Below are 55,092 nucleotides of genomic sequence, written 5' to 3' on the forward strand. Positions count from 1 at the left end.
AGGTCTGTCAGATAAAATTATATCTAGTTTATTAACCGCAAGTTCTGTCATTAAAGAGTCGAGATCTCCTTCTTTGCAAATAAGGTGCGTATTTAGGTCGTTTTCAAAACAAGAGCGAAATAAATCGAAAGCTAAAACTTTGGGTAGCGCATCTGTGATGCCTACTGTAAAAATATGTTGTGAGGTTTGATATTGATTTTTTAGAGTATGCTGAAGCTCATTACCTAATTTGAATATATCATCAGCAAATGTATAGGTAAGCTTGCCTTTTTCATTTAATACTAACCTTTTACCAATTCTATCGAAAAGTTGAAAACCGCAAGTGTCTTCTAACACTGATATCTGGCTACTAATAGTTTGAGCTGTGAGATGCAATACTTTAGAGGCTCTCGCGATACTTCCTTCTTTTGCGGTGATGTAAAAATATAATAGATGTTGATAGTTTAGGTTAGTCACGGGCGATAGCTTATATAAAAACGATAATCATCAACCTAAAGTTGATGATATGCAAATATAATTCGAATATTACAATGCATATTTTTTCTGTATAACTACTTTTTAAAATTAGTAAAGGGGGGAGTATGCCTAGTTCAATTCAGGCTTTTTTCAAGCACGACGCAGCGAGTGGCGTGGTGTTAATTCTGGCAGCTATAGTCGCTATGATAATGGCTAATACGCCGCTTAATGGGCTCTATAATGGGCTGTTAGCTATCCCTGTGACTGTAGCATTTGGAAACTTTGAAATTGCTAAGCCTCTTATTCTGTGGGTAAACGATGGTTTAATGGCTATATTTTTCTTTCTTGTTGGTTTAGAAATTAAACGAGAAATATTAGGAGGAAATTTATCGTCACCAGCCCAAATAACATTACCCGCAGTGGCGGCCATTGCAGGTATTGTATTTCCAGCGTTAATTTATGTTTGGTTTAATAGCGATGACCCCGTTGCAATTGCAGGTTGGGCTATCCCGTCTGCCACTGATATTGCCTTCGCTGTTGGTGTGTTCACTATCTTTGGTAAATTTTTACCTTTGAGTTTAAAACTCTTTTTACTAAGCGTGGCTATTTTTGATGACATTGGGGCTATTGTTATTATTGCGCTGTTTTATTCTCAAGACTTATCTACCGTTTCTCTGGCGGTTGCTGTGTCTGGATTAATTGTGTTGTTTTTATTAAATCGCTTTAATGTTCGTACTCAAGGTATCTACATTCTGGTGGGGGTTGTGGTGTGGGCTGCAGTCTTAAAGTCTGGCGTACATGCTACGTTAGCTGGTTTTGCATTGGCTTTATTTATACCATTAAAGCTCGAAAATACCGATGGTCAGCCAATGTTGGAGCACCTAGAGCATAAGCTTCATAGTTGGGTGGCGTTTTTTGTTTTACCTATATTTGCCTTTGCTAATGCTGGCGTGTCATTAATTGGTGCCACTATGGATAATATCTTCAATCCTATTACCTTAGGAATAGCTGCCGGTTTATTTATTGGTAAGCAGGTGGGGATTTTCGGAGTGTGTTGGCTAACCGTTAAATCAGGATTGGCTAAACTACCCGAAAAAGCTACTTGGGCACAGCTGTACGGCGTGACTTTATTATGCGGTATTGGCTTTACTATGAGTTTATTTATAGGGACCTTAGCTTTTGAAGAGCAACCCTTAGAGTATCAGGTGAGTGTTAAAGTAGGGGTATTGATAGGCTCTATTTTATCTGCTTTTATTGGCGCATTTATCTTGGCTAAAACAGGGCAGCAAGAAACTCAGCCGAAACAGCTAATTGAGTAACTATAGAAAAAATATTTGTAATTGTAACGCCGCCTTAGCGCGGCGTTTTTTGTCCGAAAGACTGTATTAATCTCAGGCAGGCTATGTGTGAGCTTGGTACTTGTAGTAAACTTGCGAATAATTTTTTATAGCAGCCTATCACTTTAACCTGTTCGTATTTGCAGAGTGTTTTTACTCGTTTTTGTGACAATTTGATGATGGCACCTGCTTATTACTTTTATATATTCGGAACATCAAATGTCAGATAAATTCTTTTTTAAAGGTCGTCAAGACGCCCGCCAGACGACCTTAAAATACGGTTATGAGCGCAACGCTAGCCGCATTGCAGGTAGTAAAAAATATCCCCTTAAGTTGGTGGTTACCAGTGACACTCGTAAGCAAGAAGTAGAGGCGTTGGTGGCTGAAGCTGACTTGTATGCAGATATTACCATTGACACAAAGGAAGGAGCGGTAGAGAAGATAAACGAGTTAACTGCATTACTGAATAAAAAGGGCACAGTAACCGTTGAAAAAGCCCCTGCTCGGAATGATCCATGTATCTGCGGTAGTGGTAAAAAATATAAGAAGTGCTGTGGATAAATGCATTATATGGATTCAAAACCTTGATTCATGCTCTTTACGACAATAGAGGTGTTCATTGAATTCCAACGTTAACGGGGAGCAGCTGACTCAATTCTATGTTCAATATATCAATATGCCTGGCTGTTGAGAGGGTTTGTTGAATCAACTTGCTCGTCAGTAAATCTGAACTTATCTAAAAAAAGTGGGCCAAATAACTTCAACTTATAAAAAGGATATTTTTTTGAAAGCGCTCATTTTAGTATTTTTAGCAACCATGTCATTTTTATCATATGCGGAGATGGAGGGGATTCCTTTAATCAAGACTGAAGATGGGCACTTTGAAGTACATGCGTCTATCAATGACGTAAAGGCAAAATTCATACTTGATACCGGCGTAACTGGCACTGTCATTTTTAGTCAAAACCTAGATGTTTTTGGTATTAAAACTAACAAAAATAGAATCGACGGGGTTCGCATAGGCGATGCTGACGCGGGCAAAATTGCTACTATGACAGTGGATATAGCACAATTTTCTATTGGCAAAAAACAGCTTCGTCTTAAGTCTATTTTCTCTAATGATTCATCAAGTCGGTTTACTCCCGAAGTGATGGGTATTATAGGCAACGATGCATTGATTGAGTTGAATGCTTTGCTGGACGTGAAAAACGCTAAGCTACTACTCCCTGATGGCCAGACCGACCTAGATAAATTTCTCACTGCAACTTCTGATAAACCTTACAATATCGTTACCTTACAAAAGTCACCAATGGGTTTTAGTTTTGTGGATGCTCTATTAGCAGAGCAAAAAGTAAGATTGTTAGTTGATACTGGAGCGCCTGAAATAGTATTAGATGAGTCTGTACTTAAGTCGTTTGGTTTAGATTTGCAAGATCACCCCACTGCAAAAACCGTTATCGGCGATGGAATAGAGCTGCCAATGAAGGTGTTTAAAAATGGCCTTATTACCTTTGGGCATACGACAATTTCAGATGACTTTTTTACTACTGATTTTACGGCATTAATGAATGCAGTAAATGTTGAAAACCAAGCACGCCTTATTGGTGTTTTAGGTAATAAGCACTTGGCTCAGATGAGTACCATTATTGATGTGGCGAGCGCTAAACTTTATATCAAACCTTAAAGTCAAAAACGCCGCTTACTTTTACTTTAAAATAAGCGGCATATTTTAAGAGAATGATTAAAGAATAAAGCGACTTAAATCTTCGTCTTCTACTAGCATATCTAGATGATTGTTAACGTACTCAGCATCGACTATCAATGATTCACCGTTTCTTTCAGAAGCGTCGTAAGAAATTTCTTCCATTAAGCGTTCCATTACTGTGTGTAAACGCCTTGCACCAATGTTTTCGGTGCGTTCATTTACTTGCCAAGCGGCATTAGCAATTCGCTTGATACCGTCTTCGGTAAAGGTTACATCAACCCCCTCTGTTTTAAGTAAAGCAACATATTGCTCGGTCAATGAAGCGTTAGGCTCTGTTAAAATACGTACAAAGTCATCAGATGTTAATGCTGATAATTCAACACGAATGGGTAAGCGGCCTTGTAGCTCTGGGATAAGATCTGATGGCTTACTCATTTGGAATGCGCCAGAGGCGACAAACAAAATGTGGTCAGTTTTTACCATGCCGTGTTTTGTGGATACGGTTGAGCCTTCAACTAATGGCAGTAAGTCTCGTTGCACACCTTCACGGGAGACGTCGCCGCCACTTGTGGTGCCTTCGCGCTTACAAATTTTGTCAATTTCATCGATGAAGACAATGCCATTTTGCTCTAATGATTCAATAGCGGTTTGCTTTAAGTCTTCTTGATTCACTAGTTTGCTGGCTTCTTCTTCAATCAATAACTTAAAGGCTTCTTTTACCTTAAGTTTTTTCTTTTTCTTCTCTTTACCTGATAGGTTTTGGAACATACCTTGAAGTTGGTTGGTCATTTCTTCCATGCCAGGAGGGGCCATGATCTCTACACCAACTTGAGGCGCTGCAAAATCTAGCTCGATCTCTTTATCGTCTAACTGGCCTTCACGTAGTTTTTTGCGAAAAATTTGTCTGGTGCCTTTGTCTTGAGGCTCTTCTTTTTCGCCAAAGGCGTTTTCTGGCGGCGGCAACAGGGCGTCTAAGATGCGCTCTTCTGCGTTTTCTTCAGCACGGAATTTTACTTTTCCGGTTGCTTGCTCTTTGGTCATCTTGATGGCGATATCGGCCAAGTCACGGATGATAGTTTCAACTTCTTTACCCACATAGCCCACTTCTGTGAACTTAGTGGCTTCGACTTTAATAAAAGGGGCATTGGCGAGTTTAGCTAGGCGGCGAGCAATTTCTGTTTTACCTACACCAGTGGGGCCTATCATTAAGATATTTTTTGGCGTAACTTCTTGGCGAAGTTCTGGTTCAAGTTGCATTCTGCGCCAGCGATTTCGTAGTGCGATTGACACTGCACGCTTAGCATCTTGTTGGCCGATAATGTGACTGTCCAACTCGTGAACTATTTCTCTTGGGGTCATTTCTGACATATTAAAAAACCTTATATAAAGTGAGCCACTTTTGAAGCGTGGAGCTCATGAAGTTCTGTTTGATATTAGTAATCGATCGTTTCGACAGTTTGACTGTGATTGGTAAACACACAAATATCACCGGCTATAGTTAAACTCTTTTCAGCAATGTCTTGTGCCGATAATTCAGTATTGGCTAATAGCGCCATAGCTGATGCCTGTGCAAAGTTGCCACCTGAACCAATGGCAATTAAGTCATTCTCAGGTTGTACCACATCACCATTACCGGTAATGATGAAAGAAGCGGTTTCATCTGCTACCGCTAACAAGGCTTCAAGCTTTCGCAGAGCTCGATCACTACGCCAGTCTTTGGCTAATTCAACGGCTGCACGGGTTAAGTTACCTTGATGGATTTCTAGTTTAGATTCAAAGCGTTCAAATAAAGTGAAGGCATCGGCTGTGCCTCCGGCAAAGCCTGCCAGTACTTTATTATGATATAAACGGCGTACTTTTTTAGCATTGCCTTTCATTACAGTATTACCAAGTGATACTTGGCCATCACCTGCTATAACAACTTGGTTATTACGGCGTACAGATACAATTGTAGTCACAAAAATTCCTTCGATATCTCTTAACAACCATGGCTAAATTCATCAATGGTTGTTAGGGCTAAGAGTGGGCTTTGGCGTTTTAATAATGTAAAACGCTGCCAGATGGATTAGATGTGGGGAGTATTGATTGTTTTTCAAGGATAGTCTCTATTTGCTTATCAATTGCTGTGGCTGAACCTAGGCTTCTTGGCAATAGGTAGTACAGTATTCAGTTTGTCGTGAATGTGGCTTGACTGACTACCCCATCAATGTAAATTTGTATTAACTGTCATTACTGCATCAGTTTTATAATTAAACGGACTTTTAATGTTAAAAATACTTATTTTTTTGTTGCTCATCAACATGTGTATAAATGACTCTTCTTATGCTGAAATTCATTTCACGCATCCAGATATTGTCGCCACTCAGTCTTGTTATAGAGGCCAGTTCGAAAGTTATGCATCATGGATGCAAATGCTTAAAAAAATGAATCAACGCAAAACAAAGACACCGGAGGAGCTTGAAAAGCGAATGAGTGGGCTTCAAACGCTTTTCTCGGAGTCTAGTTTTGACAATTATAAAGCGTCTTTAGAGTGTATTACTTTTAAATACAAGGTCGATGGTGTGTTAGTTGATGGCTATTTAATTAAACCTAAAAACCAAGAAAATTTACCTGTTTTAATTTATAACCGTGGTGGTAATGGACGTTATGGTGCAATGGTTTTTGGAGCAATGTTCCATAAGCTATTTCCCGTTGCTGAGCAAGGTTTTGCCATCATTGGCAGCCAATATAGGGGAGCTTTTGATGACCATGTAAAGCCTGGTGAGTATGACGAGTTTGGTGGCGCTGATGTTGATGATGTTGTGAAACTTATGGACTTTATTCCTAACATTGAAAATGTAGATGATTCTAGACTTGGCATGTATGGCAGTAGTAGAGGGGGGATGCAAACATTTTTAGCTTTACAACATATGCCAAATGTTAAGGCTGTAGCGAGTGTTATGGGAGCAAGTGATTTATTAAAAGAGCTTGAAAACAGAGCTGAAATGGAAAACGTCTATAAAATCAGAATTCCCAATTATGACACTAATAAAGCTGCAGAATTAGAGAAGCGCTCTGTGTTGAAGTGGGCTGATAAATTGAATAAATCAGTCCCTATTTTATTACAACATGGCGATAAAGACAAAAAGGTTAATGTGGCCAATGCTATATGGTTAGATAAAGTGTTAACTAAATTAGCGCACCCTCATAAGTTAAGTATTTATAAGGGGGAAGGGCATGGCTGGAGTTCAGAAACCAAGCCGCTAGCGATTAAAGAATTAACTGACTGGTTTCATGAATATTTGTAATTTCTTTGATTTATCTCATTTACTTCAGTTAGGCCGTACACCCTGTAGAATAATGCTTTGTAGGTTGCTAAGAGTGTTTTCGAAAAAAGCTGGGTCATCAAGGTTTTTACTGGTTATTGATTCGATTTGAACACGAAAATCTGCATAGTGTTGGGTGGTTGACCATATAGTAAAAATTAAGTGGTATGGGTCTACAGGCGCTAATTTTCCTGCAGCAATCCAAGCATTAATAACCGCAGCTTTTGAATCAACCAATTCCTTTAATGGAGACTTTAGCTGATCTTCTAGTAATGGTGCACCGTGCAGCATTTCCATGCAAAACAACCGAGACTCCGCTGGGTGGTCTCTTGATAATTCTAACTTTACTCTAATGTAATCATTGATTGTTTCTATGGCATCTTGTTCTTCGTTAAAGCTAGCTAAAGGAGCAAGCCAAACCTGCAATAGTCGCTGCATCACATCTATGTAGAGTTGCTCTTTACTATTGAAGTAATAGAGCAAGTTAGTTTTAGATACCTTGGCCAAAGCGGCTATTTTCTCAACTCTGGTGCCTTTTACACCATGGCGAGAAAACAGTTCTAAGGCGGCCTGCATAATGGCATTCTTTTTATCTAGTTTTGCTCGACTACGTTTAGATCCGCCGCTTAATGCTTGGGATGTCTTTGAATTGACTGTTATTTTTTCCGATGACAAGGTAAATGAATCCTTTTATTAGCTCTTTTGAATTCTAATATCCTTGATTAAAATAATCTAGGCTCATGGTGTTTTTATCGTCCGCCTTTTTTTTGTGCGTTGTTGCACGAATATCACGCAATATTTTGGACCGTTTGGTCCATGTTTGTTTGTTTTTTATGTCTATCTTGTTGTAATTTATGGTTTTTTACCATTTGGTCTGAAATGTGCTATGTCTTGTTATTGTTTAACAACTAAGCAGTTTATAACTGTCACCTTGTTATTTACAAATTTAGTGAGTTGTACGTAACAAAGATAATCAAAAAATAAGTGAGGCAATAGTGGACGTAGGCGTATTTATTCCGATTGGTAACAATGGCTGGTTAATTTCTAAGACTTCACCTCAATACAAACCTAGTTTTGACATGAACAAAGAGGTGGTGAGAAAAGCAGAGCAGTACGATATGGACTTTGCTTTATCGATGATCAAATTAAGAGGGTTTGGGGGGGACACTGAGTTTTGGGATTATAATTTAGAGTCTTTCACCTTGATGGCAGGGTTAGCTGCGGTTACCTCTAAAATAAAGTTATATGCAACTGCTGCCACCCTAGTGATGCCGCCAGCTATTGTTGCCCGTATGGCTGCCACTATCGATTCAATTTCTCACGGCCGTTTTGGTGTAAATCTAATAACTGGCTGGCAGCGTCCAGAGTATTCACAAATGGGTATGTGGCCTGGTGATGAGTTTTTCTCTAACCGCTACGAGTACTTAGGTGAATACATCAAAGTGTGTAAAGAGTTGTGGGAAACCGGAAGCAGTGATTTTAAAGGTGAGCACTTTCAAATGGATGACTGCCGTATGAAGCCTATGCCAGAATCCAAAATCCCTATTATTTGTGCCGGTCAAAGCGCGGCAGGGATGGAGTTCTCAGCAGAACATGCAGACTACAATTTTTGTTTTGGAAAAGGCGTAAATACGCCAACTGCTTTTGCCCCTACCGCAGAGCGTTTAAAAGTCGTGGCAGAAGAAAAAGGCAGAAACGTTGGTTCGGTGGTATTGATTATGGTTATTGCCGACGAAACTGATGAGAAAGCCATGGCTAAATGGCAAATGTATAAAGACGGTAAAGACCAATCTGCTTTAGATTGGATGACACAACAGGGCGCCGCAGATAAAAAATCAGGTAAAGATACCAATATTCGAGATATGACTGATCCTACGTCAGCAGTTAACCTAAATATGGGGACGTTAGTGGGCTCTTATGCTTCAGTTGCCGCCATGCTAGACGAAATTGATACTGTGCCGGGTTGTGAGGGTGTACTCCTAACCTTTGATGACTTTATTCAAGGCATGGATGATTACGGACAAAAGATTCAACCACTTATGAAGTCTCGTCAACACATCAAAGCTGCGGTAGGTGAATAATGTCTGAAGTTACAGAACTCCCCATTGCTGGTTATTGTGCTGGCGATAAGCCTAATGAAATTATATTACCTGCAAAGCCAGAACCGTTAGCCTTTGATGTAACTGAAACTGCGCTAATAGTTGTAGATATGCAAAATGCTTACGCTAGTAAAAATGGTTATTTGGATAAGGCAGGCTTTGATATTTCAAGTACAGGCCCTGTTATTGCGCAAACTGCCAAAGCGATTGCTGCTGCTAGAAAAGCTAACATGCCTATTGTGTTTTTCCAAAATGGTTGGGACAACAAATATGCTGAAGCAGGCGGCCCCGGCTCACCAAATTGGTATAAATCTAACGCTTTAAAGACCATGCGTAAAAACCCAGAGCTTATGGGCACACTGTTAGCAAAAGGTACTTGGGATTATGAGCTGGTTGATGAGCTAATCCCGCAAGAAGGGGATATTATTATTCCTAAAACCCGTTATAGCGGGTTCTTTAACACTAACCTAGATAGCATGATGCGTAGTCGTGGCATTCGTAACTTAGTGTTTACTGGCATTGCTACCAATGTATGTGTGGAATCAACCTTACGAGATGGGTTTTTCTTAGAGTATTTTGGCGTTGTGTTGGCTGATGCTACTTATCAAGCAGGATCGGATATGATCCAAGAATCGGCGCTGTTTAATATAGCTACTTTTTTTGGTTGGGTATCTAGTGTAGATGAATTTTGTGATGTTCTGGCTTAATAAAGTCACTAATTAATTACCATAAAAAACTAAATTAAAGGAAATCTAAAATGAGTAAAAAAGCAATCATACCACCAGGCACTAGTACCCCAATCGCTCCTTTTGTTCCGGGTTCTATGGCGGATAATATCTTGTATGTTTCGGGTACGTTAGCCTTTGATAAAGACAATAATATTGTTCACGTTGGGGATGCAGAAGCGCAAACTCGTTACATTTTAGAAACCATTAAAAGTGTAGTTGAAGCTGCTGGTGGCACTATGGATGATGTGACATTTAACACCATAATGATCACCAGTTGGGACGATTATCCAGCGTTGAATAAGGTGTATGCTGAATATTTCCCGGGTGAAAAACCAGCTCGCTACTGTATTCAATGTGGCTTGGTTAAGCCGGAAGCGCTAGTGGAAATCGCAAGTATTGCCCACATTGACTAGTGCTTTTATAGAAGCGTGCCTTGCAGCAAAAGCGCTACAAATTCTAAATGTGTAATAAGGTTTAAACATGTATTTTGAAATACTGGGCTCTAATCATCCGGAGGCGCCAACTGTTGTTTTGAGCTCTGGATTAGGGGGCTCTGCTCATTTTTGGAAAGCTCAATTGCCTGCCTTAGAAAGCAGGTTTCGGGTAATTGTCTATGACCAAAATGGCACAGGTCGCAGCCCTGGAGTGTTACCTAGTGGTTACTCTATTCAATCAATGGCAACAGAGTTACTCGCGCTTTTAGATAGTATCGATGTGAGCCATTGCCATTTTGTGGGCCATGCATTAGGTGGCTTAGTGGGCTTACAAATTGCTGTCGAGCGCCCCGAATTGCTACAAAGTCTGGTGTTAATTAATGCGTGGAGTAGCCCTAATGAGCACAGTTTACGTTGCTTTAGGGTAAGAAAATCACTATTAGATAATAGCCCGCCACTAATGTACTTGCAGGCCCAAGCTTTGTTTTTGTATCCGCCAGATTGGATCATGCAAAATATCGACATGCTCGAGCAAGAAGAACAACATATGCTTGAGTCTTTTCCTGACAAACACAATTTATTAGCAAGAATACAAGCTTTAAGCGAGTTTGATATAGAGGCTGATATAGCAAGCATTACTACCCCTACTTTAATCGTTGCTAACAAGGACGATATGTTGGTGCCTTGGCAAAGATCTGAAGTGCTAGCAGGCTTTTTACCTAATGCAGAGTTGGCAGTTTATGAATATGGGGGACATGCTTGTACGGTTACTACCCCAGATGTATTCAACGATAAATTACTCACATTTTTATCTAACTAATTTTTAAATTAATAAAACAAATTTTTGGAACATTACCCATGACAACACCTTTAGACGATGCAGCACTTTCGCAACTCTTTTACGATGCGCATACCCACTCAAACTGGCAAGATAAACCTATTCCTGAAGCTTTGTTAACTCAATTATATGACATGGTTAAGCTGGGCTCGACGTCAGCTAACTGCAGCCCGGCACGTTTTGTATTTGTGACGTCTGCCGAGGGTAAAGAAAAATTAAAGCCTACAATATCGAGCGGTAACTTAGATAAAACTATGTCGGCTCCTTGTACGGTTATTGTTGCCTACGATGAAGAATTTTATGAAGAACTACCGACTTTGTTTCCTTATGCCGATGCTAAAAGTTGGTTTACTGGTAGCCCAGAAGCGGCTTATGAAACCGCTATGCGCAACAGCTCACTGCAAGGTGCTTATCTGATAAGTGCCGCTCGTGCCTTAGGATTAGATTGTGGCGCTATGTCTGGGTTTAACCCCAAATTATTAGATGAAACATTTTTCGCAGACAGTACATGGAAGGTTAACTTTTTGATTAACCTTGGCTATGGCGACAGTGAAAAAGTGCATAAACGTCTGCCTCGCTTAGCCTTTGAGCAAGCTTGCAAAATCGTATAACAGAAACTTATTAAGCTAGGAGACTCATCATGAGCGCATTAAAAGAAGTGATACTAGAGAACACCGCGCCGTGTATTTCTGGAGACGAATTTAGACAGGGCATGTCAGCCTTACCAGGTACAGTTAGCGTTGTAACCACAGGTTCAGGTCAAGATAAAGCGGGTTTTACAGCGACAGCTGTATGCAGTGTGAGTGACAACCCACCTACTTTATTGGTGTGTTTAAACCGCGGGGCTTCTGTTTATAAAGCCTTCGAGAACGCTAGCAGTTTGGTGGTAAATACCTTAGACGCAGGACAAGATAATTTATCAAATCTATTTGGCGGAAAAGCGCCCATGTCTGAACGTTTTGCACAGGGCACTTGGAAAACCCTAGTCACTGGCTCACCGGTTTTAGATGAGTCTGCAGTGTCCTTTGATTGCAATATTGTGGAAATGAAAAGTGTCGCTACTCACGATGTCATTATCTGTGAAGTAGTCGGTATCAAGCAAAAAGAACAGGCTGGAGCACTGGTTTATTACAACCGTGGTTACCACCACCTAACCAAAAGTAGTGACTAATCTACATTAAATAAAAAGGTTACCGACAGTGCACATAAAATCAACAACGAAAACTGTCGGTAAGTTTCATTCTATTAATAAGACTACCCAGTTTGCCACTGACCATTATTTGGGTAATGGGTAGCACTGTGTTTGAGGAAAAATCATGACAACTATTGGACATTTTATTAAAGGAGAAATAGTCACTCCTACAGGGCGAACTCAAGATGTCACTAACCCCGCAACAGGGGCTGTGGATAAGCAGGTTTTATTAGCATCGGCAGAAACGGTGCAAGAGGCAATCGATACTGCTCAAGCAGCGTTTCCTGCATGGCGAAATACTCCGGTATTGAAGCGGGCGAGAGTGATGTTTAAATTTAAGCAATTACTTGAAGACAATGCTGAGCATATTGCCGAATTGATTGGTCAGGAGCATGGCAAGATCAGCCATGATGCGGCTGGCGAAATTCAAAGAGGCATTGAGAATGTTGAGTTTGCCTGTGGTGCGCCACAATTACTAAAAGGTGAGCATAGTAGAAACGTAGGCCCAAATATTGATTCTTGGAGTGAGTTTCAACCTCTGGGTGTGGTGACCGGCATTACCCCGTTTAATTTCCCAGCTATGGTGCCGTTATGGATGTTTCCATTAGCAATAGTGTGCGGCAATACCTTTGTTCTTAAACCTTCTGAACGTGCGCCTAGCTCAACACTTTTCATAGCACAATTGCTAAAAGAAGCGGGCTTGCCAGATGGCGTCATGAATGTAGTGAACGGTGATAAAGAAGCGGTAGACGAGTTGCTGACTAACCCCACAGTAAAGGCTGTGAGTTTTGTTGGTTCTACGCCTATAGCAGAATACATTTACACCACAGCTAACGCTGCGGGCAAACGTTGTCAGGCGTTAGGTGGTGCTAAAAATCATGCCATTGTGATGCCTGATGCTGATATGGATAACGCCGTTAATCAGTTGTTAGGAGCAGCCTTTGGATCATCTGGAGAGCGCTGTATGGCTTTGTCTGTTGTTGTGGCGGTTGGCGACAAAGCTGGCGATACTTTAGTAGACAAAATGCAGCAAGCGATGACCGGATTGAAAGTAGGGGCTTACACAGATGCGAGCAACGACTTTGGGCCGCTGATTAGTTGCCAGCACCGAGATAAGGTGAGCAGTTATTTAGCGAGTGCCGAGCAACAAGGCGCTAAAATTGTAGTCGATGGCCGAAATACTAAAGTTGAAGGTTACGATAATGGTTTCTTTATCGGCGCTACTTTAATTGATGGCGTCACTCAAGATATGGACAGCTACAAGGCTGAGATATTTGGCCCTGTGTTACAAGTTATCCGCGTAGACACTATGCAACAAGCCATGCAGCTAATTGACGATCATGAATATGGTAACGGTACGTGTATCTTTACCCGTGATGGTGAAGCGGCTAGGTACTTTTCAGACAATATTCAAGTGGGAATGGTGGGAATTAATGTCCCTTTACCTGTGCCTGTGGCTTACCATAGCTTTGGTGGTTGGAAGCGTTCATTGTTTGGTGATTTGCATGCCTATGGCCCAGACGGCGTTAGGTTTTATACTAAGCGTAAAACCATTACCCAAAGGTGGCCTTCAAGTGGTGTGCGGGAAGGTGTGAGCTTTGCTTTTCCAAGTTAGTCTTCTTTAAGATTAAGGCTAACCCGCACATGTAGGTGTGCCGGTTAGCTCAAACCCTTATTAGTTTAAATTCCAGTTCCAAATCTTACAGCCAATAATTTTAGCTCTTTGCAAGGTGTGGCGGTCTTTTTCAGCTAAGCGCTTACTGTCATAAGGCCCTAAAATCACCCGATACCACAATCCAGAAGTGCCTTTACTTGAGCGCACTTGGGCTTCTAAACCTTGAAATGCAATTTGAGCTTTTAGCTCTTGGGCTTGGTGTTCTTTTCTAAATGAACCACATTGCATTAGCCTTTGCACTATAGGTTGGTCTTGTTGTTGTTGCTCAATCTCCACAGTGTACTCAGGAAGAGTCTTAATAAACTCCCATTCTTCGTCAGGTATTTCGGGCAGAGCTTCACCGTCTTCGGCGATTTGAGCTGGCGCGTTACTGTTAACTTGGGTGTTTGTATCTGGCGCTTTACCCTTAATACTCCATAGAAAATACGCGAACAATCCTAGTAGGCAAAGGGTGATAATTATTCTTAACCAAGGTAATGAAACTTTGGGAGGCGCAGGAGCGGGTTTTTTATTACGGCCGCGGGCCACGTAATCTTTAGGAGCCATGAAACTGATATATCCGAAAACAGGGAGAGAAACGACGTATTATTTTACCTTGACTGATATTTTCATCAATCAGTATCTTTATTATTTTTTGAGTTAGGTTGCAACCCTAGCTAAAGTCTTGAGGATCAATATCTAAAGACCACCTCACTTTATTGGCAAGGGTCAAGTCTTCTATTTGATGTATATGCTGCCCAAGGGCGTGTTGTAAATGACTACGCTGTGTACTTTGAAGAACGAGTTGCATGCGATATTGACCTTGCCTTTTTTCCATCAAAGCAGGAAGAGGTCCGATACAAAACACATTGGGAACATGATCAAAAAAGTGTCTAACCTGGGCTAAAAATTCGTGTGCAAGCTGTGCGCTCATTGCCTGTGCTTTAAAAAGAGCTTGAAAGGTGAAGGGGGGCAGTGCCGCATGTTCTCTCTCTAATAATGCATATCGAGCAAAGTGCCCATAACCATTATTGATTAAATCTTGCAGTAAAGGATGAGCTGGATCGTGAGTTTGTAGCCACATTTCACCGGGCTTTTCAGCGCGACCTGCACGACCCGCTACTTGGGTAATTAGCTGTGCCAAATGCTCTGCCGCTCTGTAGTCTGCACTAAAAAGAGCACCGTCTATATCTAAGATCAATACTAGGGTGACATTGGGAAAATGATGTCCTTTCGATAAAATTTGAGTACCTATTAGAATTTGGTGTTCGTTGTTGTTAATGCTGTCTAGCATTTTATCGAGTTTGTTTTTACCTCTGGCGCTATCGCTATCAATACGAATACTGCTGTACTCGGGAAAATACTCTGCTAAGCCATGTTCTAACTGTTCAGTGCCCACCCCTATGGCGGTTAAGTCTTCTGAGTGACAATTTTGGCAATGTCGAGGAATAGGTTTAGCACTACCACAATGGTGGCATTGCAGCTTATTCAGCTGCTTATGTAGCGTGTAGGGTTTGTCACAGCGTTTGCATTGCTCAATATGTCCACATTGATGACAGGTTAAAGCAGGGGCATAACCGCGGCGATTGATAAACAACATTACCTGGCTGCCTTGCTGCAAGTGCTGCTTGATTCTATCTAACATGCCTTGAGCTAAGCCAAATTGAATCTGTTGTTGACGAATATCAAACACATGCTGGCTAGCAACGGAGGCATTACCGGCCCGTTGTTTAAGTATTAAGTGCTGGTACTTCCCTGTTAGGGCATTGTTTAGGGTTTCTAATGCTGGTGTTGCGGTACCTAACACTAGGGGGATGTTTTCTGCGTGGGCGCGGACAACGGCTAAATCTCTGGCATGGTAACGTAAGCCATCTTGTTGTTTATAGGATGCATCGTGTTCCTCATCAACAATGAGTAAACCAGGATTGAGCATAGGGGTGAAAATGGCAGAGCGGGTACCAATAACAATGCCAAGTTGTCCTTTGCTGCTTTGCTGCCACACCTGCAAACGCTCAAGGTTTGTTAATCCAGAATGTAATACCCCTACCTCTATTCCAAATCGATACTTAAATCGGTGCACGGTTTGAGGTGTCAGGCCTATTTCGGGAACCAGTATCAATACTTGTTTACCTTGTTCTAAAACAGGCTCAATGGCTTGTAGATAAACTTCTGTTTTCCCACTGCCAGTTATTCCCTCTAGTAAAAAGCTACTATATTGACCCAGCGCACCTTCGATGCAGCTAATGGCAATGGCCTGCTCAACATTAGGGGTAGGTTTGTCTACTACTGTCAGTTGCTGTTGCCAATTAGTTTCAAACTTAGGTGCTTTCTCTACTTTAACTATTAAATCTTTATCTAGCAGGGCTTTAATGACTGGCGCACCAAACTCTGTATTAGCAATGGTTTTTGTTAATTCTGAAGCTTGTAGTTTTTCGAGTAATTTTTGCTGTTTTGGTGCCCGTGATAATTCAGCTAATTCTAATCTTGCACCTGATTCGCTGGCTGTTAAAAAGGTGACTGGTTTGGGTAAGCTAGATTCTCCCTTACGAAGTGCTACTGGCAAAGCTGTTTGTACCACATCACCAACTGGGTGTTTGTAGTAATGAGTCAGCCAGTGGCATAGCTTTAATAAGGTTTTGTTTAATACTGGCTCATCGTCAAGAACCGCTTCAATAGCTTTTAATTTAGTTGTATCCCATTCTGAGTCAGGTGTAACTGCCCAAACGATACCAATAAGTTTGCGTGGCCCAAAGGGGACGCGAACTCTTACTCCCACTTCGGGCTTTATGCCCTCGTAAAGGTAATCAAATAGTCTACGCTTTGGTATAGGTAGGGCGACACGAAGTATTGCCATAGGTATTATTGGACCTGTCTTAGTTCTTAACTTAATACTTGATACAAGATTTTAAACAGCTGTTTAGCCTACAACTTTAGTCTAGTCAGCATTGTGTTCTTACTAGCCAATCTATAAGATCAGTTCTGAAGAAGGTGGTGATAGTTAGATAATGCATCATATTGTTCATGTACGAAACAGCTGTATTGAATTTTGCAAGGAAGCCCGATGTTATTTAATACCATTAAAAATACTACATCGTCTATTTCCGTTATTGCAATTTGTTTTGTCAGCTTAGCCATTTTATATTTTTCAATTCAGGAGCATGAAAAATTATATTTTGAGTCAGTAAAGGGGGATCTTGATGCATTGTCTGAAAATATGTCAAGTGACTTAGTTCCTATGCTTGCAGTGCAGCCTGATGAATTCGAACTGGCAACCATGCTATTACGTTTAGACCCTTACGATAATGTGAAGTATGCCTTTATCTATGATGACAAGTGGCTTCCTTTGCAGAGTTACCATGGTAAGGCATTTACTCAAGTGGAGTCTAAGTCGTATGCACAATACGAAGGTGTTAAAACCAAGCTGCCTGGTGTTTATGTCGATAACGATGAATTGGTTGCTTTAAAATTAGTAGGGGATGAACTATTTCCTTTAGGGTATTTGCGTATTGTCCTCGACTCTAGCGGTCCATTAAATAAGAGTAAACAGAGTCTTCTTAAGCAAGTTCTTCCCATTACTCTGGTGCTGTTAATTGTTGTATTTGCCTTTCTCCTTTGGGTGCAAGCAATGTTATTTTTTCCTCTTAGCCGTTTGTCTCGCATCGCTCAAAAAATTCAAAAAACTCACGATTATTCTTTAAAAATTAATATTAAAGGAAAGCAAGAAGTTACGTCTCTGAGTACAGACCTTAATCTAATGATGGAAACTATCAATCAAGAAACGCAAAAAAACAAACAATACACAGACAGGTTGATGGAACAACAAGAAGTGATGGAACAGTTAGCTAGTTTCGATACTTTGACCGGTTTACCCAACCGTCAGTTTTTTATGGATACTTTGAAGAAAGAACTAACGGAAGCGCAAGATGAAGTGCGGGATCTTACTTTAATGTATTTCGATCTTGATGGTTTTAAAGGAGTAAATGATTCATTTGGTCACGAAATTGGTGATTTAGTGTTAATAGAAGTCTGCCGCCGAACGAAATTGAGCCTGCGAGAAGGTGATTTAATATCCCGTATAGGAGGGGATGAGTTTTTAGTTTTATTGCACAATGAACCAAGTGAGATTGAGTTATTACAAATCTCTGAGAGGTTGGTAAATAATTTGAATGTTCCATTCAAAGTTAGAACGTGGGAAATTCATATTGGTGTGAGTATTGGTATTGCAAAAGCCAGTGATTCTAATTTTAACGTTAGCGAATTTATTAGTAACGCTGATACGGCCATGTATAGATCGAAACTAACAGGCCGAAGTCGACATACTTTATTTATCCCAGAGATGATGGAAGAACATAAAAGACGCTTACTTATTGCTAACTTAATTGCTAATGCAATTAAGTACGATGAGTTCTGCCTTCACTATCAAGGTAAGGTGAATTTCAGTAGACATATAGTCGGATATGAAGCATTAATTAGATGGAATAGTGATGCTTTGGGAGGGATTTCTCCAGCTGAATTTATCCCCATTGCTGAACAAAGCGGTAAGGTTTTATCTATAACTAAATGGGTTATTAAGAGAGTATGCATAGAAATTGAACACCTCATAGCCCTGCACGGTAACCAATTGGTTATATCTTTAAATTTATCTGCTTTTGACATTAAAAATATTGCCTTGGTTGATTATATTAAAGAGATGTTTGCTCAATATGGAGTAAGCGCCTCAAATATTGAGTTTGAAGTGACTGAATCTGCTTATTTAGATAACTTTGAATTAGCCAATGAATTTATTTCCCAATTGAGAGGAATGGGGTGCTCGATTGCATTAGACGATTTTGGTGCGGGGTATTCATCATTGGGTTATTTAACTAAAATTGACCTTAATACCTTGAAAATAGATAAGCAGTTTGTGGATCATTTATGTATTTCCAAGAAGAATACTTTAATTACTAAATCTATTATTCAAATGGCTAAACAGTTAGATTTAAAAGTATGTGCTGAAGGAGTAGAGACCAATCTACAGGCAGACTATTTAATTGCTCATGGTTGCAACCAATTGCAAGGTTATCTATTTTCTAAACCCACTAATTTAGCCGATATTAAAAAATTATTTCTTGATAAAAAATTGCAATAATTGTTAATCAATATATTTCTTACATATGGGGAATATAACAAAGAGGGCTAACGACAACTTCTAAGCTGTTTCCTTTTTTATATCGTAAACTTAGCTGAGAGTGACTTGTCCATACTTACAGAGAGTAATCTATCAATTGTTGATAAAAACAACAAAAACCTTGATCACGCTTGTCTCTTACATTACTATGCGCGCCACTTTGCGGCTAGCCACAAAGTTTTAATTTAATTTTCGTATGGTGTTCAACTTCGGGTTGGATAGCGATACGGCCTGACGAAGAGGTAACCCATGAAAGAAGGTATCCATCCTGATTACCAGGAAATGACAGCAAACTGTTCTTGCGGAAACGTAATCAAAGTACGTTCTACTTTGAAAAAAGAAATTAACTTAGACGTATGTTCGTCTTGCCACCCATTTTACACTGGTAAGCAACGTAACGTAGACACGGGCGGCCGTGTTGATAAGTTTAACAAACGTTTTGCTGGTCTTAAAAAGAAGTAAACTGTTTGTAGTCTGAAAAGACATAAATTAAAGGCGCTTAAATAGCGCCTTTTTTATGCTTGTAATTTAGCGCTCTGCTCTTTTTTAAAAACACTTTATACCTTCTTCTTACCCTTAATTGGGGTTGCCTATCCTTCTTTATTAACGGCTGTCAAAATGTCTTGTCAATCACCCTTGGTATAAGAGTTAATTGCCTAAGTCAGGGTAAGCTCTTGTTTACAATAGAGTAAAAATAATGTCATAGTCACTAGCCGGACTCAGTTTACTCTAAATAATAAGGAACCTATTTTGTCTGAATCAAACGTCTATACCGCTCCTGATGCGAATTTACATACCGAAATTGAAAATAACTCTGGGATGGGGAAAGGCCACCCATTACCTGATGGGGTAAAAGGTTGGAGTTGGGGCGCATTTTTACTTAACTGGATTTGGTCCATCGGGAATTCTACCTGGATTGGTTTGATAGCATTGATTCCATATATAGGCTTTGTTATGGCTATAGTCTTGGGTATTAAAGGTCGAGAGTGGGCTTGGCAAAACAAAAAGTGGGAGAGTGTCGAAGAATTTCAAAGGGTACAAAAAAAATGGTCTTTTTGGGGTGTTTTGATAATGGTTGGGTTTTTCTTGATAGGTATTTTAGCTGCCATTTTGATACCTATGCTTGCCGCTTAATTAAACTTTAATCTCTACAGTACCCAATAAAAGGACTCTATTTTGCCGACTGATGATATGTATAAAGCTCCCGAAGCTGAACTCATAACTGACTCCAGTGACAGTGAAGAAGCCAAGCCAGAGTTTTTCACTACAGCGATTAGTAAAATGATTATTTTGTCTGTATGTACGCTAAACCTTTATAGTTTTTATTGGTTTTACAAACATTGGACAGCACAAAAGTTGAATGCAAATCGCGACTGTTTACCAGTCTTGAGAGCCATATTTCAAGTGTTCTTCGTGTTCTCGTTATTCTCTACTATTAAAAATGAAGCAGACATAAAATCAATTAAAGCATCTTGGATGGCGGGCCCTCTAGCTGTGTATTATATCGTGCTGCAAATTTTACAAAATGTTAGTGATAAATTCCCTGTCATATCTGAAAGTGTATTGTTTGATAGCCTTTTTTGGTTACTGCTAGGGTTAACCGCTGCGGTACCTATGGTTGTTGTCCAAAAAACTGCCAATGTTTTAAATGATGATGCTGAAGGGCTGCGTAATAAAAAATTCAGTGCCGCTAATTGGGTGTTTACTCTTATTGGCATAGCTTTTTGGGGGTTAATGGTTATTGGTTTGCTGCTACCTGATGTGTAAACGTTAGCCTGCTGATGATAGATAATCGCTTTGCTTTAGAAACGCCTGAAGGGATCGATATTATGTTGACCCCAGCAGGTATAGGTGTGCGCACCATGGCCTTTGTCATTGATTTATTGATCCGTGGCGTTATTTTGTTTGCTGCTGCAATGGCTCTGCAATTTACTGGAAATATGGGTGATGGCCTTTTTCTGATATTACTATTTTGCATAGAGTGGTTTTACCCTGTGTTATTTGAGATATACAGAGGGGCTACCCCAGGCAAAAAGCATTATGGCTTAGTTGTGGTTTACGATAATGGTTTGCCTATTACCTTACCGGGCTCAATGCTGAGAAATTTGTTTAGAAGCATAGATATTCTTCCTTTTGCTTACCTAAGTGGCTTTATTGCCATTTTATGCTCTAAACAGTTTAAGCGTATTGGCGACCATGTGGCTGCTACTATGGTGGTGTATCAAGATACACCGAGTAAAGTCGAGCACTTCACCGTTGATGAGCTTCCGCAGACAAGCCTTTCACTCACCTTAGAAGAACAACAAACCATAGTGGCTTATGCAGAGCGAAGTCAAAGTTTTAGTGAAGAGCGCTTACAAGAGCTCGCTAATCAACTTGAGCCTATGTTGGAGTGCCGTGGTGAAGAAGCTGTCATTAAATTAAAAGCCATGGCTGCGGGTTTAGTGGGTAAAGCATGAGGCAGAATGATTTTATTCAATTCAAGCAACAAGAATGGCTGCGATTTAAAGAGGTGGTTGAATCTTCTGAAGCTTCTGACGAAGATGACTTACCTAAAATGTTTAGGCAGCTAACCCATGACCTTGCTATAGCAAAAAGCCGTCATTACAGTCCTGCTTTAATTAGCCATTTAAATCAATTGCTATTGCTAGGGCAACAAAAGCTCTATAAGCCTCATAATCGTATATTGATGCCATTAATGGTGTTTGTTAAACAGACTTTCCCTGCGCAGCTCACTGAGTTTAGATGGTATATTATGTGGGCCCATATTTTGTTTTATGGTGTAGCCTTGTTAATGTTTGGAATTATACTTCTAGACCCTGAGTTTGTTCGCAATGTATTACCTAATGCTCAAGTTGTGCAGTTAGAAGAAATGTATGACCCAAGTGATACACGTTTCGAAGAAGAACGAGCATCCGATAGCGATTTTGTAATGTTTGGTTATTACATCTTTAATAATATCTCCATTGCGTTTCAGTCCTTTGTTGGTGGGTTATTGCTAGGTTTTGGCGCTCTATACATTTTACTTTTTAATGCTATGTATTTTGGGGTTGTCAGTGCTCATATTGTGAATGTTGGCTATCAGGCGACGTTTTTTTCTTTTGTTATTACCCATGGCGCTTTTGAATTAACAGCCATTGTTATCTCAGCTGCAGCGGGTAGTGTCATTGGTTTTAGTCTTCTTTCTCCCAAAAAATTGAGCCGTATAAATGCCATGAAAGCCTCTGCCAGAAAGGTGTTTCCTTTAATTTTTGGCTCATTTTTGATGTTGGTGATAGCTGCTTTTATCGAAGCCTTCTGGTCTTCTAGCCATTCTATTCCAAACTCCGTGAAATATGCAGTTGGTGGCTTTTGTTGGGTTTGGGTTTTAGTGTATGTATTTAGGCGAGCGCCTAATGAAAATTGAAGCGCTCGCCATAGCAACCCAGCCTCGTAATAGTTGGAAGTCCTTTGATTTAGGTTGCCGAATGGCCATGCAGTGGTGGGCACCTTTATACGGGTTTATGCTGTGCAGCACACTGCCTATTTTTATTGTGTGTACCTTACTAAGCCCCGAATATGGCGTGTATTTTTTGTGGTTATTAAAGCCATGGTTTGAAAGGGGCTTGTTGTACATTCATAGCCGCCAGGTTTTCGGTCAGCAAGTTTCAGTTGTCGATGCCTTAAAAGCGTGGCCGTCACAAATTAAAGTCTATTGGTTGGCTAGTATAACGTGGCAGCGTTTATCTCCCAGTCGCGGTTTTGATTTACCTGTAGCTCAGCTTGAGGGGTTAAAAGGTGATAAACGCAAAGCGCGGCTGAGGTTATTACATCAAACCACAGATGATAATAGTTATTGGTGGTTACTCATTTGTTTGCACTGGGAGTTGTTCATTACTTTTGGTTTGCTTGTGTTAGTGAATATGCTGATGCCGCTAGGGTTTGAATGGAACATTGCAGATGCTTTTTCTGCTGAATCAAACTTCATGCTTATTGCTTATAATGTTTGTTGGTATGTTGGTTTAGTGATGGTTGCTCCCTTGTTTGTAGGAGGAAGTTTTGCCGCCTATTTGAACAGAAGGATCCTGTTAGAAGGCTGGAATATTGAACTAGGGCTAAAAAAGATACGCAATAGATGGTCAGCTAAACAAACCAGTTTACTTGTTGTTTTAGTGGCCGGGTTAATGGGATATGCAGCAGATGCTCCGGTTGCATACGCTCAAACTAGCGAGCTTGAACAAGCAACTGAGGAGTTAGTTACGGACTCAGAAGAGCCGAAACTGTCAGAAGACGCCCTTATCAAACACACGGCAATCAAAGATGACTTGCAAGAGATACTGGCTGCTCCTCCTTTTCATAATAAAGAGATGGTCCGTGACTGGCGCTGGACGGGATGGAAATGGGAATCATCGGAATCTGAAGAGCCTCCTGATTTAAGTGGTTGGATGGGCGTTTTTGCTATTATAGCCAAGTTTGCTGAAGTTATTCTGTGGGTATTATTTATCTCTATACTTGCTTGGTTGTTATGGTTGAGCAGACACCAATTAGCTAAACTCTTAAACATTAAGGTGAGCCGTAAGAAAGAAGCGGTAGACTTGCCTGCTTTTAGTCGTCATGCAAAGCAACAAGGTTTACCGAGTGATATTCCTGGCGAATTAAATGTTCTATTAGAGCAACAAGCTTATCGCCAAGCCTTGTCATTGTTATTGGTCAGTAGCTTAACTTACCTTTATCAAAAACATGATTTAGCCCTCACTGAGTCTATGACCGAATTAGAATGTTTAGCTGAGATAAAATCTAAAGTTCAGGGTGAAAATTTAAGCTTTATGACAGGGCTAATTCACTTATGGATTGATTTAGCTTGGGCTCATGTTTGGCCGTCTGCAGAAAAAATGCATGAGCTATGCAACCGTTGGCAGCAACTATTTTTAACCTCAGGGTCTGACACAACATCATGATCCAACGTCACCTGCACACTATTTTATTACTATCGCTGACATTAATTGTCGCTGTTTATCTCATCAAAAGCATTGAGTTTTATGATAAAGAGCAAGATGTTGCGGTATCTAAAGAAGTAAGAGAGCAGCCTTTTCTAGCAACTCAAACGCTCTTAAATAACCATGATGTCACTATGGTATTTGAAAAAGATTACCGACGTTTATATGCCAAAGAAGACCAAGGTATTACACCAAAAGTAGATGATACCGTTATCTTAGCGGATGCCGAGGCGGCTATTTCTTCTTCCTTAGCATCAAATTTACTCGACTGGGTAGAGCAGGGGGGCTTTTTGATTGTGGCTGTAAACGCAAGTGACCAATCTGATAGCCACAGAGCTAATGCCTTGATCCGGCAGCTTGGCATAGGTGTGGAGTGGGTTGCTGATGATTTTCCTCTTTATTCTGAATACGAACAGCAAATGAGCGATATGACAGACCCTCATGGAGACCCTATCCAAGTAGGGCTAGAGAGTATTTATCGCATCACCTTTCCTAAAGAACTTGAACCTTTTTATTCCGTCAGTAATGAGGATGGTTACACCTTTGTGCAATTTGATAGAGGCGAAGGCTTAATTACATTAATGACCGATGTAGAAATTTGGAATAACTGGCAAATAGACGAATACGACAACGCCATATTGATGTTAGGACTGTTAGAGGAATCTGATACGGTTTACTTATTTCAACCGGTAGAGCGTCCCCATTGGTTTACCTTACTTTATGGCCATGCCCCGCTATTTATTTGGTTAATGGGTCTGTTGATCGTTTTAGCACTTTGGCATGTTGGAAAATGGTTTGGGAGTGTTTTTGAAGGGGATCAAACCGATCGCTCGCGGTTTTCTGAGCATATTCGTGTTGCCGGTAATCATTACTGGCAGCAAGGTAAACAAACAACCATGTTAACTGAAGTGCGGCATACTATTTTACAAAGGATTAGCCAGAAATGGCCTAACGTGAGTGGCGCAGACCAACAAAAAGTCACACTTTTGTTAGAAGAATTATCGGGCTGGCCTACAGATACCATATACCAGCTTATGTTTGACCAAAAAGAATTAAATCAAAATCAATACAGCCACTGTATCAAGGGGCTACAACAACTCAGGAAGATGTTATGAGTGACACGTTAGATAACGATATTTTGCAGCAATCAAAGCAAAAAATTGCACTGTTAAAACAAAATGTAAGCCAAATACTTATTGGTCAAGATGCGGTGTTAGAGCAAGTGATTATAGCTTTTTTAGCGGGTGGACATGTATTGATTGAAGGGGTGCCAGGGCTAGGTAAAACCTTGTTAATTAGGGCGCTAGCGCAAAGTATTAGCCTTAATTATAAGCGAGTGCAGTTTACGCCAGATCTTATGCCTGCCGATGTCACCGGGCATTCAATGTTAGATGTATCCAGCGGTAAGTTTGTACTACGCAAAGGTCCTGCTTTTACTAATTTATTGTTGGCAGACGAAATCAACCGTGCTCCTGCTAAAACTCAAGCCGCTTTATTAGAGGTGATGCAAGAACACCAAATTACTATTGATGGCGAAAGTCATAGTCTAGACGCGCCATTTATGGTTTTAGCGACCCAAAACCCTATTGATAACGAAGGTACCTACCCACTACCAGAAGCAGAGTTAGACAGGTTTATGATGAAAGTACAGGTAGAGTACCCTGAGCTTTCTGCCGAGATAGCCTTAACTCAAGGGATTACGGCAAATAGTCACAGCGTTGAAGCTATTAATAGTGTCATCAGTGCAGAAGATGTGTTGTCGTTACAAGATCTAGCCTCTAAAGTACTGGTGGATGAGAAGATTGTTGAATATGCCGTGTCCTTAGTTAGAGCTTCAAGAGAGTGGCAAGGGGTGGCCCATGGTGCCGGTGTTAGGGCGAGTATTGCGCTAATTCAAACAGCTAAGGTGCATGCCTTGATGCAAGGCAGTGGTTTTGTATTGCCAGACCATATTAAGGCTATGGTGTTTCCTGTTCTTAGACACAGGATCATTTTATCGGCTGAATTAGAAATATCGGGAGTCAACACCGAGCAAGTTTTAAATGACATTATCGCTAAAGTGCCAGCCCCAAGACAATGATTCGAAAGGGGGGGAAACCAAGTAAAAAGCTATTGCGGCAGCTATTTTTTGTATGCTGCTTGAGTATCTTATTGCCTACGTTAGGGCATTTTGGGGATATCCCCCAGTTAGCTATTTTACCTTATGTGCTGGCGGCTTTAATGGCAGCGGTTATTGCTGTTGATTGGATGTTTAGTCGCAGGCGACCCTCGCTATCAAGTAGACGTAATATCCCCCAAAGTTTATCTGTGAACTGCGAGCATACAGTTAAAATTGAAATCACTAATAACGATAGGCTAGCGTTTCATTTTGATGTAGAAGAACATTTTCCCGAAGATTGGAGTTTGCACACCGAACTTCTTGAACTAGAGATTCAACCTGACGAATCACTGCAACTTGAATACAAAGTGACCCCCCGTAAAAGAGGGCTAGCGCGTTTATCTTTTACAGAGTTTTGTGTGACGTCTAGTTTAGGGTATTGGCAGTTTTCGTGGCTTTATGAGAATGACTCTGACATAAAGGTATACCCTAATTTTTTAGCCATTCAGAACATGGCCGGCCTTAACGGCAGCATTAATCTCACTCAAGCTGGGCTGAAAAAGTTTAATCTACGGGGCTCAGGCATGGACTTTAGGCAGCTTAGGGAATATCGCGAGGGTGAAAGCTTAAAGCAAATTGATTGGCGAGCCACTAGCCGCTTTAATAAGCTCATTTCTAAAGAGTTTCAGGAAGAAAAAAATCAGCACGTCATGATTATGCTTGATGCAGGGCAGAGAATGCGGGTGCATGATGACGATATGACCTACTTTGACCATGCCTTGAATTCGCTTATTTTATTATCTCATTCGGCTTTAAAAAATGGGGATAGTTTAAGTTTACAAAGTTTTGGCAGTGAAACCCGCTGGTTGGGACAAATGAAAGGCGTGCAAAGTGTGAGTAAAATCCTGCATCACTTTTATGACTTATATCCTCAAAAAATTGCCAGTGACTATGTAAAAGCCGCGCAAGATTTGTTACTAAAGCAACCGAAAAGAGCACTGATTCTATTGGTGAGTTGCCTAAGAGATGAAGATTTCTCTGATTTATTAGCAGCAGTGAAAATTCTTCAAAAGAAACATTTAGTCGCCGTTATAAGTATTTCTGAACCTATTTATGAAACTATCCTTAATGATCCTGTGGATAATTTCGAGCAGTCATTGATGTATAGCTCTGCACAGATGTTAAACCAGTCAATCGAACGTAATTTTAAACGCCTTAAAAAACAAGGAGTAATATGTGTTCATGCTCCCGCCACTCAGCTTACCTCTAATGTTATTAATACTTATTTGAGTGTAAAAAAGGCAGGTTTACTGTAAGAGATGTTGTGATGTAAAGCTGTTGGTTGGAATGTGGTAGGAAAAAAGCCATGGCGAGATTTGCATATCGACATGGCTTTGAATCATTTTAAAAACGCTATTCGTTCAAATACTAGTCCCTAACTGGCAAGCCACTAGGAACCGAGTCAGGGATCATCCACTCTTGATTTAATACGTTCCAATCTGTCAAGGCGCGAAGAAATTCTAACAAATCATTAATTTCTGCTCTAGTTAACTCAACAGGCTCCAATTCATTAGCATCTATGATTGTTTGGCGTAAAGTAGCATCGTTATATCCATCTAGATCGGTAGCATCTAATACGTCATCTTTAGGCAAGATAAGTTGATTAGCGTTGTAATTCTCTAGAGAGGTTATTGGATCAAGATGATGCTCAACAATTTTTCTAAGTGTCCCGTAAGCACCAGAATGGCCATAAGGTGCGGTAATCCATACATTACGTAGTGACGGGGTACGGAATTTAGCCCAATCTTCAGGTGAACCCGTTACTTCTGCTCTTCCTCTGTCTTCAAAAGGAAAGGCTGCTTCAGCACCAGGTCCTACTTGTGGCATAGCGATACCATGAAATTCATGATCGGTTTGAAAGGTGCCGCTATGGCAAGTAGAACACCCAGCTTCACCATAAAATAGTTCCATACCACTAATTTGCTTGTCAGTCATTGCGGCAGTGTTGCCTCTCAAATACTGGTCAAATGCGCTGTTGTCACTTCTGAAAGCGAAGCCTTGGAATGCTGATACCGCATTACCAAAATGCTGAATGCCTATGTCATCTTCAGAATTTACATCATCGAATGCAGCCATAAAAAGTGAAACATATTCGGGAATAGCTTTGAGACGGTCTACATAAGCATTCCATAGTCTAGGGAAACGATCATCGTCCTGAGTGACTAGAGCTACAATGTCGTTTTCTCCGGCATCACCTAGCATTTCATTTAAGTTAACTATTGGAAATAATGATTGCCCAGCGAGTACATCATTTAGGCCAATAGGCGTTGTTAGGCCTGATGGAAGGTTTAGCCCTCCTGGTAAGTCTGCATCAACTTGATGAATTCCATTCCAATTTAGTTTTTCAAATTCTTTTGCGCCCAAATTATATAACTGTGGGGCATGGCGGCCAATTCTTGATTCTACTGCATCGGCACCTTCTCCTGTTGTTCTATACCTACCTAGGCCTTCTCCACCTTCACCTACCCCAAGGGATAAGCCATCACTACTGGCTAATAAAGGGTTATGGCAGGTCGCGCATGAAATGTTTTTATTGCCACTCATTATTTTATCAAAAAACAGGCTTTGTCCTAAATTGATAAGGTTTCTGGAGGGGGCACCGTCGTAATAATAATCTTGATTTGACGCGGGTTCTGGAAGCTCGTCAGCATAAGAAGGTGTTACTGTAAATGTTAAGACTAGAGCGGCAAAACTTGAGTGGATTTTATTATTTTTTGATTTCATTTTTTCATCCTTAATAAATGTCAAAGTGAGACTACGTAATTAGTTCAATCAATTACTATCGCAATGATGGAACCGCAGTATAAGTTATGGCAATGAGTTGTGCAAAACTTGACCAAGTTATATTTAGACTGTTTCGGATTGAAAAATATCAAAAATGGCCGATTTATTTATAGTCGATGCATAAAAAATAATCGTCAGGAAAAATAATTAACCGAAAGTAAAGTGGCATGCAGTTTTTTGTTTATTTTATGTTAATGTGAAGTGAATTTAAATCGCTTCGTTATTTTAGTTAAATAACACCATTCTAGGTTAGTTAATGTTTTTTAAGTCCATTAAAAGTGCAACTACTGCATATCTCACTTGTGTTCTTATATTCATTGCTTGTGTTGCGTTGGCTATATCTATTCAAGAAAATAGACGGGTTTCTTTAGCGTCAATATCCAATGAACTTCAATTAGTATCTACATATTTAGGCGAAGAGTTAACCAGCAGGCCTGTGGTATTGCTACCAAGTTTACAACAGGTGCGAATACTTAATGCTTTAGATAAATTTAAAAGTGTTTCCTATGCCGCTGTTTACGATTCTAAGTGGCAACTGCAACAGTCTTATACTAAGGAAGCGTATAAGGCTACAAGTTTAGAGCCTCAAAATTATGCTGCAACGCCTATTTTAAACCAGCAGCCAGTGTCTAACCTTATTGACGATACATTGGTTGTAATGACTATTATTGATGGTGAGTTATCTTCAACTAACTATCTAGTGGTAGCAAGTGATGTTTCTAAAGTTTTGGGGGAAAATGTCAAAAGCCTTTTAAAACAAACCTTACCGTTATTTATAGTCTTGTTAACCTTATGTGCTGCATTTGGATATGCCCTGCAAGGTAAATTGTTATATCCACTAACTATGATTTCTAAATTTGCTAAAGAGGTAGAAGTTAGAAAGGACTACGGCATTGAAATAGAAACTCTAGATAAACTAGAGTTAGTTGAGTTGGGCGGCAGTATTAACTCAATGTTGCGTACCATTAATACAGAATACTCTAAAAGTCGTGAACTTACGCAAGCCTTGAAAGAGCATCAAAAGAACGCTGAAAGGTGGGCTAACTTTGATAGGTTAACTGGGTTTCCAAATCGCCAATTTTTTATGCAGACATTGCGCATTGAACTCGCCAGATCAATGCGTAATCACCAAGATTTAGTACTGATTTATTTTGATTTAGACGGAATTTCAAAGGTTTATGAGAAGCTAGGCCAAGAAACTGGTGACCAATTGCTTGTAAAAGTTTGTCAGCGAGCTAAGGGCCTATTGCGGGAGGGGGATCTTATAGCCCGCTTAGATGACTCAGAGTTTTTGATTTTGCTCCACAATCAACCGACTGACACTATGTTGGCAAACATAGTGGAGCGCTTAATAAAAGATTTTAACTCTCCATTTTCAATAAATAAGCAAGTTGTTGAAATCACTATAAATATAGGGATCGCTAAAGCATCAGATTCAAACTTCAATCTCAGTGAGTTCATAGAAAATGCTGATATAGCAATGTGTCGTTCAAAAATGCTTGGGGTAAATACCCATACTATGTACCTCCCAGAAATGATTAAAGATAACAAGCGTAGTGTATTGATTGCTGCCGCTTTCGAAGAAGCCATTCTAAATAAAGAGTTTACAGTTAATTATCAGTCAAGGCTGTCTGCCGACGAGCGAGTGGTGGCATATGATGTATCTGTGCATTGGGATAGTAAAACCTTAGGTTTTATACCAGAGAGCGAATTTACGCCTATTGCAGCTCAAAATGGAAAGTCTTGCGCCATAAACATGTGGGTAGTTGAAGAAGTATGTCGAAACTTAGCCACTATTACTGAGCTTAACAATGCTCAGCTTGTCATATCGATTCATTTATCTTGTGTTAATGATAAACACACTGAGGTACTCGATTTCATCAAGGATACCTTCCAAACTTATCAAGTTAAACCAGCAAATATTGAGTTTACTTTGCCTGAGTTGGTGTTTTTAGAGAACTATGATTCAGCTTCTGTATTCTTAAATAAATTAAGGGAGATAGGTGTTGGTGTTGCTTTAAGTAACTTTGGTTGTGGGTATTCTGGGTTAGGGTATTTACATGTGGCGGACTTAACAACTATTAGAATCGATAAACACTTTATTGATAACCTGATGCTATCTAAACGTCCCACACTCGTTGTAAAAACCATTATGAAAATTGCGAATCAACTTGGAGTACAAGTTTGTGCTGATGGTGTGGAAACCAGAGAGCAAGTGGACTTTTTAGTTTCAGTAGGCTGCCATCAAATGCAAGGTTTTCTATTTTCTAAGCCGAGTACGTTAGCGCAACTTATATATGTAGCGAACTAAGGCGAATTACTTCCTACATCTGGCTTAGGTATTATTTAAATTGATACTAAGTATTCAAATTAAGTTAGCCTGAATTAACATTAACTTAGCACCGTCTATGTTACATTAATGTAAATTGTTTTTACGACACGAACTGACGCGGTATTCAATCAAAATGCAGCTTAGGTTGCTAATTCATACTTCGTGTTTTAACCCTTTGTAAGGACCCTGATTAATATGTCTGATTTTCGCCAGCAGGCTCTTGATTATCACGCTAAGCCCACTCCCGGTAAAATTTGTATAGAAGTGACTAAGCCCGCAGAAAGCGTGACGGATCTTGCCTTAGCTTACAGTCCCGGTGTTGCTGAACCCGTGAGAGAAATTGCCGCTGACCCAAGTGCGGCTTTTCAATACACAGCCAAAGGTAACTTGGTGGCTGTTATTTCTAATGGTACCGCTATTTTAGGGTTAGGAAATTTAGGGCCGTTAGCATCTAAACCCGTCATGGAAGGCAAGGCATTACTATTTAAACGCTTTGCTTATATCGACTCTATCGATATCGAAGTGACTCATAAAACTACTGCTGAATTTATTGATACCGTAGCTAATATTGCCGATACCTTTGGCGGTATTAATTTAGAAGATATAAAAGCGCCAGAGTGTTTTGAAATAGAACAAGCATTAATAGAACGCTGCAATATCCCTGTGTTCCACGATGACCAACACGGAACCGCGATTGTTACGGCCGCGGGTATGTTAAATGCTTTAGAAGTCCAAGGTAAAAACATCGCCGATGCCATCATTGTATGTTTAGGAGCGGGGGCGGCTGCGACTGCTTGTATGAAGCTGTTAGTAAAGTGCGGTGCCAAACGTGAGCATATTTATATGCTAGACCGCCAAGGAGTGATTCATACAAGAAGAGATAATCTTACTTACCACAAAAAGCTCTTTGCAAATAATACTGACAAGCGAACCTTAGAAGACGCGCTAGAAAATGCTGATGTGTTTGTTGGTGTGTCTGGCCCCGATTTATTGCCAGCGTCAGCATTAAAGCTAATGGCGCCTAACCCTATTATTTTTGCATGCTCTAATCCTGATCCTGAAATCAAACCAGAGCTGGCCCATTCAGTGCGAGACGACCTTATCATGGCGACAGGTCGTTCTGATTACCCGAATCAAGTCAACAATGTGCTTTGTTTCCCGTTTATTTTTCGTGGTGCATTAGACGTTAGAGCGTCACAAATTAATGATGAAATGAAAATTGCAGCAGTTGACGCCATTCGCTCGATTGCTAAAGAGCCTGTTCCTGTAGAAGTCTTAGCGGCAAGTAATATAGACAGTCTCGCTTTTGGTAAAGATTATATTATCCCTAAACCTATGGACCCTCGCTTGTTGCAAAGGGTAGCTAAGGCAGTAGCTCAAGCGGCAATAGATTCTGGGGTGGCTGCTTTTGATAAGCTTCCGGCTAGTTATGCATAGCTTGGGTTTATTATTGACTCAGGTTATTCATATTTAAGCTCGTACTTTTTAAGCTTTCGGTACAAAGTACGAGTGCTCACTCCTAACTTTTTGGCAAGTTTGTCAATCGGTAGGCTTTGGGTTTCACAAATTTGGGTCAGATAGGTTTTTTCTGCCTGGTCTATTGTCACCAACTCTTCGGTTGCTACTATTCGTTTTGTGTTTTCTGCAAAAACATATTCCGGTATATCTTCAACATTAATCATGTCTTCATTGGTGAGTAACGCAGACTGTTCCACAATATTTTTCAGCTCACGGATATTTCCAGGGAAAGGATAGCGACTCAGCTTCTCTAATGCTTTATCTGAAAAGGTTTTATGGCAGGATTCTGAGTCATTTAAAAAGTGTCGAGCAAGAGCTGGAATATCCTCATGGCGAGTCGCGAGAGAGGGTAAGGTAATGGGAAAGCCCGCTATTCGGTAATATAAATCTTTTCTGAATCTTCCTTCTTGTACTAATTCGAGTAAATTATGATGACTTGCACAGATTAATCGAAAGTCTGCTTTGTGTTGTTTTACTCCCCCTACAGTGCGATAACATTGGGTCTCTAATAGTCTTAGTAATTTAACTTGCATCGCCAAAGGAACATCTGCAATTTCGTCAAAAAAGACAGTGCCTCCGTTAGCGATTTCAATCAGGCCTTTTTTAGTGTGAGTTGCCCCAGTGAAAGCGCCTTTTTCATGACCAAATAGCTCAGACTCAAATAAATTTTCATTTAAGCCTGTGCACTCAATAATCACAAAGGGTTTGCTTGCTCTGCTGCTAGACTCATGTAATGCGGTGGCTACTAACTCTTTTCCGGTGCCCGTTTCGCCATGTAAAAGTACTGATATTTCTGACTCTGCGGCGCGACTTATCTTGGTTAGCATGGCTTTGAAGGAAGCTGAAGACCCTATCATTTTGTTGGTTTCTGATTCAGCTGAAGCAAAGTTTATGCGGTTTAATATTTCTAAAAAACCTATTGTGATGTCATTTTCATCTTTTACAGGCCTCATTAAAATATCGCAGTAAGTTTTGCCCCGAGCGGTATTGTGAATATGCACCACACTGCTACTTCTATTAGTGGCTATACACGCCTGCATAGGGCAATCTTCACCATGTTGATCACAGGGTTTTCTGTGTTGATGTGATACCTCAAAACAATGACTCTTTCCCACAATCACTTTGGTGTCGTAGGTATCTCGATAAGCTTTATTTACTGCTAATATCTTGTACTCGGTATTGATAAAAATGGCAGGATTATCAATAGAATTGATCATCGATTGCACAATTGAAATATTCATACTTGGGTTGCTGTTGACTGACATTACTGTCATCTACTTTGTCAAATTTGACAAAAAATACAAGGTGTTTAAATGGGATAATTCACGATGGTTATTATTTTCATTTTATATCAATACTTTAGGAAGATATGTGGGGTTAGTTTACATGGCATGTCTTTTGTTTAGTCTGCTTTAAACTGTTTATTAGTTTAGACATAAACGGCAACACTCATTCACTTACATTGAGGCTTTAAAACCTATGCTCATTATTAACCATCACCTTAAAATATTAGGATTGGCGTTGCTATTATTAGGCTCTGCTTGTTATGCAGAGGGACCCCATTCTAATGTACTTGAAAACGAGGAAGTTAAACTTCAAAGGTCAGATTTAAGTATTAAGTTAGAGGAGGAAGCAAAAGCCAAAATAGCTATTTTTGCTAGAACGTTAAAGCAGACATTAGTAAGTGCTATGAAAGCTGGTGGCCCTGAAAATGGCATAAAAGTGTGTAAAGAAAGTGCTCAGCAAATTGCGACTATGCTTTCAACCGATGGTTGGCAAATGTCTCGAACGAGCTTAAAAACCCGTAACCCAAACAACCAAGCATCAGACTGGGAAACTGCCAATCTACTGCAGTTTGATGCTCAGTATAAACAAGGAGCAGCGCCCAATACGCTTACAGCTAGTTTGCAAACCCAAGATGCGTTTTTATATATGAAAGCGATCCCCACAGGGCAAATATGTTTGTCTTGCCACGGCGTCTCAATAGATAACGACTTACAGCAAACTATTATGGCTGCATACCCTGAAGACTCAGCTACCGGTTTTACCTTGGAGGATATTCGCGGTGCCTTTTCCCTTGTTAAGAGCCTTAACGAATAGCCACTTCACCCTGCAACTTGTAGGAAGGCTTAGGTGTCTTCCTTTGGTATTTAGTTGTCATGTCATAAATGACAAAATTTATGTTTGGCTTATTGATCTAGATCAACTGCTAATAATTAAAAGTCTAATAAAATCAGTTTCTTACTGCTAATTCTGAATTTGGCATACCTAATGCAAAGTCTTAAATAGACTTATTTCAATTTGTTATTTTTAACAAGCTCATTTTAGGAGAAACTGAATGAACGAAACATTGGTCGAGCTCTCTCGATTACAATTTGCCATGACTGCTATGTTTCATTTCATATTTGTTCCACTCACGCTAGGTATGACGTTTATGCTGGCCATTATGGAATCTGTATATGTTTTGACAGGTAAAGAAATCTACAAACAAATGACCAAATTTTGGGGCAAGCTGTTTGGAATTAACTTTGCTATAGGGGTTGCCACTGGTTTAACGATGGAATTCCAGTTTGGGATGAATTGGTCGTACTATTCTCATTACGTGGGAGATATTTTTGGTGCTCCTTTAGCCATTGAAGGTTTGATGGCTTTCTTTCTGGAATCCACATTTGTAGGTTTATTCTTTTTTGGCTGGGACAAAATGTCTAAGGTGAAACACCTTATGGCAACTTGGTTAGTTGCCATAGGTTCGAACTTTTCGGCATTGTGGATTTTAATCGCCAACGGCTGGATGCAACACCCAGTAGGATCAGAGTTTAACTTCGAATCAATGCGTATGGAGATGACCAGCTTTAGTGAGGTTGTCTTTAACCCCGTAGCGCAAGTTAAATTTGTGCATACAGTATCAGCTGGCTACGTTACAGCTGCTATGTTTGTGTTAGCAATCTCTGCTTATTACATCCTAAAAGGGCGAGACGTAGCCTTTGCAAGGCGCTCTTTTGCTATCGCCGCTAGTTTTGGTTTGGCGTCAGTTATCTCTGTGATTATCTTAGGTGATGAAAGTGGTTATGAGTTGGGTGATGTGCAGCAAGTTAAGCTTGCGGCAGTAGAAGCCGAGTACGAAACCCAAGACGCCCCCGCTGACTTTACCATTTTTGGTATTCCTAATGATGAAACCGAAGAGGTCGACTACGCCATTCAAATTCCTTATGCCATGGGAATAATCGCCACTCGCTCTCTTGATGAAGAAGTTATGGGGTTACAAGAGCATAAAGTGATTAATCGCCAGCGTATTCTCTCTGGTATTAAAGCTTATGCATTGCTAGATAGAGTGCGTGCAGGAAAAGCGTCTGAGGTAGAGCGTTCTATATTCGAACAACATAAAGCCGATTTAGGTTATGCCATGTTGTTGCAGCCTTTTACTGATGACGTCACTAATCCTAGTGAAGAGGCGATAACTAGAGCTGTTGATTACAGTATTCCACCAGTGGCACCGTTATTTTGGAGCTTTAGGATCATGGTGGCAGCGGGATTTGCTATGTTAATTATCTTCGGTTTGTCTTTCTACTATTCAACAAAACACCAAATTACTAAGCCTCGCTGGTTGTTAAAAGCTGCGTTTTGGGGGCTGCCACTACCTTGGATTGCTTGTGAGGCCGGTTGGTTTGTTGCCGAATATGGCAGACAACCTTGGTCTATTGCAGAAATACTGCCGGTGCATACGTCAGTATCTAACCTAAGTGTTTCTGATGTCATATTTACTCTTGTGGCTTACACAGCCTTTTATTTCGTGATGTTTGTGATTGCGTTTTACCTCATGCAAAAGTATGCCAAAAAAGGGCCTTCACAAACCTTTGCAGAAGCTGAACAAGCCCTTGAAGAGGCTTCGTTAATGAACTCTGAAACTCAAGGAGCACAATCATGATTGATTACGAATTTCTTCGCGTAGTGTGGTGGGTATTGGTGGGCGTGTTACTGATTGGCTTTGCTGTTACCGATGGTTTTGATTTAGGGGTAGGGGCGTTGCTTACTTTAGTCGGTAAAACCGACCAAGACCGCCGCATCATGATTAATACCATTGGGCCCCATTGGGACGGAAATCAAGTCTGGTTTATCACAGCAGGTGGCGCAATTTTTGCGGCTTGGCCCATGATATATGCCACGGCTTTCTCTGGGTTTTATGTGGCCTTAGCGTTAACGCTAATCGCGTTATGGATGCGCCCATTAGGGTTTGAATACCGAGCTAAGTTACCTCATAAACAATGGCGTTTAGCATGGGATTGGGCGTTATTTGCTGGAGGCTTCATTCCGTCGTTAATTTTCGGAGTAGCATTTGGTAATTTATTGCTTGGTGTGCCATTTGAATATGACGAAGCCTTAATGTCTACCTATAAAGGCAGCTTTTTTGGACTACTCACACCCTTCGCTATATTGAGTGGTTTAGTGTCGGTGGCTGTGTTACTTAACCATGGCGCGAGTTGGCTACAACTTAAAACCGATGGTGACTTACACAAACGTACCCGTATTGTTTCCATATATTTATCGATTTTCACTGCGGGCTTATTTACCTTGGCAGGCATATATTTGGCTATTGGCGTTGATGGTTACGTGATCACCTCTGCTGTAGATAGTTATGCAACCAGTAACCCTTTGAATAAAACCGTAGAAATCGTCAGCGGTGCTTGGCTTAACAATTACACCACCTACCCTTGGATGGTAATAGCGCCGGCATTAGGGATTGGTGCTGCACTTACTTGTGCATGGGCTTCGTATGTGGGTCGCAGTGGTTGGGCGTTTGTAGCCAGTGCATTGGCCATAACTGGCGTTATTTTAACAGCTGGTTTTTCAATGTTTCCGTTTTTAATGCCTAGCAGCATTATGCCCAGTGCAAGTTTAACAATATGGGACGCCACTTCATCTCAGCTTACCTTACAAACCATGTTTATTGTTGCCTGTATCTTTGTACCTATTGTATTGAGTTATACCGCTTATGGTTTTTGGGTCATGCGTGGTCGTATTAAACAAGCAGACTTAACCAAGTCTCACGTGCTTTATTAAGGAGTTACTTTATGTGGTATTTCACTTGGATTTTAGGCGTTTTACTAGCGTGTTCGTTTGGCATTATTAACGCCTTGTGGTTAGAGGCTACGGAAGATATGGACCGTCTTGGCGATGTAGGCCCAAGGGACGAAGATAAATGATAGACGCATCAATAACACCCGAGCAGCAAGCACAAACATGGCTGCGGAGTATTTCGAAAGAAATGCTCTCTGGCCAAGCTCGTGTGTTATTGGTACGTTTACTTCAGTTGGTTGCGCAAATTTCTGTATTTTGGTTTTTTGCTAAAACCATTCATTGGGTGATAGTAGAGCAGCAGAATGTTCTCCCAGAGCAGCTTGTGCCCTTGGCATGGTCTGCATTGATTTGGATAAGTTTGATATGGCTTGCAGATAACTTGCAAAGCCATAGCAAATACAAAATTGAGACTGAATTAGAAAACCGGGTGCATAGGGTTTTCAAAAACAAACACCTTGCGATCACCCGTCAACATTCAGCAACCTATTGGCAGCAGTTGTTACTCAACAATATCTCCGATATTGGCAACTATTTAATTCAATATAGTGTGCAAAAGTGGCTTTCAGCTATCGCGCCTTTGGTGGCTTTGCTGGTTATTTTTCCGATTAACTATGTGGTCGCCATCATCTTGTGTGTGACTATGCCTTTGGTTCCTGTCTTTATGGTTTTAGTCGGTAAAGGCGCGGCAGCGTTACACAGAAAGCATTTTATTGCCCTAGAGCGCCTAGGTGACATGTTTTCTGACCGTCTAAAAGCACTGACATTAATCACCACAAGCGGGCAGCATCAAGCTCAACAAGCAAGACTTAATGACGCGAGTAGTATTGTCAATCGTAAAACCATGAGTGTTGTGTCTATAGCCTTTTTATCTACCACTGTTTTAGATTTTTTTGCCACAATCGCCATAGCTTTAGTCGCGGTATTTATTGGTTTTTCTATGCTAGGTGAAATAAATATTGGGCCTGAGATCAGTTTACAACAAGGCCTATTTATGTTGTTGACTGCACCTTTGTTATTTTCGGAGTTACGGGCTTTAGGGCGTTTTTATCATCAAAAAGCAAAAGCCGAGGCCAGTGCAGAAAGGTTTGCTTTACTCTTTGATGATTTCGAGCCCTCGAACAACCAAGCAGCCTTTACTGGCTTAGCTTGGTTAAACTTTCACGTTACTAGGCCTAATCTACATGCAAACAAGCTGACACTAGAACCAGGTGACTGGGTATCGTTACAAGGTAATTCTGGGCAAGGTAAAACGGTATTGCTTGAAGCCCTAATGGGGTTTAGAGCGGCATCACACCAGTTATCTGCGGATCTCGCCTTATTATCCCAGCAAACTGCAGTGTTAGATAAGTCTGTTGCTTTTAATTTACATTTAGGTGACTTGTCAGTTACCGAACATGACATGGTAAACGCATTGCAAGAAGTAGGGCTTATTGATTGGTTAAACAATTTAGCTAATGGCCTAGCAACTGAGTTGGGAGATTGCCCCGCTTTGTCGGGTGGTGAAGCTCAACGTCTAGCATTGGCGCGAGTATTACTAAAACCTAAAGATGTGGTTTTATTAGATGAGCCCACCGCCCATTTGACTATCGAACAGCATCAAGACATTGCCGCTCTTATTTATCAAAAGTTACAGCATAAAACAGTGATTTGGGCATCTCATAAAACACTTTCTGATACATGGTTCAAGCGCACTTGGAAGGTTAGCCATGGTGAAATTAAGGAAACACCATGATAGACACTCCATCTAGCAACACCTCAAAAGCTGAGGTAAACGCAAAGCCTCAAGGCTTAAAGCTGTTTGCAACCTTATTACTGATGTTAACGCACTTTGCTGCGGGCCTTGCCATCTTGATTGTGGCGTCTTGGTTTATTGCAGCCTGCAGTATCGCTGGTATGGGCTTTAACTACATGTTACCGGCTGTGGTGATCCGTGCATTGGCTATTTTACGTATCGCATCGGGTTATTTCAGCATGCTGGTGGGCCATAACCATCTGTTAAACAAGCTAGCGGCGTTGCGATTGAGAATTTTCGCCTCCCTAGAAAACAAAGTATCGATTTCTAGAGAGCAATCTTTAGATGCCCTACATCATCAAAGTGAAGAAGTAGCGGGTATCTGGATAGCTTGGGTTGGACAAAATGCAGGAGTTCTTCTTTCTTTAGTTATGCTTAATCTTGTTTCAATATTTTTGATGCCACCATTAACAACAACGATAATCATCTTTACAGGGATTTTTATGTTTATCTATTTGGGTTTATTGATTGCTATGCTCAAGGTGAGCGCTAATATTGTGGCCGCCAAAAAACAGGCTCAATTTGCTATTTTGCAACATATCGAAGCCGCGCCTATTTGGCATTTACTGCAGAACTACAATAAAAATGCGCCAAGACTCAATACACTCCGTAAGCTTGAAGCATCTCAACAAAGGCAAGTTAGGCATGCATCTTTGTTGCTTTTGTTATCTGGAATGGGGTTACTGATTACTATATTGAGTCATTATTCTGGTCAGTATCTTGGCCATGCCGAGTTTATTGTGCTCCCAATATTGTTACTGTCTCTGAATGATTGGTTAACTCCCGCTTTGGCTAACCAAAAGCAGCTTGCTAGTTATGTTGGAGCTAAAAAATCGATTCAAGATGCCTCCACAAATACGCAGGACCTATCGGTTATCTCAGAACACTTAGATGCAATTGAAGTGGCTAAATTTAAACCCATAGACACCAATATGAGAAAGACCAATGCGCACTTTAATAAAGGCAGAGTTAATGTGTTAGTTGGTAGTTCTGGGGCCGGTAAAAGCCGTTTTTTACAGGCGTTAGCAGGGTTGATAGAGCATCAAGGCTCTCGTGAACTCGAATTTACGACACATGCGCAATCTAGGCAACATGGCTTATTGTCTGACGCTGTTTACCTAGAACAATTTCCATATGTATTGTCTGATACTGTAAGAGCAAACTTGCAGGTCGCTAACCTCAATGCTTCAGATGCTAACATGCGACAAGTCTTAAGCGAGGTAGGTTTATATTCTCTTGATAATCTAGACCAGTGGTTAGGAGAAAATGGCCGGCCACTATCAGGAGGAGAAAAAAAGCGTTTAGGCTTAGCTCGGGCTTTACTCAGTCAAGCAAACTTATTGCTTGTAGATGAGCCTTTTGAATCCCTTGATGAAGAAAATATTCAGCGGGTGAGTTTGACAATTAACCACTTAGCCACCGATAAAATAGTGATTGTCGCGACGCATATAATACCAAAAGGTCTTTTTATTCGTCAGTGTTGTCCCCTTGAAGTCTATGATGAAATGGCTAGATGCCACGCCAATACATAACTTAACTCTAGACCCTCATTTGGGCTTTCTTATGAGCCCAGCACTGCAAACATAATCATTTTGTTGTATCTCCCACAATGTAAAGCTCACCTAATCTTACTCATTTCATGATATTCTAAAGTACATAAAACGGTTTAGCCCCTTGAATACAGAGCCCCCAACATGCTTATTAGAGGCAGTTTGCGGTAATGGAGTGTATTTAACTAAGTGGTCAAACATCTAAAAAGCGGCGCCAGAGGTTACTCAACTTCAGCTTGAATTAGCGTATAATCTAGCAAATCCGATTACGAAATTTAATTTTACTCATTAAAAATGGTTACTCACTATGCAGTTTAAGCGACTTAACAATGCGATTGTCACCGAAAAATACAGCGATGAATCGCTGCGAGATCAAAAAGCTGCAGCCACGATTGTGCATTTAGGAATAGGTGCTTTTCATCGCGCCCATCAAGCTGTCTATACAAATAATGCAAATGTTTTGGCCGCTCAAGCAGCAGAAGATATTTGGTCAATTATTGGTGTTTCACTACGCAGTGCAACGGTTCGCGACCAATTAGTGCCACAAGATTGTTTTTATAATGTTGTAGAGAGTGATGTCAGCGGCAGCAATCGATTTTTGGTTAGTGCGATTAAAAATGTATTGGTAGCCCCTGAAAATCCACAAGCTGTGTTAGATGCTATGTGCGCTGAAAAAACACAGATAGTATCGCTTACGGTTACAGAAAAAGGGTATTGCCATGATGTAGTGAGTGGTGATCTTAACTTGCAAAACCTCGATATTCAGCATGATTTGGCAAACCTAGACTCCCCCAAAACCACTATTGGTTTTATTGTTGCTGCCCTTAAATATAGACATGACAACGCCTTGCCTGCTTTTACTGTGCTAAGTTGTGATAATTTACCAAGTAACGGTAAAACTCTCGCTAAGATTGTATTGCAGTTTGCAGAGAAGATTCATCCGGCTCTGGCAGCTTGGATTGAGCAGCAAGCCAAGTTTCCTAACACTATGATAGACCGCATAGTGCCAGCGACAACCGCAGACGATATAGACAAGTTTTCGCAACGATACGGTTATCATGATTTAGCCATGGTAAAAACAGAACGTTTTAGCCAATGGGTGATTGAAGATAACTTTGTAGGTAAACGCCCAGCATGGCAAAAGGTAGGGGCGAATATAGTTAATGACGTAGACGCTTATGAAAATGCAAAACTGCGCCTATTGAATGGTGCTCATTCTTCTTTGGCATACATTGGTTACCTAACAGGGTTAGATTTTGTGCATCAAGTGATGGAAAACCCAGAGTTGACTCGCTTTTTAACTCACTTAATGAAGGTAGAAATTGCCCCAACTATTGTTGCGCCACAAGGGTTAGACTTACAACAATACTGTGACGATTTGTTGCAACGTTTTTCTAATCCAGAGCTGCACCATCGAACTTATCAAATTGCTATGGATGGCTCTCAAAAAGTGCCTCAGCGCTTATTGCATACAGTAGAATACAAGTTAAAAAACAATCAAGCGTTCGACGGGTTAAGTTTTGCCATTGCAGGGTGGTTGCGTTATACCATGGGGGTTGATGAAGCAGGGGCTGCAATAGAGGTACAAGACCCTCGTGCAGAACAGCTCGCCGAGATTTACAAACAGCATGCAAATAACTCTGATGAGTTGATTGATGCTTATTTGAATGTCCATAGTATTTTTCCTGAAAGCTTGCAAAGCTATCCAGCTTTTAAAGAAAGTCTGAACTATTGGGTGAGTTTGATACAGGAATTGGGGGCGAAAGCAGCCTTAGATAAGCTGTTAGAGCGAGTAGAGGCAGCTGTAAAATAGAAACATACCCTACCTAGGCTTTTTTATTTAAGTTGCTGCAATCGAGAGTGTAATGGTGAGTTATGTTTCGATTTAATTTTAGATGTATAAGGTTTTGTTTATGATTTATATAGTGATGGGCGTAAGTGGTTGTGGAAAATCTACCATAGGCGAAGAATTGGCCAAGCAACTATCGTTGCCATTTTATGATGCAGATGATTTTCATTTTCCTGAAAGTGTTGCCAAAATGGCCAGTGGAACGCCCCTCACAGATGAAGACCGTAAACCTTGGTTGACCTTACTTGCCAACAATATTACCCAGTGGCAATCTGCAGGGGGAGCCGTTTTAGCTTGCTCTGCCTTAAAACAACGTTACCGTGATATTTTATCTTCAACCACTGAAAACACGGTTCGTTTTGTTTATTTAAAAGGTGATAAGGCTACATTAAGCGCTCGTTTAAACAGTAGAGATAATCACTTTATGCCCGAAACGTTACTAGAGAGCCAATTAAATACTTTAGAGCCCCCTCAAGATGCCATCACAGTATTATTGAAAAACACAGTTGATGAGATTATTTCGCAAATTTTAAAGGCAGTACAAAAATGAGCTACCCAATTCACCATGTTGATACTGAAAAAACGATTTCTGACGATGACTTAAAGCAAATTGTTGATAACTTTATTGCTCAAAAAGCCAGTGAAGCAAAGAAAATTTTGATATTACCCCCAGATATTACGCGCTTTTATTCAAAAGCTGGGTTTATCTCAAGTTACCTTTATGAACAATTAAAAGACCAAGCAGAAATATTTTTTCTGCCGGCTCTTGGTACCCACGAACCTATGTCGCATGACGAAATAGACAGCATGTTTGGTAAAGACATTCCTAAAGACCGATTTTTGCCACACTTTTGGCGTACCGATGTTGAAGTCCTCGGAGAGATCTCAAAGGAGCGTATAGGTGAATTGTCTGAGGGTAAATTAGACTGCACGATGGAAGTGGCGGTAAACAAGCTACTACTCGATGGGTCGTGGGATTTGATTATCTCTGTAGGGCAAATCGTACCCCATGAAGTGATTGGCATGGCGAACTACACCAAAAATATTTTAGTGGGTGTAGGTGGTCAAGATACCATCCATAAATCCCATTATTTGGGCGCTGTATATGGCATGGAACGCATTATGGGGCGTACCTCCACTCCAGTGAGAAAGGCGTTAAATGAAGGCTTTGATGAATTTTTACGTCATCTACCCATAGAGTTTATTTTAACTGTACTAGGTAAAAAAGATGACAAGTTAGCGCTGCAAGGTGTCTATTGCGGTAACCAAAATGAAACCTATGAAGCAGCTTGTGAGCTCAGCCAAAAGTTAAACTTAAATCTATTATCTAAGCCCATTAAAAAAGCCATAGTGTTTCTTGAGCCTGCCGAGTTTAAAACCACATGGTTAGGCAATAAGGCTATTTACCGTACTCGTATGGCCATGGCTGATGACGGCGAGTTAATCGTTTTAGCCCCTGCTTTACATCGTTTTGGTGAAGACTTAGCTATTGATGAATTAATTCGAACCTATGGCTACAAGACCACAGATGAAACCTTAGCGGCAGTACAGCAAAATCCAGAGCTTGCGAGCAACTTATCTGCTGCAGCGCACTTAATTCACGGTACGACTAATAACCGCTTTAACGTGACGTATTGTCCTGGTGATGGCCTAACGCAACAAGAGGTAGAGTCGGTTAATTATCAATATTGTCATTATGACGAAATGGCAAAACGTTACCCAATCGAGAGCCTTAAAAATGGTTGGAATACGCTAGCCGATGGCGAAGAAGTCTTTTACGTTAGTAACCCTGCCTTAGGGTTATGGGCGACAGAAGAAACCTTTAATAGCTAGTGTTGTCATTGCTATTTTATCTTGCTAATTAAAGGCTAGTTCATACCAATGAAGACTAAAAATGCACATATACACCTAGATATAGTCGGTGGCATTGCTGGAGATATGTTTATATCAGCCATGCTAGATATGTTTGATGACCTAATACCGCAAGTGTTGACGTCGGTAGCGGCAGTATTACCTGATGAAGCCGGTGAAGTTGAACTATTTGACGGCATCAACTCTGGCATTAGTGGTAAGCGCTTTAGGTTAAAGACAGAGCAAGTTAGTGCCTCAAGTGATGCCAAAGAGCATGCCCATTCTCATGACCATGATGCTGGGCACCACCACCATAGCCATGAACACCACCACCTAGAGTCAGATGCTTCTCACGGACATAAACACACCACCTATATTTACCTATGTGAATTACTAAGAAACAGTGCGTTAAGTAAAGAAGTCATACAAGCGGCTATCGACCTGCTGACTATCATTGCCAAGGCTGAGGCAAAAATACATGCTAAGTCTTTAGATGAGGTGCATTTTCATGAACTAGCTGATTGGGACTCGTTAATGGACGTGGTCGCCAGTGCGGTCATATTAGATGCATTGGCGGGTTACTCTTGGAGTATGTCAAAACTGCCATTAGGTGGGGGCTTGGTGAATACTCAGCATGGTTTAATCCCAGTGCCAGCCCCAGCTACAGCAGAAATATTAATAGACTTTGAGTTTTTTGATGATGGTATTCAAGGTGAGCGGATCACACCTACCGGTGCCGCTATTTTACGTTATCTCGCCAACAAGCAGCTTGTCACTACAAAACAGCAAGGAAACTTGCAAGCCACCGGCTACGGGCTAGGGACAAAAGTATTCCCAGGTATGCCAAATATTTTAAGAGCCATGTCATTTGACTGTCACAGCAAAACTAATAGTGAACAAGACACCCTAGTGTTAATTGAGTTTGATATTGACGACATGACGGGTGAAGAACTCGCACTATCAATCGACTTGCTAAGACAACATCAAGGGGTAATTGATGTTGTTGTGTACTCTGTTAGAGGTAAGAAAAACCGCGCCATGGAATCCGTAAGGGTCATGGCACATTGTGAGTATTATCAAGATGTTATCGATTATTGCTTTATACAAACCACCACAATAGGGTTACGCTATCGCTTTGAGGGTAGAGCTTTACTCAAAAGAGAGCTTGTAACGGAAACTGGGCCCGCTTATAAACAGGTTAGTCGCCCTAATCAAACCGATACAAAAAAGATAGAGCACGACGAGTTAGTCTCATTGGCGAGTTTGCACCAACGGCGCATGCGTAAATACAAAACAGAATTGTCTTAGGTCAGAGGTAACATATTTAATGCAGTTAAAAGTTGATAAGCTAACGGCCTACTTTGACCAGTTCGAGCATTTTTCTATTGCCGTTAGTGGTGGTATAGACAGCATGTTGTTGGCATACCTTGCTAATCGCTTTGCCAAGGCAAAGGTCAAATCTGTACATGCGTTTTCGCCGGCAGTTCCCGAAGCGGCTTATCAAAGAGTGAAGCACTACGGGCAGCTTTATGATTGGGATTTAGAAGTCATCAACGCCGGAGAGTTTGACGATTACAACTACCTTAACAACCCCGTTAATCGTTGCTATTACTGTAAAAGTAATCTGTACACTAGAATAGCTGAGCGCAGCCAAGGCATGGTTTTTTCAGGCACCAATATTGACGACCTAGATGACTACAGACCAGGGTTAAAGGCCGCCGAAGAACAAGAGGTAAAACACCCTTATGTCGCAGCAAATATTAATAAGTCAGATATTTATAACATCGCCAAATTTTATGGCTTGTCTGATCTCCATGCGCTGCCAGCTCAGCCATGTTTAGCCAGTAGGGTAGAGACTGGAATTAAAATTGATGCAGACGACTTAGGGTTTATCAACCAAGTTGAAGAGTCCACCCGCCAAGCCTTACCCAATGTTAAAAATGTACGTTGCCGCATTACCCAGCAAGGTACATATCTAGAAATCGATACCATGCCCGAGAGCGAAGTAGTAGAGCGCCTGTCTACTAACCTAGCCGCTTTATGCGCAAAAGATGGCAGAATATTCTCAGGTATTCGTACCTACCAAAAAGGTTCAGCTTTCATCAATGGAGTCACCCATGGATAGTTTTGTTTGGGACAAAGACAGAAAGTCTAGAACAGGCATTGCTGAAGCCGTTTTTTGCAACAATAAAAGTGACGCCGACTTAATCGCCATAATTGAATACAATATTTCACATCACTCGTCGGTGTTATTAACCCGCTTAAGCCCCACACAGTGGGCCATGTTACCCGCTGCAGTTCAAGAAAAACTAGACTACGAAGCAGCCTCAAGCACCGCAATATTGAACTTTATAAAGCCTGAATCAACATCCTCAGACGTGTGTATCGTCTCTGCTGGTACATCAGACTTAGCGGTAGCTAAAGAAGCCCAGCGCACTTTAGCGTTTAATGGCTATCATGCCCCCATTTATGCAGATTTAGGTGTGGCAGGCTTATGGCGACTGATTGATAAACTAGATGATATCAAACAGCATAAAATTATTATTGCCCTAGCGGGAATGGAAGGTGCCTTGTTTAGCGTGCTTTCTGGTTTGGTCGATATGCCAGTTATAGCCGTGCCCACATCTGTGGGGTATGGAGTCTCGGCTGGTGGCCAAGCCGCATTAACTAGCGCCTTAGCCTCATGCTCACCAGGAATACTAACTGTAAATATCGATAATGGCTTCGGCGCTGCTAATGCCGCCATTAAGATCATGAAGCAATTTCACCCAGTTACAGGCGTGTAATAAACAGTTACCGCCTCAAGTAAATTTTAATTATCTGACTATTCAACGTTATCACCGGTTAGATTTTTTTGACTATTCATTTTATAGAATTCGATGGCATCCAAGGGTAAAAAAGCTTGTCTATACTGCATATTTGTAAGGTGTAAAAAGCAATAATGCACTAGCCTAGGTTGAATCTTTTGCTTAAAGAGCTGGCACAATAAGCACCATCAAATGGAGTTGACGATATGAAATTGTTAGGTTTTTGTATGGTGATTTTTATTTTCAGCAGCCTTGCCCATAGCCAAGGTAAATGTAAGCAAGAAAAGCAACAAGTTGACCATTGGAATAGCCAACTTAAATATAAAGTCACAGAGCATGCCCGCAACAAACATCGCGTAGCAAAAGCAGCTTATCTAGTCTGTTTACGGCAAGTAGAGCCGGTACAATCTAAAAAATCTAACGCTAAAGTCACTGATAGTACAAACATAACTAATTTACCCGACTTTAAAACAAAAACTAAAAGCACAGCTATGAAAAGCGTCACGGTGTCACGTTACGTTAACTTTAAAGGTAAAAAGAAAGCGGCATGGCAACAATATTTTATTGAACCCACAAAATGCCTGGAGAACAGGAGTGATATGAGTATTTTTGTAAAATGTGCCAAGCTCAGAAAGCACGAACTCAAACGTTTTAATGCAAGGTGGGACGCAAACACTCAAACTTTAACGCCTTTATTGGAACCATGATTGAGTTGTCACTTGTATGCTTTAAGGTAGTTCAAATATAAACGTTATTTTTAGTAGCATGATTAGGTGGAATGAATGGATAAAATAGAGTTTGTTGCTTTTTGCGAGTCGCAGCTAAAGCGAGTGTTTAATTTAACTAAGCAAGGCAAGCCAGACACCAAGCAAAAACATAGAGTAGAAGGGGTATTATTAGCAGGTGAAATGCTAGGTGTTATTGACCGTTTAGAAAGCTCAGAGTTAATGGAAAGTTGAACGGTGAAAAATAAATTGGGCAGGGAGACTTTTTAAACTAAATAAGGCCTGACAGTCGGTTGTTGATATACCGGTATCTGTCAGATCAAGTTTGAATTTCTACATCTAGTGTCAGAATTTTCTGAAACTCGCTTGGTGTTACTCCGATGAGATTTGCGAACTCTCGATTAAAACTTGACTTTGTTCTAAACCCAGAATCATAGATAACGGCTGTTAGTGGCTTCTTTGGATTTTGTCGAATTATTTTGACGGCCTCGTCTACACGACGCTTGTTCATAAACTGGGAATAACTTTGCCCCGTTTCGGTATTTATCGCTTCTGATAACTGACGCTGAGAGACTCCTAACTCGCTCGCTGCCATCGCAATAGTAAAACCCGATTCGACTTTAAACCATTCAAGTTCATTCAATTGTTCAGTGAATTTTTTGATCAGTGCGGTTGTTGCGTCAGATACTTGCTTTGTTTTGTTTCGATCAAATCGTATATTAGACTGTGTTTCCAACATCCAATCCCACAGAGGGTGACGCTGCAAAGCGCAATAAAGAGTAAGCATATTAGTTACTAAAAACATCAACGCGAAAAGAATAGCAAACACTGATTCTGCTAACAACTTACCTGTGCTTAACTCCCAAACAATCAATAACTCAACAAATGCATTAACCGCAAGAGTCACCACTAATAGCCTCAACCATTGAAACACCATCGGCATAGTCTTTGTGGATTTTAGTTCTGCTTTTGACTTAACCAGCTCATTAATCGTCAACCCTAAGTAGCCCCAAAAACTGAGCAACAGCAACGGATCAACCCAGTTCATTAGAAAAGTAAATCTACCAAAAAGCGCCAATGTAACAAAGACTGCTGGAAGGCAGTGAAGCGCTATTCGTTTAATCTGAACTTTATGGGGTGAGAGCACCATTTGGAAATAGTAGTAATACAGCGGCCCAAGCAACGTAGCGGCTATCGCTCTTAGCGCCCCAACTTGCCACACTCCTGAAATCAAAAAGACATAACCCAACACATGCAACAGCGCAACCAAGGAATAACAACTACCTAATACAGCAGTATGCTCAGACTTAATCGGCCTGATGATTAAGTGCGATGCGAGCAATGCACAAATCAGAGTATTGGTTAAAAACAGGGTGCTAAGCGGCATTTCCATAAATAAACTAGTCCTAAAACGCGTTTTGCGTCGCAAAAAAATTCTTGCCGAGGTGCTATAGGTATCTTATTTTACAACAAGGATAAAACATGTTCACCACATATACACTACGCTTAATTGGTCTCTTAGGCCTTTATTTCACAAATGGGTCTCAAGCAGAAACCACGCTAATAAAGAATGTAACAATTATTAACGAATATGCTGAGCTACTAGAGCAACCAAAGAATATACTTATTATTGACGAAATCATTTCCAAAATCGGCAATTTCGATACTCAAGCCGATCACATCATTGATGGACAGGGAAAATATCTTATACCAGGTTTAATTGACTCACACGTGCATCTAAAAGGTGTACCAGGGCTAAGAGTAGACTCCGTCAAAGATCAAGAATTACAACGAGACGGAGCTAAGCAAATTCCCAGAAGCTACCTTTACTTTGGGTTCACAACCGTATTGGATCTGGCAAGCTACTCCAGTTTTGTCAGTCAGTGGAACGCTCAAGTTTATGCGCCTGAAGCTCTTTATTGTACAGCAATGTCCATTTTGAATGGATACCCTATTGTTTACAGCGGAGAAGCAGCGTCCCAATTGAGTTCCCCCATGGCTAGCTACTTGCTCTATGACAAAAATCAATCCGACGAATACCCGGCAGACTATCCGGTAAAAGAACATCTACCAGAGCACCTTGTGAAAAAAGCAAAAAAAGAAGGTGCTATCTGTATAAAAACATTCTACGAAAAGGGCTTTGGGGTTAAAAAAAACTTACCTGTACCAGACCTAGATTTAATACGCGAGCTCAAGCTATACGCAAGTCAGGAAAATATGCCACTTTTTCTACACGCCAACTCTACAGACGCGTATCAATTTGCATCACAAACCAACGTTTCCGTTTTGGCTCACGGCTTATGGCATAGCAATGGGAATGACATTAAACCGCTAATTAAAGATATTGCACACCAAGATATTTCGGTACAACTTACCTTGACTGTAGTAGAGGGCGAACTCGATCTATTTGACCACTCATTCTTTTCAAGCGAGGAGGCTCATTCAGCGATACCCTCCTCTTTAATTAATTGGTACAAAAGTGAGAGTGGGCAATGGTTTAAAAAAATTCTAAGTTCAAACGTTCTCAACCTTCAAAATAACAAACAACATGAAACCATGAAAAAGAAATACGACCATGTCTTTCAAACACTTAGGCAAGGCGTACACTCTTTATTAGAAAACAATGTCAATCTTGTATTTGGTAGCGACACACCTAGTGGGCCAATTTACACACAATTTCCAGGCTTAAATGGGTTTCGAGAAATTCAAGCCTGGGCAAGAACAGGAGTTGACTTAAAAACACTATTCAAATCATTAACTATTCGAAATGCAGAGCTATTAGGCGTGCAAAATCGCATAGGTGCCATTAGAGAAGGCATGCAAGCTGACTTACTGCTTTTGAACGAAAACCCATTAGTAGACGTGCAAGCCTATAACAGTATTCAGACTGTTTTCATCGATGGCCTCGCGATTGATCGTGAGAGTTTAGCCGCGAAATAGAAAACGTAACTAAGGTATTTACTTGTAGTCGCTCAGACTTGATCTGACAGTCACCCATTTTTCAAATGGTGCTGTCAGTTTAGATTTGAGCTAAAATCCTTTCTGCCCAAACCTTTTTCCATCAAGTAATGTGACCAACGATGTTCGTCCGCAGCACACTTTGCCCTGATGAGTTCGATGATTGTTATAGGAATCCATCCAATCGTCCAGATCTTTTTGTAACTCCTCCATCGTCAAATATAGTTTTTCCCTAAATGTGATTTGATAAAACTCATTCAGAATAGTCCAGTGGAAACGTTCATATAAGCCGTTAGTCTGAGGTGACATGACATTTGTTTTGGTGTGGTAAATGTCATTGATAGCCAAATAAAGCTGGTAATCATGACGGTCAACTTGCCAACAATACTCTGTGCTTCTATCGATCAATAACAGCCCTGAAAGTGATAGCTGTACGCCATTGTGAAAACATAATTCCAGACGTTGTTGCGCATCAGCTACTTCTGAGCTTACCAAAGTGTTTCTCCGTGACTAACGTCAAGTTGACAAATTCGGTGTTGTCAGGTGCTAAAAGGCCGCGCCATTGCTTCAATTGAGCGCTGCTTATCCGCAACGCGGAAGTGATAGCACTGGAAGAACAGTGCACGAGTAATAAAACAGCCTGCTGACGCAAGTGTTCGGAAATGGCCTCTCGTTGGCCATTTTTATTGCTACGCCATTGCTCAAAGATGGTAATAACAGTTGACAGTTGCTCTTGGTTTGACATATCTGCGTCCGAATAAATTAGGTGCAAGTATTATGAAGCATAAAACACTAGAAAAATGGCGAGAATTGATTACCCAACAGCAATCTAGCGAGTTAAGTATTGTTGATTTCTGTAAAATGCTCAGGCTAAGCACTTCGAGTTTCTATAAATTTCGTGGTCAATTACAAGAACCAGATAACCCACCTCGGTTTGTCAAAGCCAGCAAGCCTGATATCGACAAAACTATTCAGCCATCAGTCTCTGTTAGACTCGGTGAGGTTTCGTTATCGTTTCCAACTCCTTGCTAGCCACTTTGGTTAAGGCACTGCAATCATGAGAATGTTTGTGGAGTCAGATGATATTTATTTGCATTTTGAGCATGTTGATTAATGGCTTGTTGGCGATTATCGAAAGTGAACTGGTATTAAATGCATTTTCCGGTGCATTATTTATCTTCTGCAACAAAAAACAATACAAGCTTAAGCTATTATACTAGGATAAAACTGGTTTACCATTATGGTACAAACAATTGGAGAAACAACGCTTCAAATGGCCTAAGTGTGGCGAACTTAAACACACTAAATTAAACGAACAGCAGTTAAAATGGTTGCTCGGTGGCTATGATATTGTTGGACATCGCACCTTGGATTACGCTGCTTCTGGGTTAGAACCTACGATCATAAGTAGCATTTAACGTTCACGTTTCAATCTAAATAAAGTAATAAAATCAAGTGTTTAATGTGGCATGTTAGTGCCATGAACGAACACGACTATCAACAACGCATCCTTGAGCTTGAAAAGCAGGTTAACAAACTAGAAAGCCGAAACCAGTTTCAGGAAGAGCAGTTTCGCCTCGCCCAACAACAACGTTTTGGTGTAAGTAGTGAAGGCCGTCCTGGTCAGGGGGAGTTGTTTAATGAAACCGAAGAAATAGTTGAAGACAGGGCTGAAAAGCTTGAGTTTATCCCTGCCCAAGTCAAAGTGATTGAGCATGTACGCCCTAAATATGCGTGCCGAGTGTGTGAAAAAGAAGGTACTAAGAATCACATCAAACAAGCCTTGGGGCCGCCTTCAGTTATCCCCAAAGGGTATGCAACACCGTGCTTACTCAGTCACATAATCACCAGTAAATGTCAATTTGGCTACTCCTGTATCGCCAAGAAGCCATGTTTAAAAATAGGACATTGAACTCAATCGTCAAACTATGGTTGATTGGATGATAACGTGCGCTGATCTTCTCACACCGCTATATGACCGTTTGCACGAATTGATACTGAGCCAACCAGTTATTGCTGCCGATGAAACCACCCTAAAAGTGGTGAGCGAAAACAAAGCCAAATGTTATATGTGGGTGTACATATCAGGCGCAGACTCGTCTGAAGGTGCATTACCAAATACCGATATTCCAAACACCGTGCTTTACGACTATCAATCAAATTGTGCGGGTCAATGTGCCGGGGATTATTTACAAGGTTACAGCAGTTATCTGCAAGTGGATGGCTATGCAGGCTATCAGAAAACCCAAGATACGCTCGCAGGGCGCTGGGCGCATGCGAGACGTAAATTCGTTGAAGCGAAAATCGTACAGGGCAAACAATCTAGTGGTAGAGCCGACTGGGCAATGAACCATATTCAAAAACTGTATCGGATTGAAACGCAAATCAAAGCGAGTACAACTGAAGAGCAGCAGCCAATAAAACAGGAAAAGAGCACCATATTACTCAAGCAGTCCGAAGCATGGTTGGTAAAATCAGAGCCGCAAGTATTAGCAAAAAGCAAACTAAGCGAAGCCATCACTTACAGCTTAAATCAATGGGATAAACTCAACAAATATACGCAAAATGGTCAACTGAGCATCGACGATTATCGAGCTGAGCGGGCAATCAAGCCCTTCGTTATAGGCAGAAAGAACTGGCTGTTTAGTCAAACAGCCAAAGGCGCGAAGGCCAGCGCTATACTGTACAGCATTATCGAAACATCAAAAGCGAATGGGCTGACGCCGTTCGACTATATGCGGCACCTACTTGAACACATCACGTATACCGGTTAATGTATCACTTTGTTTGAATACCAAAGTATCGGCACAAAATATTTGTGGAGCCCTATCGCGGGTCGATGAAGGCGATTATTCACAAGATTGGGTATGACTATGATTTTGATATTCAAGAGTTAGAAATCCCAGACGATCATATTCATATGGTTATCAAAGGTGAACCGAGAATAGCATCTAGTCATGTGATGCAAGTTATAAAAAGTATCTCAGCGAGAGAATTTTTTAAGTTGTATCCAGATATTAAGAAACGATATTTTGGGGGCGGTAAGCTTTGGACGCAAAGCTATTTCGTGGAAGTCATCGGTAACGCTAATGAAGAGACGGTCAGGAAATATGTTCAAAACCAACTAATCGAGCTGGATAGTAAAGAAAAGAATGCCAAGCAGTTGGGGCTGTTTTAAAACTCGGTCGCTTGCGGCCGAGTTTTTTATATCGAGCAACTGCTACCATGGTGATTTACTAAAGACTAGGTGTGATTGCCAGACGGTTACTCTTCACGCAAATAAAATTCCGATTGCACTGGATATAGTTGGTCTGTAAAAACTTCTGTAACCTGTAAAATATGAGTGATTTAATTTATTCTTTTAACGCTCGAATTTTGCATATTTTCTGTGGCAAAAATGACTTTCGCTTCGCACCCCAACTGATTAGCTAGTGTAGTGGTCAAGTCTTTTTGGCCACAGGTTTAGAATATTTCCAGTATCTCATTTCCGATTTATTTGGCGTTAAACCACCGTTATATGAATGCGGCCTTAGCTCGCTGTAATATCCAATTATATAATTAGTAATACTGTTTTTTGCTTCGTTAAAACTTGTGAAGCCAGCTGTTGGTATCCATTCCGTTTTTAAACTTCTAAAAAATCTTTCCATTGGCGCATTATCTCAACAATTACCTCGTCTGCTCATACTTTGAGTTAACCGATAACGCCATATATGCTGCCTAAATTGACGGCTTGTATAATGACTCCCCTGATCGCTATGGAACATGACATTTTTAGGCCTACCACGACTTTCAAAAGCCATT

General features: G+C 40.7%; 51 protein-coding genes and 2 pseudogenes (1 of these 53 cut by a window edge). 42 read left to right on the top strand and 11 right to left on the bottom strand.

Going from position 1 to position 55,092, the window contains the following annotated elements; all coding sequences use genetic code 11:
• Positions 1-456, bottom strand: partial view of a LysR family transcriptional regulator gene (locus ABJE44_RS04730; RefSeq protein WP_348113514.1) — the 5' portion only. 447 nt of this gene lie to the left of the window's left edge; only the first 456 of its 903 coding nucleotides appear in the window; the start codon lies at positions 454-456; its stop codon lies beyond the left edge, outside the window.
• 125 nt (positions 457-581) lie between these two features.
• On the opposite strand from ABJE44_RS04730, the gene nhaA reads away from it, so the two are divergent.
• The 3 genes from nhaA to ABJE44_RS04745 all read left to right on the top strand — a co-directional run bounded on the left by nhaA (position 582) and on the right by ABJE44_RS04745 (position 3,477).
• A complete protein-coding gene (gene nhaA / locus ABJE44_RS04735; protein WP_348113513.1) occupies positions 582-1,775 on the top strand; it encodes a Na+/H+ antiporter NhaA in 1,194 nt (397 codons plus the stop codon).
• Positions 1,776-2,012: 237 nt separating this feature from the next.
• A complete protein-coding gene (locus tag ABJE44_RS04740) occupies positions 2,013-2,354 on the top strand; it encodes a PBPRA1643 family SWIM/SEC-C metal-binding motif protein (protein WP_348113512.1) in 342 nt (113 codons plus the stop codon).
• A 223-nt stretch (positions 2,355-2,577) separates the two neighbouring features.
• Complete coding sequence (locus ABJE44_RS04745; RefSeq protein ID WP_348113511.1) at positions 2,578-3,477, top strand: pepsin/retropepsin-like aspartic protease family protein; 900 nt, start codon at positions 2,578-2,580, stop codon at positions 3,475-3,477.
• Between the two features lie 57 nt (positions 3,478-3,534).
• Here ABJE44_RS04745 and hslU read toward each other — a convergent pair whose 3' ends face one another.
• Together hslU and hslV are read right to left on the bottom strand one after the other, a co-directional pair.
• Positions 3,535-4,866, bottom strand: coding sequence for an HslU--HslV peptidase ATPase subunit (gene hslU, locus ABJE44_RS04750; protein ID WP_348113510.1), 1,332 nt, complete (start codon positions 4,864-4,866; stop codon positions 3,535-3,537).
• 65 nt (positions 4,867-4,931) lie between these two features.
• On the bottom strand, positions 4,932-5,456 hold the full coding sequence (gene hslV / locus ABJE44_RS04755) for an ATP-dependent protease subunit HslV (protein WP_348113509.1): 525 nt from the start codon (positions 5,454-5,456) through the stop codon (positions 4,932-4,934).
• A gap of 306 nt (positions 5,457-5,762) precedes the next feature.
• Between hslV and ABJE44_RS04760 the strand changes: the two genes are divergently transcribed.
• Positions 5,763-6,785, top strand: coding sequence for a prolyl oligopeptidase family serine peptidase (locus ABJE44_RS04760; RefSeq protein WP_348113508.1), 1,023 nt, complete (start codon positions 5,763-5,765; stop codon positions 6,783-6,785).
• A gap of 24 nt (positions 6,786-6,809) precedes the next feature.
• Here the strand turns inward: ABJE44_RS04760 and rutR are convergent, their stop codons facing one another.
• Positions 6,810-7,478, bottom strand: coding sequence for an HTH-type transcriptional regulator RutR (rutR, locus tag ABJE44_RS04765; protein ID WP_348113507.1), 669 nt, complete (start codon positions 7,476-7,478; stop codon positions 6,810-6,812).
• A 320-nt stretch (positions 7,479-7,798) separates the two neighbouring features.
• On the opposite strand from rutR, the gene rutA reads away from it, so the two are divergent.
• The 7 genes from rutA (at position 7,799) to ABJE44_RS04800 (ending at position 13,709) form a co-directional block, all read left to right on the top strand.
• Positions 7,799-8,884 carry a pyrimidine utilization protein A gene (rutA, locus tag ABJE44_RS04770; protein WP_348113506.1) on the top strand — a complete coding sequence of 362 codons (1,086 nt, stop codon included), beginning with the start codon at positions 7,799-7,801 and terminating at the stop codon, positions 8,882-8,884.
• The gene (gene rutB / locus ABJE44_RS04775; protein ID WP_348113505.1) at positions 8,884-9,609 is read left to right on the top strand and encodes a pyrimidine utilization protein B; all 726 of its coding nucleotides are present in this window, start codon (positions 8,884-8,886) and stop codon (positions 9,607-9,609) included. Before rutA ends, rutB begins: the two co-directional genes overlap by 1 nt.
• A gap of 50 nt (positions 9,610-9,659) precedes the next feature.
• Positions 9,660-10,043 carry a pyrimidine utilization protein C gene (gene rutC, locus ABJE44_RS04780; protein ID WP_133468112.1) on the top strand — a complete coding sequence of 128 codons (384 nt, stop codon included), beginning with the start codon at positions 9,660-9,662 and terminating at the stop codon, positions 10,041-10,043.
• A gap of 67 nt (positions 10,044-10,110) precedes the next feature.
• Positions 10,111-10,884 carry a pyrimidine utilization protein D gene (gene rutD / locus ABJE44_RS04785; RefSeq protein WP_348113504.1) on the top strand — a complete coding sequence of 258 codons (774 nt, stop codon included), beginning with the start codon at positions 10,111-10,113 and terminating at the stop codon, positions 10,882-10,884.
• 38 nt (positions 10,885-10,922) lie between these two features.
• A complete protein-coding gene (locus tag ABJE44_RS04790) occupies positions 10,923-11,513 on the top strand; it encodes a malonic semialdehyde reductase (protein ID WP_348113503.1) in 591 nt (196 codons plus the stop codon).
• A gap of 29 nt (positions 11,514-11,542) precedes the next feature.
• Positions 11,543-12,073, top strand: coding sequence for a flavin reductase (locus tag ABJE44_RS04795; RefSeq protein WP_348113502.1), 531 nt, complete (start codon positions 11,543-11,545; stop codon positions 12,071-12,073).
• A 145-nt stretch (positions 12,074-12,218) separates the two neighbouring features.
• Positions 12,219-13,709, top strand: coding sequence for a CoA-acylating methylmalonate-semialdehyde dehydrogenase (locus ABJE44_RS04800; protein WP_348113501.1), 1,491 nt, complete (start codon positions 12,219-12,221; stop codon positions 13,707-13,709).
• A gap of 60 nt (positions 13,710-13,769) precedes the next feature.
• Here the strand turns inward: ABJE44_RS04800 and ABJE44_RS04805 are convergent, their stop codons facing one another.
• Positions 13,770-14,315, bottom strand: a complete 546-nt coding sequence (locus ABJE44_RS04805) for an SPOR domain-containing protein (protein ID WP_348113500.1) — start codon at positions 14,313-14,315, stop codon at positions 13,770-13,772.
• Positions 14,316-14,421: 106 nt separating this feature from the next.
• The gene (gene priA, locus ABJE44_RS04810; RefSeq protein WP_348113499.1) at positions 14,422-16,602 is read right to left on the bottom strand and encodes a primosomal protein N'; all 2,181 of its coding nucleotides are present in this window, start codon (positions 16,600-16,602) and stop codon (positions 14,422-14,424) included.
• A gap of 207 nt (positions 16,603-16,809) precedes the next feature.
• Between priA and ABJE44_RS04815 the strand changes: the two genes are divergently transcribed.
• The 10 genes from ABJE44_RS04815 to ABJE44_RS04860 all read left to right on the top strand — a co-directional run bounded on the left by ABJE44_RS04815 (position 16,810) and on the right by ABJE44_RS04860 (position 27,305).
• Entirely contained in the window at positions 16,810-18,876 is a 2,067-nt protein-coding gene (locus ABJE44_RS04815; RefSeq protein WP_348113498.1) for an EAL domain-containing protein, read from the top strand.
• A 288-nt stretch (positions 18,877-19,164) separates the two neighbouring features.
• On the top strand, positions 19,165-19,377 hold the full coding sequence (gene rpmE, locus ABJE44_RS04820) for a 50S ribosomal protein L31 (RefSeq protein ID WP_348113497.1): 213 nt from the start codon (positions 19,165-19,167) through the stop codon (positions 19,375-19,377).
• A 288-nt stretch (positions 19,378-19,665) separates the two neighbouring features.
• Positions 19,666-20,049, top strand: a complete 384-nt coding sequence (locus ABJE44_RS04825; protein WP_348113496.1) for a hypothetical protein — start codon at positions 19,666-19,668, stop codon at positions 20,047-20,049.
• Between the two features lie 42 nt (positions 20,050-20,091).
• Positions 20,092-20,682, top strand: a complete 591-nt coding sequence (locus tag ABJE44_RS04830; RefSeq protein WP_348113495.1) for a hypothetical protein — start codon at positions 20,092-20,094, stop codon at positions 20,680-20,682.
• Between the two features lie 14 nt (positions 20,683-20,696).
• The gene (locus tag ABJE44_RS04835) at positions 20,697-21,374 is read left to right on the top strand and encodes an RDD family protein (protein ID WP_348113494.1); all 678 of its coding nucleotides are present in this window, start codon (positions 20,697-20,699) and stop codon (positions 21,372-21,374) included.
• A complete protein-coding gene (locus ABJE44_RS04840) occupies positions 21,371-22,321 on the top strand; it encodes a stage II sporulation protein M (RefSeq protein ID WP_348113493.1) in 951 nt (316 codons plus the stop codon). Before ABJE44_RS04835 ends, ABJE44_RS04840 begins: the two co-directional genes overlap by 4 nt.
• Positions 22,311-23,852 carry a hypothetical protein gene (locus tag ABJE44_RS04845; RefSeq protein ID WP_348113491.1) on the top strand — a complete coding sequence of 514 codons (1,542 nt, stop codon included), beginning with the start codon at positions 22,311-22,313 and terminating at the stop codon, positions 23,850-23,852. Before ABJE44_RS04840 ends, ABJE44_RS04845 begins: the two co-directional genes overlap by 11 nt.
• The gene (locus ABJE44_RS04850; protein ID WP_348113490.1) at positions 23,849-25,006 is read left to right on the top strand and encodes a DUF4350 domain-containing protein; all 1,158 of its coding nucleotides are present in this window, start codon (positions 23,849-23,851) and stop codon (positions 25,004-25,006) included. The genes ABJE44_RS04845 and ABJE44_RS04850 overlap by 4 nt, the downstream gene beginning before the upstream one ends.
• Positions 25,003-25,971, top strand: a complete 969-nt coding sequence (locus ABJE44_RS04855; protein WP_348113489.1) for a MoxR family ATPase — start codon at positions 25,003-25,005, stop codon at positions 25,969-25,971. The genes ABJE44_RS04850 and ABJE44_RS04855 overlap by 4 nt, the downstream gene beginning before the upstream one ends.
• A 59-nt stretch (positions 25,972-26,030) precedes the next feature.
• Positions 26,031-27,305, top strand: coding sequence for a DUF58 domain-containing protein (locus tag ABJE44_RS04860; protein WP_348113488.1), 1,275 nt, complete (start codon positions 26,031-26,033; stop codon positions 27,303-27,305).
• Positions 27,306-27,417: 112 nt separating this feature from the next.
• On the opposite strand, the gene ABJE44_RS04865 is transcribed toward ABJE44_RS04860, so the two are convergent.
• The gene (locus ABJE44_RS04865) at positions 27,418-28,773 is read right to left on the bottom strand and encodes a cytochrome c peroxidase (protein WP_348113487.1); all 1,356 of its coding nucleotides are present in this window, start codon (positions 28,771-28,773) and stop codon (positions 27,418-27,420) included.
• A 316-nt stretch (positions 28,774-29,089) separates the two neighbouring features.
• On the opposite strand from ABJE44_RS04865, the gene ABJE44_RS04870 reads away from it, so the two are divergent.
• The gene (locus tag ABJE44_RS04870) at positions 29,090-31,144 is read left to right on the top strand and encodes an EAL domain-containing protein (RefSeq protein WP_348113486.1); all 2,055 of its coding nucleotides are present in this window, start codon (positions 29,090-29,092) and stop codon (positions 31,142-31,144) included.
• Between the two features lie 216 nt (positions 31,145-31,360).
• Positions 31,361-32,602 (top strand): malic enzyme-like NAD(P)-binding protein, encoded by a 1,242-nt coding sequence (locus tag ABJE44_RS04875; protein ID WP_348113485.1) that lies wholly within the window; start codon positions 31,361-31,363, stop codon positions 32,600-32,602.
• A 23-nt stretch (positions 32,603-32,625) separates the two neighbouring features.
• Here ABJE44_RS04875 and ABJE44_RS04880 read toward each other — a convergent pair whose 3' ends face one another.
• Complete coding sequence (locus ABJE44_RS04880) at positions 32,626-33,948, bottom strand: sigma 54-interacting transcriptional regulator (RefSeq protein ID WP_348113484.1); 1,323 nt, start codon at positions 33,946-33,948, stop codon at positions 32,626-32,628.
• Between the two features lie 214 nt (positions 33,949-34,162).
• Here ABJE44_RS04880 and ABJE44_RS04885 point away from each other — a divergent pair, with 214 nt between their 5' ends.
• From ABJE44_RS04885 to ABJE44_RS04950, 14 genes are all read left to right on the top strand, one after another.
• Entirely contained in the window at positions 34,163-34,783 is a 621-nt protein-coding gene (locus tag ABJE44_RS04885; RefSeq protein WP_348113483.1) for a DUF3365 domain-containing protein, read from the top strand.
• Between the two features lie 238 nt (positions 34,784-35,021).
• On the top strand, positions 35,022-36,608 hold the full coding sequence (locus ABJE44_RS04890) for a cytochrome ubiquinol oxidase subunit I (RefSeq protein ID WP_348113482.1): 1,587 nt from the start codon (positions 35,022-35,024) through the stop codon (positions 36,606-36,608).
• A complete protein-coding gene (cydB, locus tag ABJE44_RS04895; RefSeq protein ID WP_348113481.1) occupies positions 36,605-37,741 on the top strand; it encodes a cytochrome d ubiquinol oxidase subunit II in 1,137 nt (378 codons plus the stop codon). Before ABJE44_RS04890 ends, cydB begins: the two co-directional genes overlap by 4 nt.
• Positions 37,742-37,752: 11 nt before the next feature.
• Positions 37,753-37,884, top strand: a complete 132-nt coding sequence (cydX, locus tag ABJE44_RS04900) for a cytochrome bd-I oxidase subunit CydX (protein ID WP_133468081.1) — start codon at positions 37,753-37,755, stop codon at positions 37,882-37,884.
• Positions 37,881-39,491, top strand: a complete 1,611-nt coding sequence (locus ABJE44_RS04905) for an ATP-binding cassette domain-containing protein (RefSeq protein ID WP_348113480.1) — start codon at positions 37,881-37,883, stop codon at positions 39,489-39,491. The genes cydX and ABJE44_RS04905 overlap by 4 nt, the downstream gene beginning before the upstream one ends.
• Positions 39,488-41,083, top strand: a complete 1,596-nt coding sequence (locus ABJE44_RS04910) for an ATP-binding cassette domain-containing protein (protein WP_348113479.1) — start codon at positions 39,488-39,490, stop codon at positions 41,081-41,083. The genes ABJE44_RS04905 and ABJE44_RS04910 overlap by 4 nt, the downstream gene beginning before the upstream one ends.
• 325 nt (positions 41,084-41,408) lie before the next feature.
• Positions 41,409-42,914: a mannitol dehydrogenase family protein gene (locus ABJE44_RS04915; protein ID WP_348113478.1), complete on the top strand. Its 1,506-nt coding sequence runs from the start codon at positions 41,409-41,411 to the stop codon at positions 42,912-42,914.
• Positions 42,915-43,014: 100 nt separating this feature from the next.
• Entirely contained in the window at positions 43,015-43,500 is a 486-nt protein-coding gene (locus ABJE44_RS04920; RefSeq protein ID WP_348113477.1) for a gluconokinase, read from the top strand.
• Entirely contained in the window at positions 43,497-44,783 is a 1,287-nt protein-coding gene (locus tag ABJE44_RS04925; RefSeq protein ID WP_348113476.1) for a lactate racemase domain-containing protein, read from the top strand. Before ABJE44_RS04920 ends, ABJE44_RS04925 begins: the two co-directional genes overlap by 4 nt.
• A gap of 48 nt (positions 44,784-44,831) precedes the next feature.
• Complete coding sequence (locus ABJE44_RS04930) at positions 44,832-46,109, top strand: LarC family nickel insertion protein (protein ID WP_348113475.1); 1,278 nt, start codon at positions 44,832-44,834, stop codon at positions 46,107-46,109.
• A gap of 19 nt (positions 46,110-46,128) precedes the next feature.
• Positions 46,129-46,926, top strand: a complete 798-nt coding sequence (locus ABJE44_RS04935; RefSeq protein ID WP_348113474.1) for a hypothetical protein — start codon at positions 46,129-46,131, stop codon at positions 46,924-46,926.
• The gene (gene larB, locus ABJE44_RS04940) at positions 46,919-47,587 is read left to right on the top strand and encodes a nickel pincer cofactor biosynthesis protein LarB (RefSeq protein WP_348113473.1); all 669 of its coding nucleotides are present in this window, start codon (positions 46,919-46,921) and stop codon (positions 47,585-47,587) included. The genes ABJE44_RS04935 and larB overlap by 8 nt, the downstream gene beginning before the upstream one ends.
• 227 nt (positions 47,588-47,814) lie before the next feature.
• The gene (locus ABJE44_RS04945; RefSeq protein WP_348113472.1) at positions 47,815-48,315 is read left to right on the top strand and encodes a hypothetical protein; all 501 of its coding nucleotides are present in this window, start codon (positions 47,815-47,817) and stop codon (positions 48,313-48,315) included.
• A gap of 75 nt (positions 48,316-48,390) precedes the next feature.
• Positions 48,391-48,567, top strand: coding sequence for a hypothetical protein (locus tag ABJE44_RS04950; protein WP_348113471.1), 177 nt, complete (start codon positions 48,391-48,393; stop codon positions 48,565-48,567).
• Between the two features lie 85 nt (positions 48,568-48,652).
• On the opposite strand, the gene ABJE44_RS04955 is transcribed toward ABJE44_RS04950, so the two are convergent.
• Positions 48,653-49,726 (bottom strand): helix-turn-helix domain-containing protein, encoded by a 1,074-nt coding sequence (locus ABJE44_RS04955; protein WP_348113470.1) that lies wholly within the window; start codon positions 49,724-49,726, stop codon positions 48,653-48,655.
• Positions 49,727-49,815: 89 nt separating this feature from the next.
• On the opposite strand from ABJE44_RS04955, the gene ABJE44_RS04960 reads away from it, so the two are divergent.
• Positions 49,816-51,273, top strand: coding sequence for an amidohydrolase family protein (locus ABJE44_RS04960; RefSeq protein ID WP_348113469.1), 1,458 nt, complete (start codon positions 49,816-49,818; stop codon positions 51,271-51,273).
• A 79-nt stretch (positions 51,274-51,352) separates the two neighbouring features.
• On the opposite strand, the pseudogene ABJE44_RS04965 reads toward ABJE44_RS04960, so the two are convergent.
• Positions 51,353-51,702: pseudogene (locus ABJE44_RS04965) on the bottom strand (integrase core domain-containing protein); the annotation flags it as partial.
• 366 nt (positions 51,703-52,068) lie between these two features.
• On the opposite strand from ABJE44_RS04965, the gene ABJE44_RS04970 reads away from it, so the two are divergent.
• The 4 genes from ABJE44_RS04970 to tnpA all read left to right on the top strand — a co-directional run bounded on the left by ABJE44_RS04970 (position 52,069) and on the right by tnpA (position 54,469).
• Positions 52,069-52,323 carry a hypothetical protein gene (locus tag ABJE44_RS04970; protein ID WP_348113468.1) on the top strand — a complete coding sequence of 85 codons (255 nt, stop codon included), beginning with the start codon at positions 52,069-52,071 and terminating at the stop codon, positions 52,321-52,323.
• Between the two features lie 430 nt (positions 52,324-52,753).
• Positions 52,754-53,203 (top strand): IS66 family transposase zinc-finger binding domain-containing protein, encoded by a 450-nt coding sequence (locus tag ABJE44_RS04975; RefSeq protein WP_348113467.1) that lies wholly within the window; start codon positions 52,754-52,756, stop codon positions 53,201-53,203.
• 16 nt (positions 53,204-53,219) lie between these two features.
• The gene (locus ABJE44_RS04980; protein ID WP_348113466.1) at positions 53,220-54,065 is read left to right on the top strand and encodes an IS66 family transposase; all 846 of its coding nucleotides are present in this window, start codon (positions 53,220-53,222) and stop codon (positions 54,063-54,065) included.
• Between the two features lie 17 nt (positions 54,066-54,082).
• Entirely contained in the window at positions 54,083-54,469 is a 387-nt protein-coding gene (tnpA, locus tag ABJE44_RS04985) for an IS200/IS605 family transposase (RefSeq protein ID WP_348113641.1), read from the top strand.
• A 262-nt stretch (positions 54,470-54,731) separates the two neighbouring features.
• On the opposite strand, the pseudogene ABJE44_RS04990 reads toward tnpA, so the two are convergent.
• Positions 54,732-55,092 (bottom strand): annotated as a pseudogene (locus ABJE44_RS04990) (integrase core domain-containing protein); the annotation flags it as partial.

Source organism: Paraglaciecola sp. (genome assembly GCF_039942875.1).
Lineage (GTDB): Bacteria > Pseudomonadota > Gammaproteobacteria > Enterobacterales > Alteromonadaceae > Paraglaciecola.

Coding starts and splice junctions, on each gene's coding strand:
- nhaA (WP_348113513.1), top strand. CDS start 582: ATGCCTAGTTCAATTCAGGCTTTTTTCAAGCACGACGCAGCGAGTGGC.
- ABJE44_RS04740 (WP_348113512.1), top strand. CDS start 2,013: ATGTCAGATAAATTCTTTTTTAAAGGTCGTCAAGACGCCCGCCAGACG.
- hslU (WP_348113510.1), bottom strand. CDS start 4,866: ATGTCAGAAATGACCCCAAGAGAAATAGTTCACGAGTTGGACAGTCAC.
- ABJE44_RS04760 (WP_348113508.1), top strand. CDS start 5,763: ATGTTAAAAATACTTATTTTTTTGTTGCTCATCAACATGTGTATAAAT.
- rutB (WP_348113505.1), top strand. CDS start 8,884: ATGTCTGAAGTTACAGAACTCCCCATTGCTGGTTATTGTGCTGGCGAT.
- rutC (WP_133468112.1), top strand. CDS start 9,660: ATGAGTAAAAAAGCAATCATACCACCAGGCACTAGTACCCCAATCGCT.
- rutD (WP_348113504.1), top strand. CDS start 10,111: ATGTATTTTGAAATACTGGGCTCTAATCATCCGGAGGCGCCAACTGTT.
- ABJE44_RS04790 (WP_348113503.1), top strand. CDS start 10,923: ATGACAACACCTTTAGACGATGCAGCACTTTCGCAACTCTTTTACGAT.
- ABJE44_RS04795 (WP_348113502.1), top strand. CDS start 11,543: ATGAGCGCATTAAAAGAAGTGATACTAGAGAACACCGCGCCGTGTATT.
- ABJE44_RS04800 (WP_348113501.1), top strand. CDS start 12,219: ATGACAACTATTGGACATTTTATTAAAGGAGAAATAGTCACTCCTACA.
- ABJE44_RS04805 (WP_348113500.1), bottom strand. CDS start 14,315: ATGGCTCCTAAAGATTACGTGGCCCGCGGCCGTAATAAAAAACCCGCT.
- priA (WP_348113499.1), bottom strand. CDS start 16,602: ATGGCAATACTTCGTGTCGCCCTACCTATACCAAAGCGTAGACTATTT.
- ABJE44_RS04815 (WP_348113498.1), top strand. CDS start 16,810: ATGTTATTTAATACCATTAAAAATACTACATCGTCTATTTCCGTTATT.
- rpmE (WP_348113497.1), top strand. CDS start 19,165: ATGAAAGAAGGTATCCATCCTGATTACCAGGAAATGACAGCAAACTGT.
- ABJE44_RS04835 (WP_348113494.1), top strand. CDS start 20,697: ATGATAGATAATCGCTTTGCTTTAGAAACGCCTGAAGGGATCGATATT.
- ABJE44_RS04840 (WP_348113493.1), top strand. CDS start 21,371: ATGAGGCAGAATGATTTTATTCAATTCAAGCAACAAGAATGGCTGCGA.
- ABJE44_RS04845 (WP_348113491.1), top strand. CDS start 22,311: ATGAAAATTGAAGCGCTCGCCATAGCAACCCAGCCTCGTAATAGTTGG.
- ABJE44_RS04850 (WP_348113490.1), top strand. CDS start 23,849: ATGATCCAACGTCACCTGCACACTATTTTATTACTATCGCTGACATTA.
- ABJE44_RS04855 (WP_348113489.1), top strand. CDS start 25,003: ATGAGTGACACGTTAGATAACGATATTTTGCAGCAATCAAAGCAAAAA.
- ABJE44_RS04865 (WP_348113487.1), bottom strand. CDS start 28,773: ATGAAATCAAAAAATAATAAAATCCACTCAAGTTTTGCCGCTCTAGTC.
- ABJE44_RS04870 (WP_348113486.1), top strand. CDS start 29,090: ATGTTTTTTAAGTCCATTAAAAGTGCAACTACTGCATATCTCACTTGT.
- ABJE44_RS04875 (WP_348113485.1), top strand. CDS start 31,361: ATGTCTGATTTTCGCCAGCAGGCTCTTGATTATCACGCTAAGCCCACT.
- ABJE44_RS04880 (WP_348113484.1), bottom strand. CDS start 33,948: ATGTCAGTCAACAGCAACCCAAGTATGAATATTTCAATTGTGCAATCG.
- ABJE44_RS04885 (WP_348113483.1), top strand. CDS start 34,163: ATGCTCATTATTAACCATCACCTTAAAATATTAGGATTGGCGTTGCTA.
- ABJE44_RS04890 (WP_348113482.1), top strand. CDS start 35,022: ATGAACGAAACATTGGTCGAGCTCTCTCGATTACAATTTGCCATGACT.
- cydB (WP_348113481.1), top strand. CDS start 36,605: ATGATTGATTACGAATTTCTTCGCGTAGTGTGGTGGGTATTGGTGGGC.
- cydX (WP_133468081.1), top strand. CDS start 37,753: ATGTGGTATTTCACTTGGATTTTAGGCGTTTTACTAGCGTGTTCGTTT.
- ABJE44_RS04905 (WP_348113480.1), top strand. CDS start 37,881: ATGATAGACGCATCAATAACACCCGAGCAGCAAGCACAAACATGGCTG.
- ABJE44_RS04910 (WP_348113479.1), top strand. CDS start 39,488: ATGATAGACACTCCATCTAGCAACACCTCAAAAGCTGAGGTAAACGCA.
- ABJE44_RS04915 (WP_348113478.1), top strand. CDS start 41,409: ATGCAGTTTAAGCGACTTAACAATGCGATTGTCACCGAAAAATACAGC.
- ABJE44_RS04920 (WP_348113477.1), top strand. CDS start 43,015: ATGATTTATATAGTGATGGGCGTAAGTGGTTGTGGAAAATCTACCATA.
- ABJE44_RS04925 (WP_348113476.1), top strand. CDS start 43,497: ATGAGCTACCCAATTCACCATGTTGATACTGAAAAAACGATTTCTGAC.
- ABJE44_RS04930 (WP_348113475.1), top strand. CDS start 44,832: ATGAAGACTAAAAATGCACATATACACCTAGATATAGTCGGTGGCATT.
- ABJE44_RS04935 (WP_348113474.1), top strand. CDS start 46,129: ATGCAGTTAAAAGTTGATAAGCTAACGGCCTACTTTGACCAGTTCGAG.
- larB (WP_348113473.1), top strand. CDS start 46,919: ATGGATAGTTTTGTTTGGGACAAAGACAGAAAGTCTAGAACAGGCATT.
- ABJE44_RS04945 (WP_348113472.1), top strand. CDS start 47,815: ATGAAATTGTTAGGTTTTTGTATGGTGATTTTTATTTTCAGCAGCCTT.
- ABJE44_RS04950 (WP_348113471.1), top strand. CDS start 48,391: ATGGATAAAATAGAGTTTGTTGCTTTTTGCGAGTCGCAGCTAAAGCGA.
- ABJE44_RS04955 (WP_348113470.1), bottom strand. CDS start 49,726: ATGGAAATGCCGCTTAGCACCCTGTTTTTAACCAATACTCTGATTTGT.
- ABJE44_RS04960 (WP_348113469.1), top strand. CDS start 49,816: ATGTTCACCACATATACACTACGCTTAATTGGTCTCTTAGGCCTTTAT.
- ABJE44_RS04970 (WP_348113468.1), top strand. CDS start 52,069: ATGAAGCATAAAACACTAGAAAAATGGCGAGAATTGATTACCCAACAG.
- ABJE44_RS04975 (WP_348113467.1), top strand. CDS start 52,754: ATGTGGCATGTTAGTGCCATGAACGAACACGACTATCAACAACGCATC.
- ABJE44_RS04980 (WP_348113466.1), top strand. CDS start 53,220: ATGGTTGATTGGATGATAACGTGCGCTGATCTTCTCACACCGCTATAT.